The organism is Streptomyces sp. TP-A0356, from assembly GCF_001417775.1.
GTDB lineage: Bacteria > Actinomycetota > Actinomycetes > Streptomycetales > Streptomycetaceae > Streptomyces.
Genome location: NZ_BBZJ01000031.1, coordinates 1 through 56,646, shown reverse-complemented (window position 1 = coordinate 56,646; position 56,646 = coordinate 1). Strand labels below are relative to the sequence as shown.

The window sequence follows — 56,646 nt, the reverse complement described above, 5'->3', positions numbered from 1 at the left end:
GAGGAGGTGATTCCCAGGAAGGTGCCGAAGAGAATGGTCTGCGGTCCCTCCAGCAGTCCCTTGTACAGGGCGATGAACAGGAAGCCGGAGGCCATCAGGAACGCCTGCACGGTTCCCGGTGAGCGCGGACTCGTGGTGGTCTCCGCTGCCGCGCAGGGCGGCTATGACCAGTGCGGCGGCCACGCACAGCGTGAAGTAGCCGTAGACCGCGCTGACTCCGATCAGGACCGCTCCGGCGGCGCCGGGGAAGGCGACCAGGGAGACGGTGTGCGCGGCGAACGTCTGGCGTCGTAGGACCACGAACCAGCCCACGAGTGCGGAGACCACGGCCACGACCGTGCCGGCGCGGAAGGCGTTGACCATGAACGGGTACGACCACATGTCCTGGAAGTCGGCGAGGAGGTTCCACGACCAGACCGGCGCCCCCGTCTCAGCGAGCGTCATGACCGCTCCCCGGGGTGTCGTGCCGGTCGGTGTGCAGCGCGGGCGCCTCCGGCTGGCCCACCACGACCAGCCGCCCGTCCGAGGCCCGCAGCACCTCGACCGGCGTGCCGTACAGCCGGGTCAGCGTCTCGGAGGTGATGACCTCGGTCGGAGTACCAGTGGCGGCCCCGCCCTCGGCCAGGTACACCACCCGGTCCAGGTGGTGGAGTATCGGGTTCACGTCGTGGGCGACCATGACCACGGAGACGCCCTCCTGGTGGCAGATCCGCCCGACGAGTGCTGCGACGGCGCCCTGGTTGGGCAGGTCCAGGCTGTCCAACGGTTCGTCCAGCAGCAGCAGTTCGGGCCTGCGGACGAGCGCCTGGGCGATCAGCAGGCGCTGCTGCTCGCCGCCGGAACACTGCCCGATCGGCCGGTGCGCGTACGCCGACGCCCCGACCAACTCGATCACCTCGTCCACCCGCGCACGGTCGGCCCGCCGCCGTGCGCTCGGGAACGGCAGCGGCACGCCCCATCGGTCGCCGTCCAGGCCGAGGCGCACCACGTCGATGCCGCGGATGCGCAGGGTGGCGTCGAAGCTGCGGCGCTGCGGCAGGTAGCCGATGCGGTCGTTGGCCTGTCCGGGACGGGCGCCGAGGACCCGTACGTCTCCGGCCGCTGCGGGCAGCGCGCCGAGCAGGACCTTGATCATGGTGGACTTGCCGACGCCGTTGGGACCGAGCACGGCGGTGAACTCGCCGGCCCCGATGCGAAGGTCCACGCCCGACCAGAGTGCCCGGCCGCCGACCCGCACGGCGGCGCCGCGCAGGGCGACTACCGGGGCGTTCGCGGAGTCCGCGGTAGGTGTCGTGGCCTCCGGCTCGGTGTTGGGGATGGTCGGGGTGCTGTGGCTGGTGACGGCCTCGCGGGCCTTGGCTATCGGGTTCATGACTTGGTTCACTTCCCGGTGGCCTTGGCCAGGGCCTGCTCGATGCCCTGGAGTTCGGTGGTCTGCCACTGCTGGAAGGTGGCCCCTGCGGGAGCGAGGGTCTCGGTCACCGTGGCGACCGGGATTTTGACCGGGTGTGCGACCGCTTAGGCCGCCGCAGTCGCTCACGGGGACCGGGCGTCCCTGTGGGCGACTGCGGCCGAGGAGTCCGTGGTTCAGCAGTCGCGGAACTCCGGCGACTGGTTGAGGATCTGTGCGCGCAGTGAGGTGAAGCGGGTGTGGGTCTCGCCGCCGCGTGCCTCGGGGTGGAAGGCGGCGACGCGGTGGCAGTTCTGGAAGGCCAGGATGATGCCGAAGTGCCGTTCCGGGCTGCCACGGATCGCGTCGCTGGACAGCGCGCGCAGCAGCTGGCCCCGCTCCCTCTCGGAGGGCGGCGGAGTCTGGTTGTCGGCGAACTCCGTCGTACCGGAACGCAGTTCGTCCGCTAGGCGGGCGATGAGGTCGTAGGCGTACGGCAGAGATGTGCGGACCGTTTCCACGAAGTCCTGCTCCCGCACCTCGCCGTTCTCGGCTTCGGCGAGCAGCTGTGGGGAGACGTCGAGTGACATGAAGGGCTGTCCTGTTCTGTGGTTCTGTTCTTGGAGGTGGCCGGGGTCAGGTGAGGGCGGCGGCGGTCAGTGCGGTGGGGCCGTGCCGGAAGTCCGGGTCGACCTGGGCGGCGAGATCCTGGCCGGTGGCCTCGTTGGCCCAGGCGGCGGCGTTGCGTAGATGGAACTCAACGGCGTGCTTCTGGAGGCTCGCCCAGTCCTTGGGGCGGGCGTCCACGGCTGCGCGCAGCCGGTCCAGTGCGCGGGCGTTGTGAGGCTCCAGCTCGCCGTGACCGCCGCGGCAACCCTGATCCTTCGACGCTGTCTTCGAGGCCGATGATGTGGGGTGCGGGGGTGCGGGGGTGCGAGTGACCTGGCTCGGAGGAGTGCTGGTCATGTGCGGGTGAAGGCCGGCTGCACCAGGTCGGCCACGCGTGTGGAGCGCCCGAGCAAGGCCACCTCGCGGAACTGCCACAGCAGTGCGCCCGTCGGCGCGTGCACCACCATTCCACGGCGCAGCGGCATCTGCAGCACAGGCCGGCCGTCGCAGTCCGTGCGCCAGCGCGGGATGTCGGGGTCGGTGAGCCTGCGGAGCGGGATGGGGTGCAGCGAGTGGACCTCGCGCTCGTCGCGTGCGGGAGTCACCGGCGCCCGTGGGATCACGACAACCGGGCTGATGACGAAACCGGAGTCGGTGACGAAGTCGTCGAGCAGGCCGGCCACCTCGGATGGACCTGCCTGGATCCCGGTTTCCTCGGCCAGTTCGCGCAGTGCCGCCCCCACAGGGGTCTCCGCGCCATCCAGCCGACCGCCGGGCAGGGCCCACTGGCCGGCGTTGCGACCGCGGGCGGCCCGTTTGATCAGCAGTACGTGAGCCTCGCCGCGATGTGCGAAGAGCGTGAGGCAGACGCCGGCGCGCCGCGTGCCCTGCGCTGCGGGGGCCTCGCGCCGTTCGAAGGCCGCGAGGTTGACCCGCACCCGGCTCGCGACCTCACTGATGCCGGAGGTCGCAGCGGCCCCGCGCCGGCGGTCGGGGTGTTCCCGGAGGGCCCGGACCGCTCCGGCGGCGATGGCTCCGGCCTGGTCAGGCGTCGGTGCTGTCAAGAGATCCCCCTGCCCGCGCGAGGAGTTCGCGCTCGATGAAGTCCAGTAGAACGCCACGCATCCGGTCGGCCGTTACTTGCGGTGCTTCCGTCAGCACCTGGATGGCCAGGCCGTCGGTGAGCGCGGTGATGCCCAGCGCGAGCTGTTCGGCGTCGGCGTCGGCGCGGAACTGGCCCTGCCGTTGCCCTCGTCGGATGATCCGGACTACGGCCTCCCGCCACCGGGCGTAGAAGTCGTTGTGGATCGTGCGCAGTTCGGGGCGCAGTGCCGTCTCGGCCCAGAACTGCAGCCAGACCAACCACTCGTCCCTGACCCGGCCCCGCGTGGGCAGTTGCATGTCGATGAGCTTCAGCAGGCGTTCATGGGCGCTGTCCACGGTTTTGAGCTCGGCGCTCTGCCGCTCGAAAGCGCTCTCGACGCAGTGCAGCAGTGCCGCGCTGAGGACGTCTTGTTTTGTGGGGAAGTAGTAGTGCACGGCTCCGCTGCTGGTGCCGCAGGCGCGGGCGATATCGGCGATCCGTACCGCGTGATAGCCCTGCTCGGAGATCAGTTTCCAGGCTGCCTCAAGGAACTCGGTGCGGCGGCGCTCGTCGCTCGACCGTTCCGTGTCTGCGGCCGCCCGTGCGGGATCGGTGTGCGGCTGCTCGGCCGCCCGGACCGGTCCCGTGCCCCGACCGTGCACCAGCCAGTCGACACTCACTCCACCTGCAGCGGCGATGGCCGACAACTCCTCCGCTGTGAAGCGTCGGTTGCCCTGGAGCGACTTGGAGAGCTTGGTCGGTTCGAGGCCGATGTGTGCGGCGAACTCCCGGTGCGTGTCCGCGACTGCGTCGATCACGCGGCGCACGCGTTGCGCTGTCTCGTCCATGGTGCCGTACCGTAGCGTCCGCATTGCTTAAATCGCAATGCCCCTGGTGTGTGCGGGTGTTGGCTGGACGTTCTGCATTCAGCGAAAATCCCAGGTTGCGAACACTATTGACAGTGCCTTCGAAGCGTCTCACAGTGTTGGCAATTCTCAACCGACGCATCAGTCAGTCAATGTGCCGCTCTGGGCCGCCAGTCGCACGGCCATGCCACCCACCCCGTATTCCCGCATGTTCGCATGCCTGAATGCCGGAGTGCGGGCATGGCCGGAGGCCCGGGTCCCGGCACAGAAAGAGAGCACCGTGGGGACGACACCACTGCGCCCTGATGTGCACGACGGCAAGGTCGTGCTGATCACGGGTGGAGGCACCGGCATCGGCCGGGCCGTTGCCATCGACTTCGCCGCTTGCGGGGCGGAGGTCGTGGTCTGCGGCCGCCGCCCTGGCCCCCTGGCGGACGTCCGTGCCGAGATCGAGGCCGTCGGCGGCACCTGCCTGTCCGTGCCCGCGAACATCCGCGAGAAGGGTGCGGTCACCCACGTCGTGGACGTCGCCCTTGAGGCGTTCGGCCGCATCGACGTGCTCGTCAACAACGCCGGTGGCCAGTTCACCGCCCCCGCCGAGGAGATCACCTCCAAGGGCTGGCGCGCGGTGCACGATCTCGCCGTCGATGCCGGCTGGGCCATGACGCGTGAGGTCGCCGTCCGCTCGATGATCCCGAACCGGTCCGGATCCGTGTTCTTCATGGCCTTCTCCCCGCGGCGCGGCATCCCGGGCATGGTGCACGCCACCTCCGCCCGTGCCGCCCTGGAGAACCTCGCCGCCGGCCTGTCCCTGGAATGGAGCCGCTACGGCATCCGCACCGTGTGTGTCGCTCCCGGCACCATCGCCACCGAGGGAATGGAGGCCGCCTACGGCGAGGAGGACCGCCGCACGTGGGAGCAGGCCGTCCCGCTCGGTCGGTTCGGCCGCCCCGAGGAGGTCTCCGGGCTCGTGTCCTTCCTCGCCTCGCCCGGCGGCTCGTATGTCACCGGTACGACGATCGTCGTCGACGGGGGTGCCGACGCCTGGGGCACGGGGCATCCGACCCCGGGCCTGGAGACCCTGCACACCCCGGACACCTCCGACTCCCCGGACAGCCTGGACGCCCTGGAGATGGCCCCGTGACCCTCACGCTTCCCGACGGCGCGGCTGAGCTCGCGGCCGTCCGCGATCTCTCCGCACTCTTCGACCCGGCTTCGGTCGCCATCATCGGCGCCAGCAACGACCAGACCAAGTACGGCAACTGGATCGCGGTCCAGGCATTGCGCAGCGACCACCAGCGCCCCGTCCACCTGGTCAACCGTCGCGGCGAGCCGGTACTCGGCTGCTCTGTCCACCGTCGCGCCGTCGACGCGCCGGGCGGCGTGGACCTCGCCGTGATCGCAGTCCCCGCCGCCGGCTTCGCGGACGCCGTCGACGACGCGCTCGCTGCCGGTGCTCGTGCCGTCGTCGGCATCACCGCCGGCTTCGCCGAGCTCGGCGAGGAGGGCCGAAAGCGCGAGGCGGCCCTGGCCGCGCGCATACGGCAGGCCGGCGCGGTGCTGCTCGGTCCCAACTGCCTCGGCGTGCTCGACACCACCAGCGGGCTGCGCCTGGCCTCCAACGACATGCCCGCCGGTCCCGTCGGCTTCGTCTCCCAGAGCGGCAACATGGCCCTTGAGCTCAGCCGCCATTTGGAACGGGACGGCCTCGGCTTCTCGAGGTTCGCCTCCCTCGGCAACCAGGCCGACCTCACTGCCGCCGACCTCATCCGCAGCTACACCGAGCACGACGGCACCGAACTGATCGCCCTGTACTGCGAGGACTTCGGCGACGGGCGCGCTTTCGCCCGCGCCGCAGCCGACGCCGTACGCGCCGGGAAGCCCGTCGTCCTGCTCACCGTCGGCGCCGGACAGGCGTCCATGCGCGGCGCCCGCTCCCACACCGGAGCTCTGACCAGCGACTCCGCCGTCATCGATGCCGCGTGCCGTGCCGCCGGCGTGGACCGCGTCACCACCGTCGCCGAACTCGCCCATCTGCTCGGTGCGCTGCACCGCAACCGCCACGGCGGCGGGCCGCGCGTCGCCGTCATCGCGGACGGCGGTGGCCACGCTTCGCTCGCGAGCGACGTCGCCGAGGCGCACGGTCTGCTGGTCCCGGAGTTCGGTGCCGACCTCATCTCCGGTCTGGCAGCCGAGCTCCCGCCCTCCGCCGGCACCACGAACCCGGTCGACCTCGCCGGAGCAGGGGAGCAGGACATCACTTCCTTCGGCCGGGTCCTCGACCTGGCCCTGAGCGCCGACGAGGTCGACGCCGTCCTGGTCACCGGCTACTTCGGCGGGTACGGCGGCTACGGCGAGGCGCTCGCGGACGCCGAGACCGTCACCGCCCGCGTCATGGCCGAACGCATCCGCGCCCATGGCAAGCCGGTCGCTTTCCACACCATGTACGCGGAGCGCCCTGCGGCCAGGGAGCTGCACGACCAGGGCGTGAGCGTCTTCAGCTCCGTGGAGCACGCGGCCCAGGTCCTCGGCCGGATCGCCGAGCGCGCCGCACGTCCCGTCCCGCATGTACCGGCGCTGCCGCGGCCCGCCGCCCCCGCCCCGGACGACGGTTACTGGAGCGCCCGCGAACTGCTGCGCCAGGGCGGCCTCGACTTCCCCACCGCCCACCTGGTCCGCACCGAGGACGAGGCGGCCACGGCGGCCAGGGAGATCGACGGGCCCGTCGTCCTCAAGGCCATGGGGCTGCTGCACAAGTCCGATGCCGGCGGTGTCGCGCTCGGCCTCGCCGACGAGGGTGCGGTACGGGCCGCTCACGCCGACATGACGCGGCGCCTAGACCCCCCCGGTTACTGCGTCGAGGCCATGGCCGACACGGCTCACGGCGTCGAACTCATCGTCGGCGTACGGCGCGACCCCCGCTTCGGCCCGGTGGCGCTCGTCGGCCTCGGCGGCATCTTCACCGAGGTGCTGCGCGACATCCAACTCGCGCTGGCGCCCGTGACCGCGGCCGAGGCGGAGGCGCTGCTGGACCGCCTGACCGCCGCGCCCCTACTGCGCGGTGTACGAGGCCGGCCGGCCGTGAACCGGGAGGCCGCGGCCCGAGCGGTCGAGGCCATCACCGCCGTCGCCGCCGCACACCCCGAGATCGCCGAGCTGGAAGTCAACCCTCTGCTCGCCACGCCGAAGGGCTGCCTGGGCCTGGACGCCCGCATCGTCCTCGGCTCCTGACCCGGACCGAGGCCGGCCCGCACCACGTACGCCCCCTGCACGTACACCCGCACGACGTCACAAGGAGACACCCGTTATGGACTTCGCGTACACCCCGCGCCTGGCCGAGCTCAAGGAGCGCGCCGCCGCACTCGCCGACAAGATCGTGATCCACGAGGACGCCTGCGAGGCCGGCAACGGCCTGTCGCCCGAGGTGCTGCGCAGCATCCGCGACGAGGTGCTCGCCAGCGGACTGCAGGCCGTCAACATGCCCACCGAATGGGGCGGCGCTGGTCTGACCATCCTGGAGCAGGTCGTTGTGCAGGAAGAGCTCGGCAAGCTCACCAACGCCTTGTGGGACACGGTCTGGCGGCCCGCCAACGCCCTGTCCGCCTGCACCCCCGAACAGCGCGAGCGCTACCTCGTCCCCGACATCCTCGGACAGCGCCGTGACGCCGTCGCCATCACCGAGGCCGACGCCGGCTCCGACCCGCAGGGCATCACCACTACCGCCACCGAGACTGCGGACGGCTACCGCATCGACGGTGAGAAGTGGTTCGTCACGGTCGGTGACGTCGCCGACTTCTTCCTCGTCCTCGCCCTCGTCGGCGAAGAGAAGGCACCCACCCTCCTCCTCGTCGACAAGGACCTGCCCGGCATCCGTCTCAAGCGCGTGCCCCGCTACATGCACACCTTCGTCTACGAGCACCCCGAATACCTCTTCGAGGGCGTCGAGGTCGGCAAGGACGCGGTCCTCGGCGAGGTCGGCGGCGGCTACGACCTGACCCGCGGCTGGTTCACGGAGGAGCGCCTGATGATCGGTGCCCGCACAGTGGGCGCCGCCGAGCGCGCGCTCGCCCTGGCCACCGAGTGGGCCCGCGAGCGCGTGCAGGGCGGACAGCCCCTGATCGAGCGCCAGTTGATCCAGGCCATGCTCGCCGACTCCGCCGTCGACATCGCCGTCAACCGCGCCTTCGTCCACCAGGTGGCTTGGGAGTTCGACCAGGGAGGCGACCGCAAGACCCTGCACGCCAAGGCGGCTATGGCCAAGCTGTCCGCCTCCGAGGCAGCGGGCCGCGTCATCGACCGGGCGGTTCAGATCTTCGGCGGCCGTGGCTACATGCGCGACTACCCCGTCGAGCGGCTGTACCGCGAACTGCGCGTCGACCGCATCTGGGAGGGCACTTCCGAGATCCAGCGCCTCGTCATCGCCAACGAGATTAGCAAGCGCGGCCTCGGCATGCTCGACTTCCCGACGGCCGGAAGCACCCAGGCGTGACCGCCGGCACCGTCGAAATCCGGCGCAGCGGCAGCACCGCCGTGCTGACGCTGCGCCGAGAGACGAAACTCAACGCCCTCTCCACGCATCTGGAACGTGAGCTGCTGCGCGCCCTGGGCGACAAGGCGGTCACCACCAGCCGCGCCGTCGTTCTCACGGGCGGCAACCGGGTCTTCTCGGCCGGCGCCGACACAGGCGAGCTGCGCGAGATGACCCCCGAGGCCATCACCGCGTACTACCGCGACTCCGGAGCGGTATACGAGAGGATGGCGGCCCTGCCGCAGCCCACCGTGTCCGCCATCGCCGGCTACTGCCTCGGTGGCGGCCTGGAACTGGCCCTCGCCACCGACTTCCGGATAGCGGACCCGACTGCCAAGTTCGGCCTGCCCGAGGTCGGCATCGGCATCCTGCCCAGCTCCGGCGGCACCTACCGTACGGTCCGCGCCGTCGGTCCGGCCCGCGCCCGCGAACTCGTCCTGCGCGGCCGCCGTCTGACGGCCGCCGAGGCCCACGCCTGGGGACTGCTCACCGAAGTCAGCGAAGAGGGCGCGCACCTGGAACAGGCCCTGCGTCTCGCCGACGAACTGGCCGCACTCCCGCCCCTCGCGGTCGCTGTCACCAAACGCGTCATCGACGCCGCGGCGGACGCCCCACGCGAGTCCTCCCTGCTCCTTGAACAGCTTGCGTACGCGTCCCTCAACCAGACAACCCACCCATCCACCGAGGACCTGACATGACCGTCACCTCGAACTCGAGATCCCCTCAGGCGTCGGCCCCGCCGGCCGGCGGCCGCCCCGTCATCGAAACCCGGTCCATCGACTACGTCCCCCTCGCCGAGCGCCACGGCAAGGTGTGGCACCTGTTCCCGGTGTGGTTCGCCGGCGACGCGCACCTGGCCACCGTCGCCACCGGCGCCATCGGCGTCGCGCTCGGCGGCAATCTGATCTGGACGGCGATCGCCGTCGTCCTCGGCAGCGCCTTCGGCACGTTTTTCATGGCCTTCCATTCCACCCAGGGCCCGCAGTTGGGGCTTCCGCAGATGGTGCAGTCCCGCCCGCAGTTCGGGTTCGTCGGCGCTCTGCTGGTGTGGATCACCGCGCTCGTGACGTACATCGGCTACACCGCGTTCAACCAGATCCTGGTCGGCAGCACGCTGGAGCACCTCGCCCAGGTGCCCAACTCGGCGAGTTACATCGGTTACGCGGTGGTGGGCATCGTACTGGCGGTGGTCGGCTACGACTTCATCCACCGGGCGTCGCGCTGGCTGACGTACCTCATGCTCGTGGCACTGGTCGTGTTCACCGTGGGCATCGTCGTGGTGGACCCGTTCAGCCCCGCCCAGCTCGACCTGGGTGCCTTCGCGCTGGCGCCCTTCCTGGTGCAGTTCTTCACAGCGGCCGTCTACCAGCTCTCCTGGGCGATCTACGTCTCCGACTACTCCCGCTATCTGCCGCCGACGGTGCGCGTGCGCTCCTCGTTCTGGTGGACCTACCTCGGGGCGACGATCGGCGGCGCGTGGATGATGCTGGTGGGCACGGTGGCCGCCGGGCTCTTCCCGAAACTCGCCCTCGTCGAGTCGGTCATCTCCGCCGGTGACAAGGTGTTCCACGGATTCGGCATGACGCTGCTGCTGGCCTCGGTGGTTCCGCTGATCACCATCGGCACACTCAACTTCTACGGCGGTAGCCTGACCCTGCTGTCCAGCATGGACTCGATCCGGCAGATCCGGCCTACCGTGGCCAAACGGGTGGTGACACTGATCGTCATCGGCCTGCTGTCCACCGCGATCGCCTTCAGCTCCGACGAGACGTTCCTCCAGGAGTTCGGGAACTTCCTCGTTGTGCTCGGCTATCTGTTCACCCCGTGGACGGCGATCAACCTCGTCGACTTCTATGTGGTGCGCCGGGGCCACTACTCCATCCGGGAGATCTTCAACCCGCGCGGCATCTACGGACGGTGGAGCTGGCGCGGACTGGTCTCCTACGCCGTCGGCTTCGCGTCGATGATGCCGTTCGCGGTGGTGGGCGACAGCATGGGGCCGGTGGCGCGGTGGCTGGGAGGTCTGGACATCACCATGATCGTTGGTCTGGTCGTCTCGGCCGGCCTGTATCTGCTGGTCTGCCGGTCGCTGGACCTGACGGCCGAGCGTGCCGTGGTCGACCGCGCCGACGAGGGCCTGGACCCGGACGTCCCGGCCGGTACGTCCCTCACGGCGCACCCCAGGTGAGCACGGCCGTCCCCGTGCCGTTCGGTACGCCCGTCCCGCAGGCGGAGCCCTTCCGGGTGCCCATGCGGGACGGCGTCCGGTTGCACACCGAGGTCCACCTGCCGCCGTCGCCGACCAGGCTCCCGGCAGTGCTGATCCGCACGCCGTACGACAAGACGCACCCGGACACCTTGCTACCGGACATGGCGGCCAGGTTGACCGAGGCCGGACTGGCCGTGGTGACGCAGGACGTACGCGGCAAGATCCGCTCTGAAGGAGTCCCGGCGCCTTTCGTCACCGAAGTCCCCGACGCCTGGGACGCATTGGAGTGGATCACGGCACAGCCCTGGTCGGATGGCACGGTGGGCTGCTGGGGCAACTCCTACTACGGCTACACAGCCTGGGCAGCCGTCGCCTGCGGCCACCCCGCCGTCAGGGCGCTCGTCTCGCGCCTGACCACCACGGACATCGGTGGCGAATTGGTCCACCGTAACGGGGTGTTCAGGCTGGGGCCGATGGTGGAGTGGCTGACCTCCACCTGGGCCGACCGCGCCAATCTGGTGCCACGGCTCGACTGGTCCCGGCGGCCGTTGGCGGAGCTGCTGGACGCGGTGACCGCGAGACCCGGGGCAGTGCCGCTGTCCGAGTGGGCCACCGCCTCGCCCGCCGACAGGCGCTGGCGTCAGACGGCGTTCGACGGCCGCGCCCCTGGGCACGGACGGGTGCCCACCTTGCACTGGACGGGCTGGTACGACCCGTTCCAGAGCGGACAGCTGCGCGACTGGCGACGGGCCCGGCAGGCGGCGGGTGCTCCGCAGTACCTGATCGCCACCGCCACCGACCACCAGGACGACGTGCTCACCGCGAACGGGCGCAGCCCTGACCACCTCACGGATCCGGCTGCCCGGGAGGCGATGCTGGACCGTTCGCTCGGCCCGGTGATCGACTTCCTGTTGCGGCACCTCGGGAGGAGGGAGGGCGGTGATCCCGTCCCGTCCGTCCGATGGGAGAGCATCGGCGGCGACCGGCGGGCGGCCACGCGCTGGCCTCCGCCCGGAGCGGTCTCCGTCCGGCTCCACCTCACCGACGCCCCCGCCGCGGCGGCCAGCCCGGAAGGCGGAGCACCGTCCCAGCGAGCCGACGGGAGGCCCGCCTCGGCGAGCTGGGAACACGACCCCGAAAACCTCGTACCGGCCACTGACCGCAACTGGTGGCGGCCCCTGCTCGCACTGCCCGACGAGCGGAGCACAGAGCGGCGGCCGGACGTGCTGACCTTCACCGGTGCGGCCTCCTGCCACCCGCTGCAACTGGGCGGCCCGGTCCGGCTGGTGCTGCCGGTTACCTCCACCGCGGCCGTGGGTCACCTGGTCGTCAAGCTCTGCGACGTAGCACCCGGCGGCACCAGCAGGCGGATCCTGGAGGCGCCGTACCGGATGCACGGCGACAGCGAGGCGTGGCACCGTGCACACATAGAGCTCGGCGACACCGGACACCGGCTCGAACCGGGGCACCGGCTCCGCGTCCAGGTGGCATCGAGCTGCTTCCCGCTGTACCTCCCGCACACCGCGGGCACCACGCACCCGTGGTCGGCGCGCCGCCTCATCGGCAGCACCCAGCGGCTGCTGACCGGTGGGCAGGATGGTGCGTACCTCGAACTGACGGCGCTGCCCGACACGCACACACCTCCATCCGCCGAGACCGATGGCGTCGGCCACCAGGGAAAGGACAGATGACCGCGTGGACACCCTTTACCGGATGGGCGTCGTGGGCGCCGGACTGATGGGCTCGGGGATCGCCGAAGTCTGCGCCAGGGCCGGCCTGGATGTCCTGGTCGCCGAGAGCGGCTCCGACGCGCTGACCGCCGGGCGACGGCGCATCGAACAGTCACTGGCGCGCGGCGTACGCAGCGGAAAACTGTCCGACGCGGACCGCGAACAGGCGCTCGCCCGGGTGCGTCTCACCACCGACCTCGGTGAGTTCGCGGACCGGGACTTGGTCGTCGAGGCCGTCGCGGAGACCGAGCGGGTCAAGGTCGATGTCTTCGCGGCCCTGGACAAGGTCGTCGAACGCGAGGACGCCATCCTCGCCTCCAACACCTCATCGATACCGATCATGAAGCTCGGCATGGCCACCACCCGGCCCGAGCAGGTCGTCGGCATCCACTTCTTCAACCCTGTCCCGGTCCTCGCCCTGGTGGAACTGGTGCCTTCGCTGCTGACCGGCCAGCGGACCCGGCAGCGCGCCGAGGACTTCGTCACCACGGTGCTCGGCAAGCAGGTCATTCCTTCCACGGACCGCGCGGGCTTCGTGGTGAACGCACTGCTCATCCCGTATCTGCTGTCCGCGATCCGGATGCTCGAGTCCGGTTTCGCATCCGCCGCCGACATCGACCAGGGCATGGTGCTCGGCTGCGCGCACCCGATGGGCCCGCTGGCCCTCGCGGACCTGATCGGACTCGACACCACACACGCGATCGCCGAGTCGATGTACGCCGAGTTTACCGACCGCGGGTAGTCCTGACCGTGATGTCCGTCTGGGACTGTGACCAGGTCGTCTCCGGCTTGTTTACCGACCGTGTCCGGGGCGTCTGTCATGTTCTGGAGTCGGTACGGAGGACGAGTGGCACGGCATGTTGTGGTCGGGGACTTGCGAGTCCAGCAGATCGAGCAGAAGGACGGGCGGCGGTCGTGGACGATCGTGTGGCCCGAGGGGACGGTCCATGCGGAGGCGGACCGGTTCCTGCGTCTGCATGATGGTTCGGGAACGCAGAGGACGTACGCGTATCTGCTGGTGGACCACCTGCGGTGGCTGGAGCGGGAGTGCCTGGCCTTCGCCGCGGTCCAACTGCGCGACCTGGAACGGTACATGGGTCTGGTGGGTGCAGAGGTCCGCATGCTGCTCGGCGAGCCGTGGCGGGTCGGCAAGCGCCCCTACGGCCGGTCCGCGTTGTCGACCGCGGCGGCTTGCCTGAAGGGCTTCTACCTGCACCAGTCCTCCCTCGGTGTGAACGGGGAGCTCGGTAAGAAGCTCGACACGTCCCGGCTGCCGTCGCGGGTGGACCGGCGCCGTTCGTTCCTCGGCCATGTGAAGTCGTCGCTGCCCACCAACCCGCTGGCGCCGAAGGGCCCGCACCGCCGGCATCCGAAGATGCTTCCGGACGGCGCCCGGGTGAGGCTGCTGGAGATGGTGAACGCCGCCCGGGACCGGCTGGTGATCACCTGGCTCGCCGACGGGGGCTTGAGGATCGGTGAGCTGTGCGGGCTGCACCTGGTCGACCTGCACCTGCGGGAGAACGCGGCCTGCGGCGAGTGCCGCGCCCCTCACCTGCACGTCTGCCACCGGCCCGGCAATCCGAACCGGGCCGAGGCCAAGACCAAGCACCCCTGGCGGGTCGAGCACGGCATCGTGACCGGCGGGCTGATCAAGCGGGTCAGCCCGGCGATGGTGCACACCTACTTCGAGTACGTCACCACCGAGTACCCGCGCGGCGCCGGGCACGGCATGCTCCTGGTCCAGCTGCACGGCGCCGATACCGGACAGCCGTGGGCACCGGTCGGCGCCCGGCGGATGCTCGGCCGGGCCGGGAAACGCGCCGGACTCGGGATGGTGAAACCCCATGCCTTCCGGCACTCGTTCATTTCCGCGGTTCTCGACGCCGCCGACGGCAACCTTTTGATCGCCCGGGACGCCGGCGGCTGGGCCTCGGCCGCGATGGTGGATGAGGTCTACGGACACGTCGATGTCCACGACCCGGTCTTCGACGCCGCCCTCCCTACCGTCTGGGGTGAGACGAAGTGACGGCGCCGTCGCTGCTGCCGCAGCAGGATGCCCGCACGCGACGGGACCGGCTGGAGGTGCTCACCGCGCTGATCAACGGGCCCGAGTTCGACCCGGTGCTGCGCGGCGGGGTGCTGAAGATCCCGCCGACGCACCCGGTCTATCCGTGGAGCTGCACGGTCGTCGACTGCGCGCGGCCCCGCTGGCGGCGCTACGCGATGTGCTCGGTGCACGCCGAGCAGTGGCAGGAGGCGGAGGCGCGTGGGATGACCCGGGCTCAGTTCCTGCGAACCGCGCAGCCGCTGCCGGCCACGGAGATGCCGGAGGCGATGATGTGCCGGATCTGCCCGCAGCGGCCGGCGTTCAGCCTGCAGCTGGTGCTGTGCTTCCGGCACCGCAACCGGTGGCTTGGCCACCTGAAGCGGCACCCCGGCGGGGATGAGGCGGAGTTCGAGCGGTGGCTGGCCGACCAGCCGTCGCTGCCCGGCTACGGTGAGTGCCATGCGGACGTGTGCGACGAACTGGCCGCCTCGCCGCTGGGGTTGTGCGGCGCGCACGAGCGCGGCTACATACGGGCCGGGCGCCCGGGCGGGGCGAAGCTGCCAAAGAACTTCTTCGCCACCTACGAGCGCCGTGATCGCCCTGTCCCGGTGACCTGCGAGGACGAAGTCGCCTTCCGCGCCTGGTGCCGCGCTCAGCTGCCGGTGCACCGCACCGGGACGGTCAACCTGCGCGGGCTGCGGCCCTTGCTGCGGGCGGAGTTGCAGCGGGGCATGTATGTCCACGGCCTGCAGCCCGTCGCCGTGTGGCACCTGACGTGGGTGCAGTCGCTCGCGGACGAGTGCCAGCGCCGCGACGTGGCGTCCCTGGCCGGCCTGGACCCGTCCGTCTTCCGCCGCGCCTACCACCAGCGCATGGTCCAGGAGATGCAACAGGCCCTGCGGAAGGTCTACTTCACCCCCTCCGAGACCCGGGATGCCGGCTACATCGAGACCGAGCACTTCGGGGTGCGCTTCCCGGGCCGCTCCAGCTACGTCGACCTGACCTGCATCGCCCAGCGGTGGCTGCGCGACCTTCTGTGGGACCACATCGCCGACGTGCTGCGCTCACCCACCTGCCCGCGCAGCGCCCAGCCGGTGGACTTCGTACGCCGCGCCGCCGCCGAACTGTCCGCGCTCTTGGAGGCCGAAGCGCCGGGCGGCGGCCACGACCCCACCGTGCTGCGCGGCGAGCATGCACACCGCTTCGCCGCGGACCTGCGCAACCGCGAACGCCTGGGCCTCGCCTTCCGCGGACAGGCCCGCCTGGACGGCAAAAGGGCGAAGGTCACCGAGAACGCGCGCCGCATGGTGTTCAACTACGGCCGGTCCCTTCTGCGCGGCATGCTGGACAGCGGCAGCGCCGAGCAGATCGGCCTGGACCGCGCCTTCATCGCCGCCATGCCGGTCGGCGGCCCGGGCACGCCCCGCAGCCGCAACCCCTTCCCCGACCAGGTCGCCCGCGCGCTTGCGGACGAGGCCAACCTGCAGCAGCTCGCAGACGGCTACGACCCGCACGACCGGGGCCTGCGGGACGTGTGGGAGACCATCATCGTCACCGGCCGACGCGCCAGCGAGGTCATCCAGCTCCGCCTGGACTGCATCGGCCGCTACGGCGGGCTGCCCCTCCTCTGGCACGACCAGACCAAGGTCGGCAACCTGAACGCGGCCGTCCGCATCCCCGAGCATCTCCTGGACCGGCTCGAAGAACGCCGCCAAAAAACCCTCTCCCGGTTCGCCGACCGCCACGCCGGTCGCCCGCCCACTGCTGCCGAGCGCGCCCGCCTGGCCCTGTTCCCCACCGACATCCTCAACCCCGACGGCCGCCGCGCCCTGTCCTACACCTGGTTCCACACCGGGTTCCGCGCCTGGCTCGCCGACCTCGACCTCGATGGTCACTACGTCGCCCACCAGGCCCGGCACACGCTGGCCACCCGGCTGCTGCGGCACGGCGCGACCCTGACCCACATCCGCCGCTACCTCGGCCAGGTCTCCGACCGCATGGCCGAGCACTACGTCCATCTGACCCAGTCGGACCTGGACAACGTCCTCCAGCACGTGTGGGTCGCCGGACCCGGCACCGAAAACCCCGGCGAACTCCTCACCAGCGACACCACCCCGCTCACCCGCGAGCAGGCTCAGGCCCTCGCCATCGACCTGTCCCGCCGCAGTACCCCCGCCGAGGGCGGCTTCTGCACCTTCCAACCCGTAGTCAACGGCGGGGCCTGCCCCTTCAACCTCGACTGCCACAACTGCGACAAGTTCGTCCTCTCGGGCGCCGACCTGCTCTACTGGCGGCGCAAGCGCGAGCAGTGGCGGCTGCTGGCCGAAGGCGCCCCCGACGACGCCACCGCCGACTACCTCCACCGCTACTTGGAACCCACCGCCCGCGCTATCGACGGCCTGGAAAAGGCCCTGGCCGGCCTGGGCCTCCTCGACGACGCCCTCGCCCTGGACCTGCGCAAACCCCAGGACTACTTCCATCGCGTGTGGTCCACCGCCTTCCGGGCCGCCGACCTCGCCGACGCGGGCACCGACGAGGAGCGTGAGTACAGCGATACGTGCACAAGCGAGGACATCGAGCCGGAACAGGACATCGCATGACCAACGCCGCCGTCCCTGCACCGCGCACGGCCGCGGCCCTGGCGGCCCGCCGTCAGAAGACCGAAGCCGCCCTCCAACGCGTTCACAAGGCCATCGCCCGACTGCGGCGCGAGAAGGCCCAGGTCAGCGTCGCCGCCGTCGCCCGCCGCGCAGACGTCTCACGCACCTTCCTCTATGACAACCCCGAAGCCCGGGCCGCCATTGCTTCGGCGATGACGGAGGCCGGCGAACGACGGCCGGGGATGCTCGTCGAGCAGGACGACGAGCGCGAGGCATCCTGGCGTGAACGCGCGCTGAACGCCGAAGAGGCTCTCAAGGCCGCCCACGCCGAGATCCGCACCCAGCGCACCCGCATGGGCGAACTCCTCGGACAAGTCCGGGACTTGGAAGCTGAGTGGACCGAGGAGGCCATCCAGCGGATCAACACCGAGAACACCGCCCTCAAGCAACGGCTCCGGCAGCTCGCCGCCGACAACCGCACCCTCGACGAACGGCTCAAGGCCGCCCGCTCCAACCTCCGCTTCCAAGACCGCCGCGTCGCAGACCTCGAAGCCCAACTCGCCTCTCCCGATGGGTGATCACACCCAAGCAGATGCCTCGTGGCGGATGGCGGCATCGGCCAGCCGTCCCGGCTCAAAGACCGCCACCGCCACGCGGAGCTCGGGGGTGAGGGTACCCCAGAGCTCTTCCAGCAGTTCGTCCTGGTCAGCTGCCTCGGTCCGGGCTTCGAAGAACGGCTCGCCGGTCGCGACCGAGGCACCATCGGAGTGATACGTCGTCATCAGCACAGCGTCTCCCGGCCCCAGATCCCTGACCGCGAGCGTCAGCACGTCAGCCGCCGTCCGACCCCGCGGCTCCGCCGCGCAGCACCGAACCACGCCGCCTGTCCCGAATGGACGTCCGCCACCACGGTGATACGGGGCGTGAAGATCGGCGGATCGGGCTCGTACTCCAGCCCGCCCAGCGCGTCGACCGGTCTTTGATCCTCCTGCAGCCGGTCCGACACCACGGCGACCTGCTCGCCGTTGCCGAAAACCAGCCACCCACCCCGCTCGCGGGCCGTGACGTAGTGCCGAAGCGGATCGTGTTCGGACCCACCGGTCGGCGCGACGATCAGTTCCCCCTCGCCACGGCGCACGGCGCGCGCTTTGGAGGCCGCACTGCGTCCGGTCAGGAAGTATCCACCGCACAGCCCGCCGCTGAGCGTCCTCGCCCACAGCACGCCCCGGCCCGGATAGCGGTTCCCCGCCACAACCTCACGCACCTGGTCCACCGGCTCCACACTCCTCTTCGTACTCAAACGCGAAGCACAGGTTCCACACGCCGATATCCAAAGCAACCCCCTTGACGACTTGGCCCGTCGACAACCTGCCGTCCGCCGCAGCCATGCCCTACTCCTCCAGCCTGACTCTCGCTGGCTCTTTCCCGGCGGCTGGCCCGGCCGCCCGATCAGTGAGCCTCCTCCAACTTCGAACCCGCAGGTCATCGGGGCTGCCACGAGTCAGTGATCTTGTACTCGTACTGGTCGCGGGCGGACGTCGAGATAGCGGATCTCCCATGGTGAGCCCGCTCTCCAACGACGCCGCCGGGTTCGCCCCGCTGACCTCTCCGACTGTATGGCGGGGATGGGACGACTCTGTCGGGTGGGCGGGGGAACGGTTGCCTCATCCAGCCGCCTGCTCACCCTTGACGACGGTGAAGGCGATGCCGCCCAGCTGCGAGGTGAGGTAGCGACGCAAGGCCGCTGAGGCGCTGCCTGCCTGGCTGGTCTGCAGTTGGATGCCGGAATGGTCCGCGGCCGGGCCGAGCTGGTAGACGGGAAACCCTGCAATCGTCGGGCGGTTGTGCGCCATGAGCCCGCGGACGGCCGCCTGCAGTGTCCGGTCGGAGTAGCGGCAAGGAAGGATGTCGAGCCGGTTGAGGTTGACGGCCGGGTGGGCGCGCTTGGCCGCCTGCGCGAGCAGCCTTCCGCGCGCCACGTCCGTGACACACAACGCCACCCGACCCGGGGTGTAGCCGTCGATCACCGTGCCGAAAATGTCCGAGTACGCAACGTTGAACTCCTCATCGCCGACGGCCTGTGCAAGTGCCTCTGCCTGCGCGGTGTCGCCGGAAGTGCCACTGCCCGCAGCAGGTGAGGCCGCGCTCTGGACCTGCACGCCATCCGGGCATGAGGCGGTCACGCCGCCGCTCGGGCTCCTGCTGCTGGCCGAGGACACGGACGTGGCGCCGGCAGACGGCGTCTGCGGCGCCGCCGAGTTCCCCAGCGAGGAGCCGGCGCACGCCGCAGTGGCAGCCAACATCCCCGAACAGAGCGTCAGAGCAACAGCGCGCCGCATGGTTCCTTCTTCCGCCAGTGGTCCCCAGCAAGCGCAGCCGCTCCCAACCAGCACGCCGCGACACGATGGCGCACAGTGTAGCGAGTTCGGAATGGGTCGGGGCCGCCCGTACCCAGTGAAGATCCACTATTTTGAAGTCCGCCCTCGACCAGTACAAGTACAAGATCACTGACTCAAGCCAGCCCCGATGACCTGCGGGTTCCAAGTTGGAGGAGGCTCAGTGCTTGCGCGATGGGCGAACGACTGCGCAAGTCCCCACTGCAGACCGGGCCGCCTACGCAGCCGCGGTCAGACGCCGGATGAGGTTGTCGTGGCACTCGAAGGCCAGTCCAACACGGTGAGCTCGGGCCATTCCTCGCGCCATCGCGCTGACTTCGCCTCATAGACCGACCGCGGGGCAAGCACCGGGTTCGGGCGGAGGACGAGGTTGAACAGGTCGGAAAGTCCATGCGGCGCATACACGCGCCACCGTCCCTCGGTCTCCAGACGAACTCCCAGGCAGCACGCTGTCGCAGCGAAGCTGTCGATCGCCGCCTCCGTGGACTCATACGGCGGGCACACGACTCCGAACTTGTCCTCATACCAGAGGTGAACCCGTGCCTCGTTGCGGATTTCCACCTCCGCGGACAGGTCGGCGAAGATCTCTCGACCAGCCTTGATCACCGCGTCTTCGGCCTCCCAGGACAGATCACCGTTGTCGAAGTAGATGATGTCGTAGTCCTTGATGCCGTTGGTCGGCGGCCTGTCCGTGACCACGTTCCAAACGGTCTGGAACAGGCACCCTGCCGCCACATCCCACCCGGGCAGATCCAACGTTGCGGCCCGCTCCAGCACCTCCATCGACACCTCATTTCTGGACAACGCCGCACGGAAGGAGTCGAGTTGCTGGTCAATGTGGGAGTCGGCTGATCACCACCCCTGCCTACCACAGCCCGCCCATGAACGGGCCAGACAGCCACACGGCCTCTCGCCTCGGAGACATTCAGAAAGTTTCAGTACCCGACCGCACCCTGCAGGCGACGCAAGCACCGCTGGTGCTTCCTTGCTCTCTGCCACCGAGGTGGGCCGACGGCCACCCATCACCCAGGCGAGCTATCCCCTGACGGTACGTCAGCACTTCGAAAATCGAGGTGACTTGATGTTGGCCGAAAATCGCCCTCCAAGATCGACATGTGACGTGATCAGCTCTCCCCGGCTGCTCACAAGCAACACATGCACTTCTCGCAGGAGGGCGCGCATGAACCGCAGCACGGCTATTCGAGGCATTTGGCTCATCTCATCCGCAATGATGGTCGCGGCGGCGACCATCGCCGGCACCCCGACGGCCGGAGCCGCCCCCCAGCCGGCGGGTCCGACCGCCAAGCCCTTCACGCTGGCGCCCAGTATGGGTATGGACAAGCTCGATCCGCAGGCCATCGCGAGATCGAACCGGCAGCAGCTCCTCGACAAGATCGCAGGCCAGATCACGGACGGCCTTTCGGAGTCCGCGCGCGCCAAGATCCCCGGCTTCACGGAGATCGTCGTCAGCCCGGACAAGAACCACATCCGCCTGTACTGGAAGGGCGCCCCGCCGCAGCGCGTGCGGGACATCCTCGCCCACCTCCCTGCGGGCGTGACAGCAGACGTCGTGTCCGCCCGGTACTCCAAGGCCGAGCTCCATGCGGCCCGAAACAAGCTGCTGCGGGGCGGGAAGCCGATGGGGCTGCATGTCGCGTCCACGGCGACGCCGCTCCGTATCACGAGCATTGCTCCGGCCGTCGACGGCAGCGGGCTGGAGATCGGCTACGACGAGGATCGGGGCGTCCAAAAGCGCGACCTGGTAGACCCGTTGAGTTCCCAGGCCCGGAAGGACCGGTCGAGCAAAGTCAAGGCGGCAACCGACCACTTGACCGGCATCAACACGAAGATCTCCTATCAGCCGCTGAGTAAGGATCTCTCGCGTCAGTCCGACTCCTCGCCATGGTATGGCGGCTCCGCAATCAAGAGCCCGACCACCGCGATCTGTACCACCGGCTTCCCCGTCACGAACGGTAGCTCGTACATGCTCACAGTGGCCGATCACTGCGTTGGTGACCAACCGTGGAGCACGTGGGGCGCTGGCACCCAGATCGGCCAATCCTTCCCCGTCCCCAACACAAGTATCCCCGACGACACGGATTTGCTCTACCCGACCTCGCACGCGGTGGGGGGCTATCTCTTCGACGGCCTCCCCGACCTGTCGTCCATTTATGCGAAGCCGCTTATCGGCTGGCAGCACAACAACGTCGGTGACTACGTCTGCACTGACGGTGCGAACTCCGGTGTCCACTGCAATGTGCAGATCCAGCAGACCGACATCGGTGTCACCGGATCGAACGGGAACTACCGTCCCATTACGGACCTTGCGACCCAGATCACTCCCTGGACCCAAGACATCGCCGCGCAGGACGGCGACAGCGGCGGACCGGTGTTCGCAGGTGCGAACAACTGGACTGCGGACGAGGCGCGCGGGACGATCACCGCAAACAAGTACCAAATCGACTGCCCGTCGACAGAACAGCAGCACTCCCTCGTCAAGACTGCATACTGCTACGGAGGAACGTACTACGTCCCCATTTACCAGATACTCTCTGATGACAAGCTGACCTTGGTCACCGGCTCCTGACCAGTACTTCCAGCAGTCGTCGAACCGGACCCGGGTGCTCCCTCGAACTGACAGCGCCCGGCCATCCGGAGGAATCGCCGTGCCCAGGGGGCTGACATGGCACGCTCCCCTGCGGAGGCTGCTTCTCCGATGGCCCTCGGGAAGTGACGACTGGAACCTCGCCTTCATCGTGGCCCCCGGGTCGGAAAGGCCAAAGCCACAACTTCTAGTACCGCACGTGTGGAGTACTCATGGTTGACACCTCGGCATCCCATCCCCGCCGCACTCGCGCTCGCACAGCGGCGGTCGCCGCCATCGCAGCCGGTGTTGTGCTCGCTGGCGCGGGTACAGCCTGGGTTATCGGACACCAAGGAGTCGAGAGTTCCACGGCGGTGCCCGGCGCGGTTCTGGTCAGCCGTGACGGGCGCACTCTGACGTCGCCCGTGGAATGGACCGGTTGCGAGGATCAGCCGAAACTGGTGGCTCACGAGTCCGGCACGTCGGTGTTGCTGAAAGTGGAGCGGGTGGACCATTCGCACCCAAACCAGGCGTGTGACAATGGTCAGGCCAGGCAACTGTCCACGACCCTCGACTCGCCACTCGGCTCCCGGCGGCTCGTCGATGCCGTCGACGGTCATAACATCCGGCCGCTTCGGGCCAACGAGGTCGCCGCACCCCACTACTTGCCGGCAGGGTACAAGCCGACAGATGTCATAGATACCGTGACCTTGGGGTTCGGGAACTCGACCACCAGTGTGTTCGATCCCGCGATTTGGTCGCAGGACTACGAAGGAACGACCCCGGGCGCACTAGTCACGCTCACTCAGGTTTCTGGCCGCACTCAGAACCAGTCCGGGACTCCGGTGACGGTCAACGGCCATCCCGGAATCCGCAATGAGGCGGGGGCCACCATCACCCTCACTTGGTTCGACGGGACCGACACCTTCGCGCTGGTTTGCGCAGATTCCCGGATCTCGGATTCCGACGTGCTGCGGATCGCCGACAGTGTCCACGCCTGATCACCGCCAGCAGGATACCGGCCTGGGGTCCAGAATTATGGTTGTGAGATATTGAACGGTGTGCTGCGGCCCCGAGTCATGGTCTCGGCCTCGAACAGTGTCAATTCAATGGACACCAAACAGCACTCGCTGGGTCTGTTCCTACTCGACTCCCTTGAGCCCGTGGATTCAGGAAATTGAAGGCTCTTCAGTGGGAACCCGCGGGTCGGGTGCTGTGCTCTGCAGGGATCGACTCGTGAGTTGGCTCCGACTCACGGCGAGGCGTCCTGGCTCGTGGGCGTCGTCGCCTCGTGGAGATGCTCTCCAAATGGACCCAGGTACTGGTCATGGGCCAGGACGATTGCGTCCCCGAGGTTGAGGATGCGGATGGTGGCGTTGGGAAACTGGGCGGTGATGCCGATGGTGAAGTCGTAGTTGCCATGCTGGTTAGCGGATTTCTAGGACGGCGAGGATCTGCTGGCCGATGAACCGGGTCATAGGGAAGCGGGTCCCTCCCCGGAGGAGACATCAAGCATTCACCCGCCAGAGCCACACCCGCGACGATCAACGAGTCGAGCGGACATGTAGTCTATGAATCGGCGCAGTTCAGAGCCGGTATCCGGGCTCCTGCGGTCGGTAATATCGAATTCAAGGAGCCGCTGTACGCGCCGCCTCCGCTGCTGCTGCGCATGGTCGAGGCCGGTCTCCTCGGCAAGAAGACCGGCCGCGGCTTCCATGACTACGGGACTGGTTGAGCCCCCTGCGTGAGGCTGATCCTTTGGAGTGGACACCCTGACAATGGACCTTGATGGTCCAGGGAGGGATGCCCAGGTGGGACGCCAGTCTCCGTACCCGGAGGAGTTCCGGAAGGATGCCGTCGCGCTCTACCGCGCGTCCGGCGGCAAGCGCACGTACGCGGCGGTGGCCGCGGATCTCGGGATCACCGGGGAGACGCTGCGCACGTGGGTCCGCAAGGACACCGTTCGGTCCGCGCCCGAGTCGTCAGACAGCAGCGTGCAGAGTCCGGCTGAGGAGCTGACCCGGCTGCGAGCCGAGAACCAGCGGCTGCTGAAGGCAGAGAAGGAGTGGCAGCTGGAGCGGGAGATCTTGCGCCGGGCAGCCGCCTATTTCGCTCGGGAGGTGAAGTGAGCCCGCGCCGCTGGGACTTCGTCTCCGACAATCGTGCCGACTTCGGCGTGAAGCGGATATGCCAGGTCCTCGGCGTCTCCCGCTGCGGCTACTACCGGCACCAGGCCACCACGCAGGCCCGCGCTGCGCGTCAGGCCGAGCAGGCCGCTGCGGTCGCCGAGATCCGCGAGATCCAGCCGAACATTACGGCGCCTACGGCGCCCCGCGCATCCATGCCGAACTCCGCTCGCGGGGTCGGAAGATCAATCGCAAGCGTGTCACGCGCCTGATGCGCATCAACCAGATCGTCGGGCCGTCACCTGCGCCGCGCCAAGCGCACCACGATCGCGGACAAGACGGCCCCTCCCGCACGGGATCTGCTCATGCGCGACTTCACCGCGAAGACGTTGAACGCCCGGTGGTGCGGCGACATCACGTATATCGCCGGTCCGCCGCAGCATGGGCCGCGTCGGCTCGAGTTACGACAATGCCCTGGCCGAGTCGTTCTTCCAGGGCCTGAAACGGGAGCTGCTCCACGGACGACGCCTCACCTCGAAGGCGCAGACACGGCTGGAGCTGTTCCGCTGGCTGGCCTACTACAACCGGCGCCGCCGCCACTCTGCCCTCGGCTACCTCACGCCAGTCGAGTTCGAGCAACAGCTGATCTCATCACGTACGCTATCGCTCGTCGCATGAAACCCGGTGTCCACTCCCGAGGTTGAGCCTCAGCGAGCGCGTCCTCCCACTCCTTCTCCAACTGGCGCACGACCAGGCGGTTCTCCGGTTCGGCCAGGTGATGGCTGCGGCGGGCCCGGTCGGCGACCTGCGCGGCGCGTTCCAGCCGCTGCGACCACAATCGTTCCAGCTCGGCCCGTTCGGCCAGGACCTGGTCGGCCGCGTGCAGGGACACCTCGACGGCGGCGGGCGTCAGTGCCACCAGGACCTGCTGTTCGACGAAGGCGTCCACGCAGGCGGAGTTGAGCAGCTGGCAGCTCTTCTGGGCGCCGTAGTTGGTCACGTCCCGGGCGCACACGTACTCGGGCAGGGCCTTGCTGTGCTGGGTGTGGTAGCGCACGCTCATGCGCCGGTTGCAACGTCCGCAGTGCACCAGCCCGGCCGCGAGGGCGGGGCCGCCCCGGACCGCGCCCATGGCTTCGGCGCGGGCGCGGTTGGCCGCCAGTTTCGCTTCGTTCGCCTCGAACTGGGCAACGGTGATGTAGGCGGGCAGGACGTTCGGGATCATCACATGCCATCCGTCCCGGGAGCGGACGACCCGTCCGGTGCTCGGCCGGGCCGGGTCCTGGCGGCGCGGGTCGACCCGGCGCCGCCCGTAGGCGTAAATGCCGGCATAGGCGGGATTGTGCAGCAGGGTCTGCAGCGTCATCCGGTTCGGCCTTCGCCATTCCAGGGTGCCCTTGTCCGGCCCCTCCCGCAGCCGGATGCCCAACTGGATGTCGTTCTCGACGAGGTAGCGCAGGACGCCGTGCAACGTGCCGAGCCGCTCGAACTGCGCGAAGACAAGGCGGATCACGGTCTGCACCTGCTCGTCCGGGTCGAAGGCCACCTCCCCGGACGAGCGGCGGACATAGCCGCTGGGCAGGGGGAAGGCCAGCTCGCCGCGGCGGGCCTTGTTCAGACGTCCGCTCCACATCCGCTGCTTGATCAGGTGAAGTTCGGCCTCGCTCATCGTGCCCTTGAGTCCCAGCAGCAGCCTGTCGTTGTACTCGGCCGGGTCGTAGACCCCGTCGGTGTCCGCCAGTACCGCACCCGACAGGGCGCACAACTCGATCAGCTGGTACCAGTCCTTGCCGGAGCGGGCCAGGCGGGACATCTCGATCCCCAGCACGAGACCGACGTGGTCCAGCCCGATCTCGGTGACCAGACGCTGGAAGCCAGTGCGGGCGTGGGCACTCGAACCCGACCTGCCCAAGTCCTCGTCGATCACCAGGACCCGGTCCGCCTGCCAGCCCAGCGCGACCGCCCGGTCCACCAGCGCGTACTGCAACCGGGTCGACTCCTGGTGGTCGACGAGCTGCTGGCGGGTGGACTGCCGGACATAGATCACCGCGAGCCGCTGCAGGTGACGGTCGTCGATCTTGCTGCCGGGCCGCTCCCACGGCATCACCGAGGTCATCGCCGGTCCCGGTCACTCGCCGTCGCGGCGGCCGACAACGCGCGGCTCGCCAGCCGCACCAACTGCCCCACCACCGCCTGGCGGTTCACCTCCGGCAGTGCTGCCCACACCTGCCCGTCCGGCGCCACCGGAATCGTTCTCTGGGGCCGACGTCACTGTCGTCGCGCATGACGACCTGTTCCCCTCGTCACTCAGCCGGCCCCGCAACCGCCGGGCCACAGCGGCCAACCGCTGCAGACCCTCACGGCCGATTATCGGTGTCCACTCGCTGCTCTGACTATCCATAAGCGCAGTGTGCTTGGACGATAGAGCGGAGCCTGGGCTGGCTCATGATGCGCCGCCTCGCCCGCGACTACGAGACCCTCCCCGCCAGTTCCGAAGCGTTGATCTACATCGCCTCGATCTACAGCCTCACCAAGCGCATAACGGACGAGACCACACCCGCCTGGCGAGGCATCTATTGGAACATAAAGGGCAATACGGCCATACTAGATGCCCTCGCACGTGTTCACGGGGTTTCCCGGCCTGGTGTGTGCTGCATCCCGTTCTGGCGAGGGCTGGGCGGCGGCGCGACGCGCCTGCGGGGGAGGGGCTTGAGGTCGGACGCGCTGCGGACCCTCGTTCCAGGATGGCGAAGTGCTCGCGGCCGGGCAGCCGGTAAAGGCGTTGTGAGCCGGGGCTCCCGGTGATCATAATAGTTGCAGACTTGCGTAATGCGGCAAGCGTCTGGCGAGAATGGGGCCGTGACCATTCATGACACCAACACCCCGTCCCCGCAGGGCCCTGGCCCCGAGCACTGGACCGAGCTACTGCATGTCCGCCTGGAACGGATCGAGGGGCTACTCGTTCCGGCCGAGCAGGGATCCGAGTCCGAGCGTCCCGCGTGGCAGCGGCACACCCAGGGTGAGCAGCGTTGGGCAGTGATGGCGGCGCTGCTGGTTGCAATCTGGGTGCAGTGGGCGCTGCCGGAACGGTTGACCATCCGCCCGCACTGGCTGCTGCCCGCCCTGGAGTTGGTCCTGATGGCTGCGCTGTGGGTGGCCCATCCGCACCGGCGGATCGAGCACCGCTCCCGTCTCCTGCGCGCACTGGGCTTGCTGCTGGCCGCCGCGGTCAGCCTCGCCAACGGCTGGTCGGCCGTTATCTTGGTACGCGACCTGCTGCACGGCACCGAGGGCTCCAACGCCGCGGCCCTGCTGACGACCGGCGGCGGCATCTGGCTGACCAACATCATCGCCTTCAGCCTCTGGTACTGGGAGTGGGACCGAGGCGGTCCGGCAGCCCGTGCCCTGGGCACTCATCAGCACCCGGACTTCCTCTTCCCGCAGATGCAGCAGGAGGGCGTTGCGCCCGACGACTGGGAGCCGCAGTACATGGACTACCTCTATGTCGCCCTCACCAACGCCACGGCTTTCAGCCCCACCGACACCATGCCGCTGTCCCGCTGGGCGAAGCTGCTGATGTCAACACAGTCCACGATCTCGCTGCTGACCCTGGCGCTGATCATCGCGCGCGCGGTCGGGGTCCTGCAGTAACCCCGGCAGAACGCGCCACAGCAGGCCCCGAGCGACGCCTGATCCATCACCACGTGGTCAACGGTCGTGACCGTGCGATCGCCGATCGGCTCGGCTTGGTGATACGTAAGGTCGGGGTGATCGCGGAAGCGTCCGTCGCAGGGGTCTGAATCGGAAAATCACCCGTCCGTAGTGGCAGTTGCAAGCCACCGGCGAGTGGGCGGTCAGCCGGGACCTTCCAGGATCTGATGCCCGCCATCGCCCGCCACGTGGGACCGGGACGCTCACCACGGTCGCCTGCCCGGCGGAGTCGCCCGCCTTCCGGCACAGGGGACCGACGGTGGCGCCGTCCTGGGTGGCTGCGGCTGCCGGACCTCGTACGGCTCCGTCCGTCCCTGGCGGGATCGACGGGCCGTGCGCCCTGGCGATACACGCACCGGCGCCTACACTGGGTGCGTGTGCGTGTGTCGACTGTGACCTGTGAAGCGGCGGGAGAGGACCATGACGGTTGACGTCGGTGGCCTTCAGGATCCTCCCGCCGAAGCGGTAGCGCAGGCGGTCACCGCGTTCGGGCTGCTTTCCTCACGTTCCAGACTGCACATCATGTGGGCTTTGTCCCAGGGTGAGAGCGATGTCACCGGCCTGGCCGGCCGGGTGGACATGGCGCTGCCCGCGGTCAGCCAGCACCTGGCGAAGCTGAAGCTCGCCGGTCTCGTCGCCGCCCGCCCCGAGGGCCGACGGCAGGTCTACTACATTGATGACCCCGACATTGCCGCCACCATCGGCGCGATGGTCGCACTGCTCGCCGCGCGGGCAGAACAGAGGTCACTTCAGCCGTTGTCACCGCTGGAATCCGCCCCCGGGAGACCGGACCACAAGTCGGCATGACGTTCACCTGCGACGGCAGCGGACTGACGCTGGATGCTCGAACTTGACGTATGCCTCTGGCGGCTGACGGAGTGCCGTACGGTGTTGTCCACTGTGCAGGCAACGTTGGCCGCCGAGCGTGTACCGCGGGTCGGAGAAGACCCCCCGTCGGCAGACGGATGGACCTTGACGCCATGCGCCCGCCTGTTGTGAGGCCCGTTGCCGGGTGCGGGTCAGTTGACGCAGGGGATACCGCCCATTTTCACCGAGTCGCCTGCGAAGGCCGTCGACGGAACGGGCGAGGGCTCGCTCGCCGGTGCCGTGGCCTGTGTTGATCCGGAGGAGCCGGTCGAGGTCGTGGCGGGCGGGGTGAAGTCCGTGCCGAGAGTGATCTGGACTCGGCCGGCTGGGACCGAGGGGCTGTTGACGGGTGCCGCGGTGCCCAGGCGCTCGGCGATCTGCTGGGCTGCCGCCTGAGCGCCGGAGCCGTAAACGATCGTTGTGCTGTGCTGCGTGGCAGCGTTGGACGTTCGCCCGGCGGTGTAGCCCAGAGCCGCAAGGGCCCTGAGTTCCCCGGCGGCGGCGCCGGTTCTGCCGGAGCCGTTGAGGACATCCACGGTGGCGGGGGCGGCAGACGCGGCCGAGGACCGCTTCCCGGCCCCTGCGCCGTCGCTGGGCGAGGCGGACGCATCATGTCCGATCATCGCCTGGACGATCGACCTTATGTGTTGGGGATCGACGAGGTTGACCTCCTCGTTGTTGCGGTGGGCGAAACCGGCGATCGGCAGGGTGTGGAACTCCACCTTCCCGCCAGTCAGGTTGGTGGCCTGCTGGGCGAAGTCCAGCACGTTCAGCTTGCTGTCGATGACCAGGTCCTTCTTCACGACGCCGAACAGGCCCTGCAGCTTGCCGAGATCGCCGAACACCCCGTCGGTCTTCAGCTTGTGCGTGACGGAGGACAAGAACGCCTGCTGGCGGTGGGTGCGGTCGAGGTCGCCCATGAGGAGCCCGTGGCGCTGGCGTACGAAGGCCAGGGCCTGTTTGGGATTCAACTCCTGCATTCCGGCGGGGAAGTCGGCGCCGGAGTACCGGTCGTGCACCGGGTGCCTGAGGCAGACCTGGATCGGCTGGAGCACCTTGGCGATGTCGTAGAAACCGAGCAGGTTGACCTCGGCGAAGTGGTCGACCGGCACATCGAGGAACTTCTGCACGGTGACCAGGGTGGCTTCCCGCCCGGCCTCCCTGCTCTGCGCTTCGAGGTCAGGGCCCTTGACGCCCTGCGCGCTCAGCCTGTCGTGCGCGCTCGTGTAGGCGTTGGCATAGGCTTCCTTGATCTTGTAGTGGCCCTGGATGGATCCGTCGCCGTTGAACGTCTGGACGTAGTCGTCACGCGGGACGGAGAACGCCGTGACCTTCCCGCCGTCGGCGGGGATGTGCATCAGGATCAGCGTGTTGGTGTTGTAGTACCCGATATCGCTCGATCCTGCGTGCAGCTGGTCCTGCACGAACTCCTTCGGCAGATCGTTGCCGTTCATGTCCTTGCGGGAGTCCAGGCCGATCAGCAGCAGGTTCACCGAGTTGTCCAGATGGGGCGGCGCCCCCTTGTTGGCCGCGTCCAGCGCATCGGAGGTGTTCAGGCCGCCGTTGATCCAGGTGTAGGTGGCCCAGGTGACCCCACTGGCAAGCAGAACTGCCGCCGAGGTCACTCCGACCGCGACCCGCCCGGCCTTCACCCACGGCGAACGCCGTGCCGGCCTGCGGCCGCGCACCGTCGTGCCGCCCGCCGCGCCGTTGCGGCGCCGACCCGCCTCCGTCCTGCCCCGGCCCGCCCCGCTCCGGTGTACCTCAGGCACCGCTGCCCCTCCTGCTCCGCTGGGACCGGATCATGCGCACCACCAGCACAGCGATCACCGCAAGTTCAGCCCCTGCCATCGCCGGGAACGCGTCGATGCCCCAGTGCACCGCCGACGTGGTCAGCGCCCTGCGGGCACTCACGCCCGCGACCTGCTCGGTGACGACGGTGACCCCCATCACCACCAGCGGCGGCGCACACATAACCCACCAGGCGCCGGGCCGGGAACACTTCCCCGCAGTCACGCCCCCCGCGACGACCGCAGTGAGCGCGAACGCCCATCCCAGTCCCGATGCGAGCAGCTCGTCCACGCCGGCACCGACAACCGGCAGACCCCACACGAGGAGTCCCGCCCGGCCGGACGCCGCCGAGGGGACGCCGGATCTGCGACGTGACGACGCTGCCCGACGCGCCCGCGGGCCTGGCACACTGCGTGCTCCAGGGGGCGCCGCAGTAGACCTTACGTCGCTGCGGCAGAGGTACGTGTCCTTGCCGGCAGCGGCGGTGCGCTGGCCTGTCATCCGCATTCCTCGTCCGAATCCGCTGACGGTAATGGTGAACCGGGCCCGACTCGCGTACACAGCGCGCCGTGACTCGCGCCCTCGGTTTCCAAGACGGTCCGCGCCCAATGAATATTGCACAGTTGCGCAATATTGCAAGTGTAGAGCCTATGGCATGCGAGCGAACAGCGGCAATTCCCGCACGTCAGTGCCGCAGGAGACCTAGAGATGAGCCTGCACAGCGGGGGGGGGTGCGCAGCGATCCCCGCAAAGGACCGGGGCAAGCCTGTGCAAGACAGGTGATCCATTCCGGCGGCAGTCCTCCGTCAATCTGCCGATATCACCTATCCGCGCGCATATCGCGTAACTTCTGACACTACACGACAGGGCAGTCGGCAACGTCTCGGCCAGGCTCAGCAACCCTGCGCCGACCGCTCGACAGGGTTGATCAACCGGCTTCCGAGTTGACAGCCGAACGGCAGCAGTCGCCGACAGGGCGCCCTGGGTGGACCATCGCCACACCTGAAGACGGCCGGCCGCTCGTCCGGTCGACCGTCACTTCGGACCGCGGTAACCGCGCAACAGGAGCCAGGCAACGAGCGGGAGGCCGACGAGCAGCGCACCGAGGACGATCGACAGGAAGTGCGAGCCGAATGGCGCAGGGCCATGGCCGCCCACAGCAACAGCGGAAAGGTGGTCCGCGGCGGCGAGGATCGCAGTAGGGCGCATGACGTCAACTTACTCGGCTTGCTACAGCACCCTTGCGGGGCGGCCCTGCCCGGCAGAACGAGCGGAAACGCCGGCGCAGGGTCGAACGGCAGTGGCGCGCGGGGATGGCGGGCCTGCGCACCAACGCCCTGGTCTCGACCGGCGCCACCCTGTTCGTGCTCTACAGCGTCGCCATCGGGAACGTCGGCAGTCCCATCAGGGTCGCCTCCTAGATGGTGTCCGGGAACGGGTTCCTGGGCGGCGGGGTGATCCTGCGCGACGGCGCCGGAGGTGCGCAGCCTGAACACCGCCACCACCTTATGGCGTTCGGCCGCTGCCGGGATCCTGACCGCCTCCGGTCGGCTCGAACTGGCTGTGCTGGGCACGCTCGCCGTGCTGGCCGTGCACTTGGTCCTGCGCCCGGCCGGACGCCTGCTGGACCGGTCTCCGGCTGCCGGGTCCGACCCCGAACGCCCCATGTACGCACAAGCGTGCACCTGGGGTGCGAGCGCGGGACGGAGACCCACCTCCAAGCCCTCCTGCTGCAGGCCCAGGCCGTATTCGGACTAGCACCGATCGGGCTGCGGGCCCGCTACGAGGACGACGGCCAACTCGCCAGCTTGCGCGCCACCATCAATCACCACCAGGTCGGCGCCGCGCTGGAGCAGGTGATCTCCTGCCTCTCCCTGGAGCCAGGGGTGCGCGACCTGCACTGGCACCTGGACGACGCGGTCGAGTCGGACCGGCACCGGCACCAGGTGCTCATCTGACACAGGGATTCCAGAACCACTCGGGTAAGGGGCCCCGGGGTTCCGCCACCACCCGAGCAGGGCCGGGACATCCGAAAGGGAGGCGGTAGGCGATGAGGACCCCGCCCCACCCGCGCACGGGACACGGAGTCGCCGCACCCGGCGTGCTCACCTGGGTGGTGCTGGCGATGACCGCGCTGGCCGCCGCCCCGCGCGCCGAGTGGCCGATCACCGCGGGCGCTCTGGCCGACGGACACCGCCGCCTTCAGCGTGATCGCCGCCCTGTCGCACGCCCACCGGAAGGCCCGGGAGAAGGCCGTGCGTCGGCTGGTGCAGGCGGCCGACAAGTCCTGCTCCACCGCCCGCGCGATGGAGGGGTTGCCGTGGAGGCCACCCACCCGCTGCTGCTCGGTTCAGCGGCGCTTCCCGCATTCCTCACGGTTGGGATGCCAAATCCGCGATGTTCGACGCTTCGCATTAGCTGACCACGGGTTCATCCACCTGAGACATCCTTCATTGCCAGCTTCAGCTTCGCCAGGTCGTACAGGCTCATGCCCCTGTCGACGCTCAGCGTCTCCAGCCCTGCGCCCAGGACGGGGTACAGCTTGAACGGGTTCAGCAACGTCCCCGGCGTCGCCCTCTGCTGGGCGACCGCGTGCAGGAACTGCTGCTGGTGCTTCTCGCGGCCAATGGAATTGTCACAGCACTGCCATTTCTCTATTACGAGTAATTTCGATCTACGCCCTGGCGCGAATCGGTGGTCAGCGGGTGCCCCAAGTGCCGCTGCTCGATCGCCTCCATTACGGCGGACACATTCGCAGGCGGGTTGGCAGCGCACTTGCCCTAGATGCGCTCAGGTCAAGCAGCACCACAACCTCGTCACCGCTCACCGCCGTCGGCCTCCTTTGCCTGGTCTGGGTGAAAAATCCAGGTACCAGCCGCATGCTTGCCTCCGCGGCGCGCGCCCAATCGCCAACAGTGTCGTGCCGGGAAATGTCCGCCCGTGGGACCCGCACGGGAACGCTCGCGTTGACCATTTCCTGCCTGCTGGAGGGCAGTCAATTCGCCGAATGACTCCCGCCAGTCCTGGTGGACACCAGCGATACACCATCTACGACTCAACTCGCCTCCGTTTCCTGCGCCGTCGCCGCGTCCACGTCACCCTCCCCGCCGCACCGCGACAAACCGCGAAGAAAGAGAAGAAGGCTCAACCTTCAGATCGGCCAAACTATCCCGTGCTCAGGATGCGAACTGCGGGGAGCGGTGCCAAAAATCGAAATAGTGACGTCGACAGAAAGGTTGCCGACATGAGCAGCAGGATCGTACGCGCTCTGGCCGCCAGTGTCGCCGCAGGCATGCTGGCCAGCGGAGCAGCGGTGGCCTCCACGAGTTGCGCCTTCGCGGTACCGGCACATGCCAGAGCGGCTGGCAGTCAGCACGCGCCCGCACCTGACCCCACGAAGACGCCGAAACACAAGAAGTGCCCCAAGGGCCAGCACTACACGAAGGTCAACGGCAAGTGGGGCTGCCACAAGAAGTAGCAACCGTGCCGGGCGCCGGGGGACATGTCCCCGGCGCCCGCGCCCAGTGCGCAGAACACGGCAGGGTCGTGGAGTCAGTCGAGCGGGAGGGGTTTCTTGAGGAGCTGGGCGAGTCCCTGACCGTTGACCGAGCCGCTTCAGCTGCTGCTGATCGTGGTCGGGGTGCTGCCGGCCGTGTTCGGGGAGGTCTCGGACGCGGTCGCGATCTTCGTGGTGATCGCCATGGTTGCGCTCGCCGAGACGAGTGGGTAAGTGGCGGGCCGGACGCGCGGTCGACGCCCTGCACGATCTGACAGCACCCGCCGCCCGTGTCCTGCGGGACGGCGCCCCGGTCCAGCTGTCCGTCGAGGCGGTGGTGGTTTGGGATGTGGTGCTGCTGGAGGCGGGGGACGTGGTGCCCGCTGATGCCCGGGTTGGCTGCTGGTGGACGAGTCGTCACTGACCGGGGAGGCCGAGCTGGTCGGAGCCGTTCGCGGCCCGGGCGCACCTGGCCGAGCGGTCGAGCATGGCGTATGCCGGCGCGGCTGTCGGACCGGGTCGGGGCGCGCTCTCGGCGCCCTCTCGTGCACCACCGTCGGCGCGGACACCGAGCTGGGCCGGCTGGGCCGTTTGGCCCGGGAGCGTGAGCCCGCCCTCCGTTGCAGAAGCTCGGCGTCTACAACGGCACCACCGCCGCCATCGCGGCCACCACCGACTACACCACCACCGTCATCCGCTACGGCACCGGCCAGCACGACGAGGCGGCCACCCTCGCCCAACTCTTCCACGGCGCCCAGCTGGTCGCCACCTCGACGGAGGGCCTGACGCTGATCCTCGGCCAGGACTGCGTCACCGGGCATTCCGCCTCGGCCGACTCGCCGTCCGAAGACAACTACGTCGACCGTCAACCAGGGGGCCCCGTCCGCGAACGACGACCCGTGCGCCAAACTCTCCTACGGATGACCCGCTGGAGACGTGCTACGAAGAAGGGCCGCGAGCATGCGAGGACACGCGAAACGACAGCGTGGCGCGTTCGCCTGGGCGATCCCGCTCGCTGTGCTCGCGGCCAGCACCGCAACCGTGGTCGTGATCGGCACCCAGCAGGAATCCGGCGTGGAGGTCAGCGCGCAGGTCCCTCGCGCCCGGCCGTTGCTCGCACCCCCCGGCAGCACGGTCACTGCACCCGGCCGGGACATCGGACACCAGAAGCCGAAGGCCGGCCTGACCAGGCACCACGGCGGGACCGTCACCCGCGCACAGCGCCATACGGTCGACCCATGCACGGGCCTACGAGCGCAGCCCCAGACGAACGCTTCCCGCTCATCTCGGTGAGCGCCGCCTCGGCCCGCGACACCACCCGCGTCCGGGTCTGGCTCAAGCTGCGCTCTCTCGGCACCCTCGACCTGCAGCAGACCGTCTGCCTGCTGCCCGACCGCGACCCCGTCCGCCAACAGGTCAGCCGCCTGCTTCGCTCCGTCCGCGACGACGGCAAAACCGCCCGTTCCGTGTCCATCTTCATCAACGACCCCACGAACACGCCGAGCCGGTGGCCGAGTTCAACGCGGCACGCGACGACGAATACGCCGAAGTCGTCGCACGCACCCGCCGACCTCCTGGAGGTGCTCCAGCAGGAGACCGCCTGCGGACGTGCCACCTACGCCGAGGTCGAGGAATCCGATGCGGCCCTGGAACGTTTCCACCAATGGCTCGCCAAGATCTCCGCCCGCGACTACGTCGAAGCCAAAGGCGCCGCAGCCGCTCGAGAGGCAGTGGAACACTGCCGCGCCGCACTGCAGGCCTTCGAAGACGCCGCCATCACAGCGGAGACGGGCCCGCGTTCGGCAGCGCGCAGAGCCCGAGCGTGACCGCTCAGTCTGGCCGGCGGAAGCCTCGAAGGATCTCTTCCTCGGTGCTCGGGCGCTGTGCCTCCACTTCTCGGCGGATACGGCGCGAGGGAATGAACGCGTACAGGTCCACGGTGCCGGGCGAATCGGCAAGGCGGGGGCGGTCAGCGCGTATCCAGGCCGCGACGTCCTCGTCAGCCGAGGAGCGGGCGGCAGCCCCACGGCCTGCGTCGGCGCCGGGCAGCCGCGCCCTCCGCCCTTGCCGCATTGAGCGGCGCCCGTCACATCTCTTACTTGCAGACTGACGCAAGTGAGCAACTATTATGACGAGGCCCACACGGAGGAACCAGGGCCGGTTGCCCGCCGTCTTCTGACGGGCTACGACCGCCATCGCCGGGGACCACGCACTCCCCAGGCTCGTGGTACCCAAGGGTGGAGGCTCTATGGTGCGGAATCTGAGGGAGACCGGCTTGCCGTCGCCGGAGGCGCGTGAGACGGACGCCGAGCGGACCATGTCCATCGAGGCGTTTGCGCTGGCGCCGGACCGGCGGCGCACGGAGGCGTGGCTGCTCGTCCTGGTCGTGCTGATCACCGTGGGCGGGTACGCGTATGTCGGACTGTCCATGCAGGGCGGAGTGCCGTCCGGGCTGGCCGGGTTCGGGGTGGCTGTCTTCCTGCTCGCGCTCATCCCGCACATCGCGGTGCGGCTGTGGGCACCGCGGGCCGATCCGCTCATCCTGCCGATAGCCCTCCTGCTGACCGGTCTCGGCCTGGTACTGCTGCACCGCCTCGACATCACGTACGCGGCCAAGCGCTATTTGCACATAGCCCAAGCGGGCAACGGTCAGTTGATGTGGACCGTGATCGGCGTGGGCGTGTGCATCGGCGTACTCCTCGCCCTGCGCGACCACCGATGGCTGCAGCGCTACCTCTACGTGATGATGACCATCGCTTTGGTGCTGCTGATGGCCCCGGCGTTCTTCGGGGCCGACCAGTTCGGCGCCAAACGGTGGATCCTGCTGGGGCCACTGTCACTGCAGCCCGGCGAGTTCGTGAAGATCATGATCGCGGTGTTCTTCGCCGGCTACCTCACCGTCAACCGCGACGCGTTGGCCCTCACCGGGCGCCGCGTGCTCGGCATGCGACTGCCCCCAGGGCGGCAGATGGGCCCGATCGTCACCATCTGGATCCTCAGCCTGCTGGTACTCATCTTCGAACGCGACCTGGGCACCTCACTGATCTTCTTCGGCCTCTTCGTGATCATGCTGTATCTCGCCACCGAGCGCACCAGCTGGGTGGTGTTCGGCGTCGTCATGTTCGCCGTTGGCGCCTTCGTCGTCGGCTCGCTGGAGCCACATGTCCACGGCCGGGTGGTGGCCTGGTTGCACCCCATGGACGCCCTCACCCCCAAGGGTCAGGCAGCCGGCATGTCCGACCAGCTGGCCAAGGCCCTGTTCAGCTTCGGCAGCGGCGGCGTCACCGGCACCGGTCTCGGCCAGGGTCACCCCGAGCTGATCGGCTTCGCCGGGAACAGTGACTTCATCCTCACCACCGTCGGCGAGGAACTCGGCGCGGCCGGCGTGATGGCGGTCATCCTCCTGTACGCAATTCTGGCCCAACGCGGCCTGCGCGCCGGGCTCGTGGCCCGCGACCCGTTCGGCAAACTGCTCGCCGTGGGGCTGGCCAGCGCCCTGCTGCTGCAGGTCTTCGTCGTCTCCGGCGGTGTGCTTGGCCTGATCCCGCTCACTGGCAAGGCCCTGCCGTTCCTCGCCAAGGGCGGCTCATCCATGGTCGCCAACTGGCTCACGGTGGCCGTCCTGCTCCGCATCAGCGACAGCGCACAACGCCGCAGGGAACCCGAGACGCCCCGGACAGCAACGCGCGAACCGGTCCCGCAGACGTAACACCCCATGAGCTGACCGGCCGGTAACAACGCTACCTCGCCCTGCCCCTCGCCGCGGAGGTACGACGGCCATCGGCGGACCGTTGTCTCGGCCGCGGTCGCCGTCCTGCGTTCCGTGTAATTCGCTATGCCTAAAGCCTGTCCAGCATCTGATCAGTGGGGGGCGCGGCGGCCAGATGGAGACGTTGGACAACGCCTCGTGTCAGCAGCATTCCGCTGCTGGTCACGAGGGCATAGGCGGCGGGACCGATCCTCATGCCGGAGATTCGTCGGCCCTGCGTGCTCTCGACGATGGCCGGCCGGGTTGCCGCTCGCAGGGCCTTCCAGGCAAGACTCGTCTCCTTGGACAGGAGCTGATGTCTCTCAGGCCCGACCTGCTGCTCGAACCAGCGCACTGCGAGACGGCCGGCCTCGAAGACTTCGCCCTTGCAGTCCTGAATGCGGCGTGAGCAAAGGAATTGCACGACGGCCGAGTGCCCGATGGCTCATGCGGGGGTCGGGGCGCTCTCCGCGCCGCCGACCGGCGCGTCGGCCGCGGCCGGCGGCTGCTCGGCCGCCCGCTTGGCGGACCGCGCCCCGACGGTGGCCACCAGCACGGCGGCGAGGGCGCAGAATCCGGCCAGGATCCACAGCACCTCGTGCAGGGCGCCGGTGTAGCTCGCCTCGGCCACCGACGTCAGCGCGGCCTTGGAGCCCTGCGGCACGGAGCGCAGGGCGGCGGCGAGCTGGCCCTGGTTGAGCTGGTCGGCGAGCCCGGCGGGCGCGGCGCCACGCAGCGCGGAGTCGCCGGCGAGCCTCCCGGTGAGCTGGCTGCCCGTCAGGCTGACCAGCAGCGAGCCGACGACGGCGATGGCGATGGCCTCACCGGCCAGCCGCATCGTGTTGAACATGCCGGCCGCCATGCCCGCCCGGGACGGCTCCACGCTAGCCACCGCAGCGCCGTCCATCACGCCGAACGAGACGCCGACCCCGGTGCCGATCACCAGGAACGGCCCGAGCACCAACCAGTTGGAGGCGCCCGGCGCGATGACGACCAGCCAGGCGGTGCCGGCCGCGGTGAGCGCCACGGCGAGCGTCACCATGTGCCGGATCGGGATCCACCGCAGCGCGTAGCCGGTGATCAGCGGGAAGACTAGCGTCGGCACGGTCAGCATCAGCAGGTCCACGCCGGCGTGGAAGGTGGACTCGCTGTTGACCGACGTCAGGTAGCTGGGCAGGTAGACCAGCAGCGGGGTGAAGCCGAAGACCAGCGAGACCACCGCGACGCACAGTGAGACGAACTGCGGCTGCCGGAACAGGCTGAGGTCGAACATCGGGTGCCGGCGCCGGCCCTCCACCACCACGAAGGCCACCAGCAGCGCGGCGCACAGCACATACGCGGTGACGTTGAGCGGGGAGCCCCAGCCGCTCTGCGGGCCCTCGAGCAGCGCCCAGATCAGCGTCGCCAGCGCGCCGGTGAAGCTGATCATGCCCGGCCAGTCCACCGTCTTGCCCTCCGGGTCGGACGACTCCGGCAGCAGGAACGACAGGGCGAGCACCACGGCACCGGCGATGGCGGGCACCAGGAAGATGGCGCGCCAGCCGAACGACGTCTGCAGCGCACCGGCGATGAACGGACCGAACGCGAGCCCGGCGCCAACCGCGGCACCGAAGACGGAGAACGCCCGCGCCAGCGCCGGGCCCTGGAACAGGCTCGCCAGCAGGGCGCTGCCCGAGGTCAGCACGGCGGCCGCGCCGATGCCCGCGATCGCGCGCGCGACATCGAGCGTCACGATGCCGGTGGAGACCGCGGAGATCAGCGAGCAGACCGCGAAGACCGCGTTGCCCAGCGCAAACAGCCGGCGCCTGCCGAACAGGTCGGCGAGCGAACCGGTCGTCAGCATGAAGGCGGCGAAGGTGAGATCGTAGCCGTTCACGATCCACTGGCCGGCCGCCAGGCTGTTGTGGAACTCCGCGGCCACTCCGGGCATCGCCACCGACGAACCGGTGAGCGACACCGGCAGCATGATGGTGGCGATGCACACCGCCAGGAGGCCGAGTACCGAATGACGGCGGTTACCTTCCGAACTGCTTCCCATGGATTCTTTCTTTCCTCGTGAACGTGGCGGACCGGAACCTGCGGCAGCCTGCGTCGGAGAAGGCGCTGCCAGCGTAGGGCGGACCGCCGGGACGGATGTCAGTACCGCCGGTACTCGGTGGCCGGAACCGTGCGCCGGCCGGGGAGCGGCCGCCCGGCCGGCGCGGCGGGCGGCAATCCGGTACCGCCGGTACTAACGCGCCGGACGGTCCGCGTCCGAGAATGGGGCGGACTTTCTTCTCCTTGTTTCCTTCTTCTCCTGGAGCGGCGAGAATGCGCGCACTGACTCCCACTGGGATCGACGACAAGATGGTCGAGATCACCGAGGTGCCGGAGGTGGAGCCGCGTCCCAACGAACTCGTGGTGCGGGTGGAGGCCTTCTCGGTCAATCGCGGGGAGACGTTCCTGCTGGCCAGCCCCCGGCCGGGCTGGCGGCCCGGCCAGGACGTCGCGGGAAGGGTCGTGCGGGCCGTGGCAGACGGCACCGGCCCCGCGGTCGGCACCCGGGTCGTCGGCCACCCGTGGGGTGCCGGGTGGGCCGAGCGGGCCGCCGTGGCGGTGAGCAACGTGGCGGTGCTGCCCGACAGCGTCCCCACCGCCACCGCCGCCGCGCTGCCACTGGCCGGCATCACCGCCCTGCGGCTGATACGCCGGGCCCGTCCGGTCTACGGCGATCGGGTGCTGATCACCGGCGCGTCCTTCGGAGTCGGCCACTACTTCACGGAACTGGCCTCCGCCGCCGGTGCCGAGGTGACGGCTGTCGGCGTACACCCGAGCGTGCACCGGTCGGTACAGCCCAAACAGCACCACCTTCCGAGAGCTTCGAGCCGGTGGGGGCGCCGTGGCCACCCGCTTGGTCAGGATGCGGGACAGGAACCGCCGTCAAGGGCGCCCTACGGGCGTCGCCATGCGATGGGGCTTCGCCCCACCCTTGACCGCGGTCCCTGTCCCGGAGGTAGCTGGCTATCGGGTGGCCCCGGCGCTCTGGAGTACGGCGCGTTGCGCACGTTCGCGTGTACGGGGTGGTGCACTCACAAGTGAACCCCGACAACGGCGGTCAGCGCCACCGAGGAGCGCGGTGAGCGGCTGCGCGCGCTGGGTGCGGCGCGGGTCGTCACCCGGGTCGAGGACGCCGAGGGGCCGTTCGACCTGGTGCTTGAGTCGGTGGGCGACGAATCGATGCCGGCGGCGCTGGCGAAGTTGCGTCCCGAGGGCCGCATGATCTGGTTCGGTCAGGCCAGCCGGATCGCGCCGCGCGTGGACTTCTTCGGCTTCTTCGCCGGCCCCAAGCAGGCCACCGTCGAGCACTTCGACTACACCCGCTCCGACCGCACCTACGGCCGGGAGCCGGAGGTGCTGGTCAAGCTGGTCGCCGCCGGGCACCTGCACCCGGAGATCGGCCTGCGCGACGACTGGTCGAACGCCGCCCAGGTGATCCGTGCGCTGCGCGCCCGTGAGGTGCGCGGCAACATCGTGCTGACGCTGGACGGCGCCGCCGGCTGACGGTGCCTTGGGAGCCGGGGGCCGTGGGCGGTGCGCCCACGGCCCCGCGTCGCCTGCGCCTACTTGCCGTCGGCGATCAGCTTGCCGGCCGCGCCCCAGCTGTCGGCCGGGACCTCGTGGATCCACACCTGCACGGTGTCGGCCGGGATCTGGTAGGCGTCGACGAACGCGTCGGTGATCCGCTTGACGAGGTCGCGCTTGAACTCGACGGAGCGGGGGCCCTGCTGCACGGTCACGACGGGCATGACAACTCCTGGTGATAAGTGCGGGATAAGAGGTATGCGCCGGAACTCCGGCGTGACTCCATTGCAGCCGTCCACGCGTCGGCGACCAAGACCCACTTCGTTCTGGCAGCGATAGGCAATGTCAATCGCCGCAGGCCGCGGCGGTCAGCAGCCTCAGCAGCCGGGACCGCGCGTCGGACTCCCGCACCGCGATCGCCATGGGCAGCGTCAGCGGGGTGGGCGCGAACGGCCGGAACGCCACCCGGCGGCTGAGCAGCAGGCGGGCGTTGGCCGCGTACACCACCGTCCAGGTCGCCGCACCGCCGGCGCCGATCGTCGCGAGGGTGTCCTGCAACGTCGTCGAGGTCGGCCCGGGCACCGGCTGCACGCCTTCCTGCCGGCACCGGTCCAGAACCAGGTCCACCAGCGCCGGGTTCACCTGCCGCTCGGGCAGCCGCAGGTGCAGGCCCGCGAGGTCGGGCAACGCCAGCCGCTCCTGCCGGGCCAGCGAGTGGGCGGCCGGTATCGCCGCGACGATCTCGTCGTCCCACGCCGGGATGAAGCACATCCCCGGCGCTGGATCGCGCGGTCCGCGCAGGAACGCCGCGTCCAGCTCACCGGCCGCCACCCGGGCAAGCCGCTCCCGCACCGGCAGCGACACCAGGTCCACCCGCACGGCGGGCCGGGCCTGCGCGAAGGCATCGACGATGCAGTCCAGCCGCTCCCCCATGCCGTTGACCGTGCCCACCCGGAACGTTCTCACCGGCGCCGTCCGCAGCCGCGCCGCGACCGCCCGGGCGTCGTCCTCCGCGGCGAGCACCGCCCGCGCCGCGGCCAGGAACTCCTCGCCGGCGCCCGTCAGCCGCACCCTGCGCGGCGAACGGTCGAACAGCAGGACGCCGAGCTCCCGCTCCAGCCGCTGCACCTGCTGGCTGACGGACGGCTGCGCCATGTACAGCCGTTCCGCCGCCCGCCCGAAATGCAACTCCTCCGCGACGGTGACGAAGCACCGCAACTGCCTGAGCTCCACGATCCCCTCGGTGCCTCGCGCGCCTGCTGCCGCCACCAGTCGACCCCATCCGCGCGGGCCTCACAACCGCTTTGCGGCACTCGCCACCCGCGCCGGTTGGGGACGGTGCAGCGGAGTCGCACAGACCCGCGTCGCCTCGGCAAGAACCACCGGCTCCCCGCAGGCACCGGCCGCGCGGATAGCCCGCCGTGCGTGGTCCCACGCCGCTTGGCTGTCGCCGCGTTTGAATGCCAGCTCACTGGCCAGGACGTGCACACGCGCCAGGACGGCGCTCGCGGCGGGGTCGACGGACCCCTTCACCTCCGCCCGCTGTGCCGCATCACGGGCAAGGCGCGGCAGCTGCTCGGCAAGGTCGGCGTAGCGGGCGGAGCGGAACGCGGCCTGGCCCACAGCCAGCCGGCGCCGCAACTCGGGCATGCCCGGCGCTGCGTCGCCGTCCGCGGCGCCGGGTAGCAGCGCCGCTGCGCCGAACCCCGCTCCCAGGGTCCACATGTCGGCGCGGTCCGGGGAGCGCCGGCGCGGCAGCTGGTCGGAACGTGCAGAACACGGCCGCGAACGCCACCGGCGCCGCCGCGCCCGTGAACACGCCGAGCCGCGCACACAGACCACCGCCACCCAACTCCCCCTCCCGGCCACCGCCGCCGGCGAACCGGCTGACGCCCCCAAGACGCTGACGCCGCAGCCGCCCACTGCTGCCGCCGTGCCGCCGCCCCAGCCCATCCCCGCCGACCCGCCCCAGCAGGCCCCCTCTCCCCGCGTCCGCGGTCAAGGCTTCACCTGGCGATCCCTTCTGCCACGCCGCTGGCGACGCTGACCGCAGCCGATCCGGCGGCCTTCGGCGCAAAGAGAGCAGGACAGATTCGAAGTCCCAAGTTCCGAAGCGGCCATCTTTCTCAGTGAGGACGGACGTACGGTGATCAGCGCAGGGGCGCGGCAGATCCGGCGGTGGAACGTCACCAGTCACCGGGAACTGCCTCGGCGTAAGGCCCCGGGTGGCAGGGCTTGATCAAGTTTCCGTTGAGGTCGGGCTTGTAGGTGATGCCCAGGATGGGGAGGGCTCGTTCGGGTTGGTCGCGGATGGCGCGGGTGGTCTTCGCGATGTTGGTCGCTCCGAGGGCTTTGAGGGCTCCGATCGCGAGGTTGCGGAGGGTGGCCATGACGCGGGGTGCGTTGCCGGCGTGGTCAGGGGAGGCGTCTTCGGCGAAGGTACGGTCGCGGATGTGGTGCTGGGCTTCCACGGTCCAGTGTCCGCGCAGGTGGGAGGCGAGTTCGGCCGGTTTCGCCTGGTGGACGTCGAGGCTGGTGACCGCATGGACGGTCTCGCGGGTCTCCTTCCTGCCGGTCTCCTTGCGGCGGCGGTGAACGCGGAGGGCGAGCTTCGCGTGGGGGAAGACGATGCCGCCAAACTGGTGTCAGACTGAGGGCCCATGCTGCTCACTCTGCCACCAACCGCCTTCGCAGGAGGGCAGAGCGGTTGACGAGTCGGCTTCGGCAGGAGAGCGGCCTTGACCGCCGACACTCCAGCACCGGACGGTCGTTGTGCAACTATGCGCAACCGACCCGACACGGGAGAGCGCCATGACGTTACGGTTCGTCGGGATCGACCCCGACACCGGAGGCGAGGGATCGCCGACGGTGTGGGTGGAAGAGGAGAGCGCGGACCCGGTCCTCCAGGGCGAGGAAGCCGACAGCCTTCTCCAAGCCTTGGTCGGCTCCACCGAGTGGGTGCCCGGCCACAAGACGGGGATCCCCGCGCACGAGCGGGTGATCCGGATTCCGGCCCGCACGACGAGACGACCCTTGTCGCTCGATCCGCTCTGTCTGGCCGTCCAAAGATGCTCGCAAAGGGCGCGGGGTGGCAGCTGGTTGCGCTGCCACCCCGCTGGTGCCCACAGGCCCCGCACGGCGGGGTATGTGGGCACCTGTGTCCGTCAGTTGTAGACGGCCCAGGCCAGTTGCTTGGAGTTGGTCTGGGCGGGGCAGGACGCCTTGCCCTGGTCGAGCTGGGCGGAGAAGACGTTGACGTTGACGCCGCAGAACGCGGCGGCTACGGGCACGGACACGTTCTGCAGCAGAACGACCTGGTTGCCGTTGAGCAGGTTGTTGGCCTCGACGTTGACCAGGCTGCCGTGGGCCGGCGTCGCCAGTGCCGGGGCTGCGGCGGAACCGGTGATCGCGGCGCCCGCCAGCACGGCGGCGGCGATGGCCTTCTTCACCTTGAGCATGAGCGTTGTCCCTTCCGAACGGTCGAACAGGACCTGCGGTGGCTGGCCAGCCGTCCGGGAACTTATCCCGTGGCCGGATTAGGTGACTATCGCCTCTTCGTGCCGAACTTTCGGTATCCGCCACCCGGAGTGAGCGTCTGACCGCTTCCTCACGAGGCCCGAACTCCGCGCATATCGGGCGTTCCGGTGATGGGGGAAACGTCAATGCAGTAGACGGTAAGGCAATGGACTGGGCCAATGGTTCCCGCTCGCGTTGACCGACAACGTTCGCTTGCATGCATAGACTTCGAAATTTAGACCGAATGGACCGCCGTGAGGGCGGCTCGCGCGCAAGCCATCACTACTCCCTGTCGGCAGGCCACGTCACCGACCGCAACTGCCGTTATGGCGAATGGCGCAGCTTCCCCGCGTCCACGTCGTCCAGGACGGCACCGCCCACCCGATGCAGAGGCTGCTCCTTGCGACGGCGCATCCATCCGCGCAGCACCCGCCGTTCATCGGCGGTCAGTTCCAAGGGCGCAAGCTTCGGACTCGGCACACGCCCACCCTACAGCTGCCGACGAATTAACGACTCAGGACACTAGATACACGCTTGTAGTTGATTTACCTGACCTGCCTGCGGTCGAGGCACTAATTACATGGTCACCCCGCGCAGCTTCGCCATGAACCAGCTCCGCACGGCCGGCCACACCAACATCGCCGCGGGACTCCGCAGGACAGTTCCCCGCTCCTACGAGCGGCCACTGGCTGTCCTCAAACTCAACTGATCTGCGCCAGCGCACGATCGACGGACTTTGCAATCGCCCTGGGTCTTTCCCATCGATGGCGAGGTGACTTCATCGGCCGCAGCACGTCGGCAGCAACGACCACAACCTGTACGCCTTGGACGCCAGCACCGAAAAGAAGCGCTGGATCTACCCTGTCAACCTGTCAGTGCACTCGACGCCAATGTTGGTCGGCGGCCTGGTCTACTTTGGTTGTGAGGACCGCTACTTGTATGCGATCGATGCCAACTCAGTCTGCGACTCCGCCGCTGCACCACGGTCCGACCACGCCTTCAGCCCACAACCTCGTATGAAAGGGAAATCCTCCATGTCCCTCAAGACAGTCGTCGACCGCGGGATCGGAATGCCGCGGCTGGGACACGCCCGCTATTGGGTGATTGCGCCATCGGGGGACACCTGACGACTAACTAGTTTTCCGTGACTTTTGTCTGTGAGCGGCGCTGCGTCGCCGCCATGCTCTCCTGGCCCGTCCGTTCACGGAGGGAGGCGTGAAGCGTGTTCTTGTCGTCTACTACTCGCAATCCGGTGACGTCCGGAACGCCCTCGAAGCACTCACCGCTCCTCTCCAGGCGCCTGACGTGGAGATCTCTTGGCTGCGGATCGACACGACGCCCCCTTATTCCTTTCCCTGGGGCCCACGGGAGTTCTTCGACTGCATGCCGGAGTCCCTCAACGGCGAGCCCCCGCCGCTCGCCCCCGTCGGCCTTGACCAAGGCGAACGCTTCGACCTCATCATCCTCGGCTGGCAGGTGTGGTTCCTGTCGCCGTCGCTGCCTATCCAGGCCTTTCTCACCGCATCCGAGGCCGAAGTCCTGCGTGGCGTACGTGTGGTGAGTGTGACGTGCTGTCGCCAGATGTGGCAGCGCGCTTACGCCAGGGTCCGCGCCCTCATCGCGCGCGCCGGTGGCCGGCACACCGACAGCATCGTCCTCACGCACCAGGGTGGTTCGCTGGCTGGATACATCACCGCTCCGCTGCTGATGATCACCGGGCGTCGCGCCAAGAGGGCCTTGCTGCCCGCCGCCGGGGTCGCGCGCGGCGACATCGACGCGCTCGGCCGCGTCGGCAAGCGGCTGCTCGAAACCCGGGACCGCTGGGCCGAACCCGAGCCCACCCCGCTGCTGTCCGACGTCGCGCCGGTCAACCTCAACGTCGGCTCGCTGCTGCCCGAGGCGGCCGTCGTGCCGCCCATGGAGGCGATCGCCCGGCTGGCACGGCGATGCGGCAGACCCGGAAGTCTCGCACGTCAGCCGGTGATCGGACTCTTCGTCCTGATGCTCGTGACCTGGCTGCCCGTCGTGCTGCTCGCGTCGGCGCTGCTGACGCCCGTGGCGCGCGTCGTCTTTGCGCGCCGTCTCAACCGTTACGTACGCGGTCTCCGGCCGTAGCCCCTGCTCTGTACAACCAACCGAGAGGAATCAAGGACCCATGCCCGCGTACATTTCCGGTGCAGGAGTCGTCCTGCCCAACGAGCCCGTCGACAACAGCCGGATCGAGGACGTGCTCGGCCGGATCGGCGGCGCCCGATCGCGCACCAAGGCGATGGTGCTGCGCAACAACGGCATCAAGACCCGTCACTACGCCATCAACCCGGCGACCGGCGAAGCGACCCACACCAACGCCCAGTTGACGGTCGAGGCGGTCCACGAGCTGTGCAGGCGCACAGGTTTCCAGCTGGCCGACCTGGAGACCCTGTCCTGCGGCACGACCATGCCCGATCAGTTGCTGCCAAGCCACGCGGTGATGGTGCACGCGGACCTGGGCGCGCCGCCGTGTGAGGCGGTGAGCACGGCCGGGGTCTGCATGTCCGGCCTGACCGCGTTCAAGTACGCCTACCTCAGCGTGCTGTCCGGCGCGAGCAGGAACGCCGTTGCGACCGCTTCGGAGACGGCCTCGGCGGGGCTGCGGGCGCGGTACTTCGCCTCCGACCACCGGCCTGCTGACGCGGACGAGGACGCGTCGGTGGCCCGCCTTGAATCCAGCCCGGTGGTCGCCCTGGAGGCGGACTTCCTGCGCTGGATGCTGTCCGACGGCGCGGCCGCCGTCCTGGTCACCGGCGAGCCCCGGGGTGCGTCGGTGTCGTTGCGCGTCGACTGGATCGAGACCATCTCGATGGCGCATCTCGCCGACCCCTGCATGTACCTGGGTGCGAGCAAGGGGAAGGACGGGTCGTTCACCGGCTGGCGGCAGAAGGAGACGCCCCGCGAAGCGCTGGAGGACGGGCACTTCTTCATCAAGCAGGACGCGCGGCAGCTCGGCGATCTGATCATGAAGCTGCTCGCCGAGAGCATCACGGTCCTGAAGGAGCGGCGGGACGTCAGCGGCGAGGACTACGACTGGTTCCTGCCGCACTACTCATCGGCGTACTTCCGGCAGCCGGTCATGGACACCTTCCGCGAGTGCGGGCTCGGTGTCCCGGAGGAGAAGTGGTTCACCAACCTCGAGTACAAGGGCAACACCGGCTCGGCGTCGGTGTTCATCATGCTTGAGGAACTACTCAACGGCGGGCGCTTCGAGCCAGGGCAGAAGGTGCTGTGCTGGGTGCCGGAGAGCGGCCGGTTCTCCTACGGCTTCATGCAGTTGACGGTGGTCTAGCGGACGCGGGTGGTGCTCCGGCGGCCGGCCACCGGCCGCCGCAGCACCAACGGTTCAGCCGACCGCGAGCGGCGACGTCTCCCGCGCGAGGATCCGGGCCACGGCCGCCGAGAGCACACCGGTCGCGTCGCCGGGTTCCTCTCCATGCCGCATGCCGACGTGGCCGTCGGGACGGATGAGGACGCAGCCGGCGAGCCCGACGCCGTACAGCGCGGCCCACTCACCGTCCTCGTCGGTCCACGGGCAGCCCGGGCCGATGCGCAGGACGGCCACATCGATCCCGTACCGCTCGCGGACCACGGCTGCCGCGCCCTCCCAGGCGTCGCCGCGCGGCCCGGCCAGCACCGCGAACCTCTCGCCGGTCGCATCCACCAGAGCCACCCGGTCGCCGTCCGGCCCGGTCAGCCACAGGTGCGGCGCTCGGGCCCCGGGGCGCGCGGTGGGGCGGTAGACGGACACGCTCGACACCGGCGCCTCGGTGCCGTCGTCCACGATGGCCGCGGACTCGTAGAGGTAGCCGAACGTCTGGCCGTTGAACAAGGCCTGGTCACGTTGCGCAGGGATGGCCGCGGCGATCCCTGCCCGCAGCACCTCGCCCTCGGCGGACTCCTCGTCCTCCACCGCGCGCAGCGACTCCGGGTCGGCGAGCAGGGCGCCCGTGGACGCCAGACCCTCCGCGTTGGCCTTGCTCTGGAGGGCGTTGGTGACGGCCACCGGGTGGCGTTCGGCCTCGTAGGTGCCGAGCAGCCCCTCACCGGCCGTGCCGCGCAGCACGTGGGCGAGTTTCCACGCGAGGTTGTGGGCGTCCTGGATACCGGTGTTCATGCCGAAGCCGCCGGTGGGCGGGAACCGGTGGGCGGCGTCCCCGGCGAGGAAGACCCGGCCGTCGCGGAAGCGGCGCGCGATCGCGGTCTCCATGCGCCACGGGAAGACGCCGTGCACCCGGACGTCGAGCCCCGGTGCGCCCACCGCGTCGCGGATGATCCGCGCGCAGCGTCCCCCGGTGAAGTCGCCGGGCACGTCGCGCGTGGGGTCGTAGCCGAACATGTAGGTCCAGCGGTGGCGGCCGTCCAGTGCGACGAACACGCCCTGGGTGTCCGGGTTGACGATCCACCACAGCATGAACGGCCGCTCGTTCTGGTAGTCGGCGAGGTCGGCGGTGAAGTGGACGCCGATCATGTGCGCGGTCGCCTGGAACTCGTCGTTGGCAATGCCCAGGTGCCGCCGGATCGCGCTGCGGGCGCCGTCGGCCGCGATGACGTATGCCGAGCGGAAGAGACGCTCGCCGCCGTCCGGTACAGCGCGGGCGCGGGCGGTGACACCCTCACTGTCCTGGTCGACGGTCAGGACTTCGGTCGAGAACTCCACGGTGACGTGGGAACTCGCCGTCGCCGCCTTCAGGAGCAGCGGTTCCAGCACATCCTGCGGGCACGAACGCAGGATCTCGCTCGAGTCGTTCAGCGCGGCGTGCAGAATCTGGGGGTCGTCGTCGACCATGAGCCGCCCCAGCTCACGCCCGGCCATGCGCGTCATCCATCCCATGCCGAGGCCGCGCTCGGGCGGGAGTGCGGCCTCGGCGACAGCGGCGGACAGACCCCACTGCCGCAGGATCTCCATGGACCTGGCGTTGACGACGTGAGCCTTGGGATGGGTCGCGGTGCCCGTGTGCCGGGCCACGACGTGGGTCCTGATCCCCGCCCGGCCAAGCTGGATCGCGCAGGCGAGCCCGGTCGGGCCCGCGCCGACGACGAGGACGTCGATCTGTCGAGTGGAGGTGATCATCGGGGAACTCCCAGGGTGGTGCTTGATCGGGACGAAAGGAGGCTTAGTCGGCGGACCGCCGGGTCCGACCGGGGGCGCGCACGAGCGAGCAGGCCGCGACCGCGACAACGACTGCGGCAGCGAGCAATGCAGCGGACATGCCTCTCATGAACGCCTCGCGCACACCGGTGGCCAGCGCCGCGCCCTGCGGCCCGGCGACATGGACACCGCCCGCCGGCGAGTGGCGCACGGCCTCGGCGGCGCCCTGCGGCAGGCGCGAGACCGCCTCCGGAAGAGACGCTCGGTAACGACTGCCGAAGACCGAGCCCATCAGCGCGATGCCGACCGCCGCCCCGACCTCGCGCGTGACGTCGTTCACCGCCGAGGCGACGCCCTGCTTCTCCCGCGTGAGCGAGCCGGTGATGGCCGACGTGCCGACCGCGCCCGTCATCCCGACGCCGAACCCCGCCACCAGAAGACAGGCGAGGAACGGCAGGTAACCCGATCCGGCGTGCAGCGACGCCATCGCGACGAGCCCGCACCCCAGCAGCAGCAGGCCGGTGACCATGACCGCGCGCACGCCGAAGCGCACAGCCAGACGCGGCGACGTCTGCGACACCGGCACGACGATCAGACCGATCGGCAGCAGCGCAAGGCCCGCCTTCAGCGGACGGTAGCCCAGCACCAGTTGCACGTACTGCAACCCCACGAAGTAGAACCCGAACACCGCGAGGAACTGCGCCGCGATGGTCACCGACCCCGCGCGGAACCCAGGGATGCGGAACAACCGTGGATCGAGCAGGGGTTCGTCAGCGCGCAGGCCGAGGACGACGTAGGCGACAGCGGCCAACACCGAGACCGCCAGGGCCGCGACAACCGGTGGCTCGCCCCACCCCACGTCGTTGCCCTCGATGAGCGCGAAGACGAGCGCGCCCGGCGCGATCGCCGTGCACACGGCCCCGGCCGCGTCGAAGCCCCTGGGACGCGCCTCCCGGGTCTCCGGAGCGAACAGCACCGCCACGACGGCCGTGACGAGAGCGACGGCGGCCGCGGCGGTGAAGATCGACCGCCAGGAGAACCACTCAAGCAACGCGCCCGACGCGAGCAGCCCGAGGGCGACGCCCGCGGCTGCGCACCCGGCCCATACGGCCACACCGCGCGCCCGCTGGTCGGCGGGCAGCACGGCCGTCATCGTCGACAGCGTGCCGGGCATCATCATGGCCGCGCCCAGACCCATGACCATCCGCCACGCCACGAGCTCGGCGCTCCCCGAGGCGAACGACGCGGTCAGCGCGGCCGCTCCGAACACCGCCGTGCCCCCGACGAGTACCGCGCGGCGGCCGTAGTGGTCGCCGAGGGCGCCCAGCGGCAGCACGAGGCCCGCGAGCACCACCGTGTAGCCGTCCACGATCCACGTCAACGACGTGGTGGAGGCGCCGAGGTCGAGTGCCAGCTGGGGCAGGGCCAGGTTGAGAGCCGACATGGACGAGGCGATGAGGACCAGCGCGAGGCACATGGCCACCATCGCGCCGCGTGGGTTCGGGTACACGGGCTGCACGTTCCCGGCGCGCGACCCGGTTGCTGTGCCCACTGTGACGGTGGCTTCCGCGGCAGCGGTGGCGGGCAGGGGCGCCTGGCCGGTCGGGCTGCTGGGGGGGTGCTCGTGCACGATCGCTTCTTCTCCGATCCAACCTACAGTGATCAATGGATCACCCATCGTAGTCGAATGGCAGGTGTGCGGTGCGAAGCCGTGATGGGCCTGTGCCAGCATCGGAAGCAGGTGCCCTTGCGTGGCCGAGCACTCCTGCGCCGGTGGGACGAGGCCGGCAGGCGGCAGCTCGTCAGCGCCGCCTACCTCAAGGACTCGCACCGCGGACTGCGTGATGCAGTGATGCCGAGTGCCTCGTAGAGGGGCTCCTTCTTGTCAGCTTGGGCGGCTCGGATGCGTTGAGCGATGTCACCCAGCCTCTCGGTAATCTCCCGGATCTGGTCGGCTGTGAGGGGTGGCTCCTTCTTCTGGGTGACGGTGAGCGTGCGTCGAGCTTCTTCTGTGCCGCTTCCCTGTCCCATTGCGCGTCGTTGATCGAATGAGCCTCTGCCGGTAATGGATCATGACGTTGTGTGATCGTTCAGATGATTCGGTCTACTCAAGCTGGAGCAGGACGAGGGCCGCGGCGGCGATCTGGGTGCTCCGGCCCGGATCGAGACTGAGTCGTCGCAGGGGCTTGAAGGTGGTCTTCAGCAGGGAGTTGGCGCGCTCGCACGCACCGTGGATGCTGCGGATGACGTTGTTGTAGGTCTGCTGGGCCTCGGTCAGCTCGCCACCCGCGGGCTTCTTGACCGGGTGGCGGAATCCGTCTCCGGCGTTTTCGTACCCGAGATCGACCAGGGTCGGCACGCCGAGCTGTGCTGCGACACGGTTGAGCGCGTCGATCAGGCCGTGATGGCGGGCGCAGGCGGTGTCGTGTTCGCGGCCCGGGCGGACCGGCGAGACCCAGAGCGGCCAGCCGTCCGGAGTGGAGATGACCTGCACGTTCCCGCCGTGATGCCGGTGCTTGCCCTGATCAAGCCCTGTGGCGGCGCAAGGCGGCAAGTGCCGCCGTGTTGTGAGCCTTGGTGTCCGCGACTACGGCCCGTGCACCGGCTCTCGCGGCTTCGTCGAGGAGGATTCGGAGAGTCGCGGTGCCGATTCTGCGTCCGCGATGTGAACGGCCGAGCCACATGCCGGCTTCGAGGACGTCCCGGCTGTCGCGGAGAGCCAAAAGCGCTGACCCAACGATTGTCCCGTTGTGGGTGATGGCGAATGTGGACTCGCGGAGCGGGCCGGCAAGTCCGGGGCGTCGAGCCCGGTGCCAGTTCCGGAAGGTTTCCCGCCGTTCCGTCGTCCATCCTGGTGGACCGGCCACGGGAGGCACGACCTCTTCGGGTGCTGCATCCTCGACTGCCACCGAGAGGAGTTCTTCGAGGCTTTCCTCGTCCACCTGCTGCACTTCCACCTGACCGACCATGCCGGTTCCCCTCCGCTGAGGGCTGGAGACCGGTTGTTGATCCTCACCTTCTGTGTGGTGTTGCGCCAGCGGCTTTCGGCGGGGCGGGCAGTCGTCCGGGGTCAACGCGGTCGGCGAGATAGATCAGGGTGGCTTGCGGGTCCATGCCGAAGGCGGCGGCGACGAGCTTGGGGTCCATGGTGTTCACCAGGTCGAGGAGGCGGGTGCTGCGGATCATCCGGGGCGGGTGTCCAGGTACTCCTCTGAGTGCACCACCGAGTACGAAGTTGTGTGCACCACAGCTCAGGCCACGTCGGTGTCCCGCTCGATGGCCTAGAGGCGGTTCTTGAGCCGGTAGCTGTTGCCTTTGATCGGGACGACTTCGCAGTGGTGCAAGAGCCGGTCGAGGATCGCGGTGGCCAGTACCTCGTCGCCGAAGACCTGGCCCCATTCGCCGAAGGCCTTGTTCGAGGTCAGGATGATCGAGCCCTTTTCGTAACGCTTGGAGATCACCTGGAAGACCAGGTTCGCCTCGGCCCGCTCCAACGGCTGGTAGCCCACCTCGTCGACCACGAGAACGGCGGGCCGGAGGTAGCTGGTGAGCTTGCTGATCAGGCGGCCCTGGTCCTCCGCGGCTTTGAGGTGACGGACCATGTCGTCGAGGCTGGTGAAGTAGATCGAGTAGCCGGCCCGGCAGGCCGCGACGGCCAGGGCGACGGCGATGTGCGTCTTGCCGACGCCGGGCGGCCCGAGCAGAGCGACGTTGGCCTTCTCCTCGACGAAGGCGAGGGTGGCCAGGTCCTTGACCTTGCGCGGGTCGAGCTCGGGCTGGAAGGAGAAGTCGTAGTCCTCAAGCGTCTTGTGGTGCGGCAGCTTCGACAACCTCAGGCCGTTGCGGAAGCGGCGGTCGTCGCGGACAGCGAGTTCCTCGGACAGGACCAGGTCGAGCAGGTCGAGGTAGCCCATCTTGGCATCATCCGCCCGCTGGATGTACTGGTTCAGGGCCTCGGCCAGGTGCGGCAGGCCGAGCTTGGCGGCGGTGGTGCGGATGCGCGTGCTGGTCAGCTCGCTCAACGGACTTCCTCGTTGGCGGAGTTGGCAGTGAAGGGGCGGGTGCCGGGCAGCTCGTCGTAGACCGACAGCGGACGGCGGCCCACCTCGACATTCGCGGCGGCGGCCCGGTTCAGCAGAGCCTGCAGCGGTCCGGCCTCGGGCCCGACTGCCTGGTCGCGGCGGGGCGAGGGCAGAGCGTCGCCGGTGGGAAGGCCGTCCCAGTGAGTCTCATCCACGATGCGGGCGCCTCGGCCAACGGCCCGCGGGTGGACAGCCAACAAGGTCTGGCCAGGGTCGGACCTTGCGGGCGGGAACGGAGTAGAGGTTCGCGTCGAAGGCGACCAGGCAGTCCTTGCCGACGTGCCGCAGATGCCGCTGCGTGACCACATACGGGGTCGCCGGCAGCGGACGAAGGGCCATGTGGTCGCGCACGGCCCGGTGTCCGATGACTTCGCCGTGGGTGCCGTGGACCTTCGCCCGCCGCAGCGGGATCCAGGCGGCGAAGGCAGCGTTCAGCTCCTCGATGGAAGAGAAGGCCCGACCGGCCAGGACGTGGTCACGGACGATGTTCACCTGCCGCTCGACCCGCCCCTTGCCCTGCGGCCGGTAGGCAGCCAGCACGTCGATGTCGAAGTCGTAGTGCCCGGCGAAGGCGACCGCCTCCGGGTGCAGCGGAACCGCCGCGCCGGGAGCGACATGCCGGCGCACGACCGTCTTGGTGCGGTCATAGACGATGCTCATCGGCACCCGCCGAAGTGCGCGAACGCGGCCCGGTGGCAATCGAAGAACGTGGCCAGGTCCTGGCTGGTGGTGAAGCAGCAGAACGGGTCGCGCGAGTCACCCAAACCTGCAGCAGACCCAGCCGATCTCATCACGTACGCTGTCGCTCGTCGCATGAAACCCGGTGTCCACTCCCGAGGTTGAGCCTCACCAGGACCGTCGACACCGAGATCACGTCGGGCAATTCGGCGGATGGGCAGGACAAGCCGACGTCCTCGCGGCGGCGTTGCAGGACACCCCAACGCGACCCCTGTTCGTGATCAAAGGCTTCGACAACCTTGATCATTGGGGGCGCCAAGGGACCGGGCTTTGGGCCTGAGTCGGCGTCCTCCCGCCGGCCGCCGCGAACGTGGGGGCGTGAACGCGTCGGGCCGACACCGCTGCAGTGCCCGTCTGTGAGGAGACTCCAGCCCCCTGCCGGTGACCACAGTGAAGGCCCCGAGACCGGGGCCCTCGACGTGTTGAGCAGGTGCTCACTCAGGGCCCACATGATGTGCAGCCGGGCTGCCGAGGCAAGAAGCCCGAACGCGTCGGCCGCCTCGGCCAGTACCTCCGCAGACGGGTCCCGGAAGCCACCGACGTTCCCCGCCACAGTCCTCTCCCCTCCCGCCCGCACCACCGCAGATGCCCGTGCGCCCGCCCAGGTAGGCGCTCGCGCACCACCGGCCCGGCCGCCCGCCTGCACCACGGACCAGGGGCGAGGGAAGGGGGAACGGTCAGTCCTCGTGGCACTTGTTGACGACCACTTCCGGCTCGTCGTCATCGAACACCTCGTTCAGCAGCGCGCCGCCGACCAGGCCCGCCGCACCGGCGCCGATGAGCGCGCCCGCACCGAAGCGGCGCCCGCCCTGCTGCTGATGGTGGTCGTGGTGGTCTCCGTACGGCGGCTACGGCGCCGTACGACGCGGTCGCCGCTGGGTGCGGCGGGCGCAGCGGGCAGGCCAGCACGTGCCGCGGTGGAGACGGCCGTCACCGTCGCCGCCGCCGACCACCTGCGGACGGGCCATCTGGCAGCGCAGCGGCGACTGCCCAGACCTGGTGGGCGGTATCCGCACCGCTCGCGCGGCCTTGGCGCCGCCATACCGTGCCAGCGGCCACCTCCATGGCAGGGCTGGTGTCGACGGGGGAGCGGTGAGCATGGCGGGAGGCGAACTGGCTGTCCTGGTCCAGATGCTCTCGGACATGGCACCCGAGAAACGCGCACGCGTCCTGGATGCGGTCGACGGCCGCCACCGTGAGCGGAAGCCACCAGTGGAGCAGCACTTTGTGCCGCTGCCGACGCGGGTATCCGCGTCATCGGGCTTGGACATTCACGTCTGGCAGGCGCCTGAGGAGGGCGCTGTCTCCTCAAGTGCCTCGCAACGCCGATCGAGTCCCAACCGGTAGGCCGCGCCACGAGACGGAGCGTCCACGATCGCGGAGAGCTTCACTATGAGGTTGTCCGCTCCGGTAGCGTTGAGGCAATCCGGTCGGCGGACTCGCGGCTGGGGCAATCAGTAGGAAAACCGGCGGCTGGCGCGGCTGGGGGACATCGGCAGAGGAACCAGACGATGGCCACGGTCTACCGTGTGGTGACCATGAACGACGAAGGCCAGGAGCGGAGCGCTCGGTACTTCGATGTGGACGGTCGGGAGATCGATGATCCCCACCTGTCCAGGGGGCTTATCCCCTCCCCGCAACGGCAGCCTGTGGATCCGCCCGTCACTCCGGAGCAGGAGCAGGTATCACCCGTTCCCAGGACCGTCGTGTTCGACCCGGTGTGGTGGGAGGATCTGAGGGGGTGCACGGTTGTGTTCCTGCCGGGCGATCCCCCGCGCTCCGGACGGATTGCTTTCCACGCCCAGGATGGGCGGCTGCCGGCCGGTGCTCCTACCGAAGAGCTCC

53 protein-coding genes and 11 pseudogenes (1 of these 64 only partly in view) are annotated in these 56,646 nt (G+C 69.2%); 33 read left to right on the top strand and 31 right to left on the bottom strand.

Features of this window, described 5'->3' with window-relative positions; all coding sequences use genetic code 11:
• From ASC56_RS31620 to ASC56_RS31600, 7 genes and pseudogenes are all read right to left on the bottom strand, one after another.
• A protein-coding gene (locus ASC56_RS31620) for a metal ABC transporter permease (protein ID WP_267887648.1) crosses the window boundary here: on the bottom strand, positions 1-110 show its 5' end (the start). 466 nt of this gene lie to the left of the window's left edge; 110 of the gene's 576 nt are visible here — the first part of the coding sequence; its start codon is at positions 108-110; the stop codon falls past the left edge of the window.
• 79 nt (positions 111-189) lie between these two features.
• A pseudogene (locus ASC56_RS42895) lies at positions 190-363 on the bottom strand (metal ABC transporter permease); the annotation flags it as partial.
• Between the two features lie 67 nt (positions 364-430).
• On the bottom strand, positions 431-1,372 hold the full coding sequence (locus ASC56_RS31615; protein ID WP_079102824.1) for a metal ABC transporter ATP-binding protein: 942 nt from the start codon (positions 1,370-1,372) through the stop codon (positions 431-433).
• Between the two features lie 215 nt (positions 1,373-1,587).
• Positions 1,588-1,980, bottom strand: a complete 393-nt coding sequence (locus ASC56_RS31610; RefSeq protein WP_055495016.1) for an SCO5389 family protein — start codon at positions 1,978-1,980, stop codon at positions 1,588-1,590.
• Between the two features lie 46 nt (positions 1,981-2,026).
• Positions 2,027-2,251 (bottom strand): annotated as a pseudogene (locus ASC56_RS38655) (ATP-binding protein); the annotation flags it as partial.
• 101 nt (positions 2,252-2,352) lie between these two features.
• Complete coding sequence (locus ASC56_RS31605; RefSeq protein ID WP_234377150.1) at positions 2,353-3,063, bottom strand: CoA pyrophosphatase; 711 nt, start codon at positions 3,061-3,063, stop codon at positions 2,353-2,355.
• On the bottom strand, positions 3,044-3,931 hold the full coding sequence (locus tag ASC56_RS31600; RefSeq protein ID WP_055495015.1) for a TetR/AcrR family transcriptional regulator: 888 nt from the start codon (positions 3,929-3,931) through the stop codon (positions 3,044-3,046). Before ASC56_RS31600 ends, ASC56_RS31605 begins: the two co-directional genes overlap by 20 nt.
• 298 nt (positions 3,932-4,229) lie before the next feature.
• Here ASC56_RS31600 and ASC56_RS31595 point away from each other — a divergent pair, with 298 nt between their 5' ends.
• From ASC56_RS31595 to ASC56_RS31550, 10 genes are all read left to right on the top strand, one after another.
• Positions 4,230-5,093, top strand: a complete 864-nt coding sequence (locus ASC56_RS31595; protein WP_063785031.1) for an SDR family oxidoreductase — start codon at positions 4,230-4,232, stop codon at positions 5,091-5,093.
• On the top strand, positions 5,090-7,180 hold the full coding sequence (locus ASC56_RS31590; RefSeq protein ID WP_055495014.1) for an acetate--CoA ligase family protein: 2,091 nt from the start codon (positions 5,090-5,092) through the stop codon (positions 7,178-7,180). The genes ASC56_RS31595 and ASC56_RS31590 overlap by 4 nt, the downstream gene beginning before the upstream one ends.
• Before the next feature lie 76 nt (positions 7,181-7,256).
• Positions 7,257-8,438: an acyl-CoA dehydrogenase family protein gene (locus tag ASC56_RS31585; protein ID WP_055495013.1), complete on the top strand. Its 1,182-nt coding sequence runs from the start codon at positions 7,257-7,259 to the stop codon at positions 8,436-8,438.
• Positions 8,435-9,175 (top strand): enoyl-CoA hydratase/isomerase family protein, encoded by a 741-nt coding sequence (locus tag ASC56_RS31580; protein WP_055495012.1) that lies wholly within the window; start codon positions 8,435-8,437, stop codon positions 9,173-9,175. Before ASC56_RS31585 ends, ASC56_RS31580 begins: the two co-directional genes overlap by 4 nt.
• The gene (locus ASC56_RS31575; RefSeq protein ID WP_079102822.1) at positions 9,172-10,665 is read left to right on the top strand and encodes a cytosine permease; all 1,494 of its coding nucleotides are present in this window, start codon (positions 9,172-9,174) and stop codon (positions 10,663-10,665) included. Before ASC56_RS31580 ends, ASC56_RS31575 begins: the two co-directional genes overlap by 4 nt.
• Complete coding sequence (locus ASC56_RS31570) at positions 10,662-12,377, top strand: CocE/NonD family hydrolase (RefSeq protein ID WP_055495011.1); 1,716 nt, start codon at positions 10,662-10,664, stop codon at positions 12,375-12,377. Before ASC56_RS31575 ends, ASC56_RS31570 begins: the two co-directional genes overlap by 4 nt.
• A gap of 4 nt (positions 12,378-12,381) precedes the next feature.
• Entirely contained in the window at positions 12,382-13,158 is a 777-nt protein-coding gene (locus ASC56_RS31565; protein ID WP_234377149.1) for a 3-hydroxybutyryl-CoA dehydrogenase, read from the top strand.
• 105 nt (positions 13,159-13,263) lie between these two features.
• Complete coding sequence (locus ASC56_RS31560; RefSeq protein WP_234377148.1) at positions 13,264-14,442, top strand: tyrosine-type recombinase/integrase; 1,179 nt, start codon at positions 13,264-13,266, stop codon at positions 14,440-14,442.
• Positions 14,439-17,063: a tyrosine-type recombinase/integrase gene (locus tag ASC56_RS31555; RefSeq protein ID WP_055495009.1), complete on the top strand. Its 2,625-nt coding sequence runs from the start codon at positions 14,439-14,441 to the stop codon at positions 17,061-17,063. Before ASC56_RS31560 ends, ASC56_RS31555 begins: the two co-directional genes overlap by 4 nt.
• Complete coding sequence (locus ASC56_RS31550) at positions 17,060-17,641, top strand: DUF6262 family protein (RefSeq protein ID WP_055495008.1); 582 nt, start codon at positions 17,060-17,062, stop codon at positions 17,639-17,641. Before ASC56_RS31555 ends, ASC56_RS31550 begins: the two co-directional genes overlap by 4 nt.
• On the opposite strand, the gene ASC56_RS42350 is transcribed toward ASC56_RS31550, so the two are convergent.
• From ASC56_RS42350 to ASC56_RS31535, 4 genes and pseudogenes are all read right to left on the bottom strand, one after another.
• Positions 17,642-17,893, bottom strand: a complete 252-nt coding sequence (locus ASC56_RS42350) for a hypothetical protein (protein ID WP_234377147.1) — start codon at positions 17,891-17,893, stop codon at positions 17,642-17,644.
• On the bottom strand, positions 17,887-18,336 hold the full coding sequence (locus ASC56_RS42345; RefSeq protein WP_234377146.1) for an IMP cyclohydrolase: 450 nt from the start codon (positions 18,334-18,336) through the stop codon (positions 17,887-17,889). The genes ASC56_RS42350 and ASC56_RS42345 overlap by 7 nt, the downstream gene beginning before the upstream one ends.
• 391 nt (positions 18,337-18,727) lie before the next feature.
• Positions 18,728-19,246: a hypothetical protein gene (locus tag ASC56_RS31540; protein ID WP_159039747.1), complete on the bottom strand. Its 519-nt coding sequence runs from the start codon at positions 19,244-19,246 to the stop codon at positions 18,728-18,730.
• A 444-nt stretch (positions 19,247-19,690) separates the two neighbouring features.
• Positions 19,691-20,315, bottom strand: a pseudogene (locus tag ASC56_RS31535) (nucleotidyltransferase family protein).
• A 324-nt stretch (positions 20,316-20,639) separates the two neighbouring features.
• Between ASC56_RS31535 and ASC56_RS31530 the strand changes: the two are divergent.
• The 4 genes and pseudogenes from ASC56_RS31530 to ASC56_RS31515 all read left to right on the top strand — a co-directional run bounded on the left by ASC56_RS31530 (position 20,640) and on the right by ASC56_RS31515 (position 24,847).
• Positions 20,640-22,046 (top strand): hypothetical protein, encoded by a 1,407-nt coding sequence (locus tag ASC56_RS31530; protein ID WP_159039746.1) that lies wholly within the window; start codon positions 20,640-20,642, stop codon positions 22,044-22,046.
• Between the two features lie 230 nt (positions 22,047-22,276).
• Positions 22,277-23,044 carry a hypothetical protein gene (locus tag ASC56_RS31525; RefSeq protein WP_159039745.1) on the top strand — a complete coding sequence of 256 codons (768 nt, stop codon included), beginning with the start codon at positions 22,277-22,279 and terminating at the stop codon, positions 23,042-23,044.
• Positions 23,045-23,667: 623 nt separating this feature from the next.
• Positions 23,668-23,778: pseudogene (locus tag ASC56_RS40145) on the top strand (3-hydroxyacyl-CoA dehydrogenase family protein); the annotation flags it as partial.
• Between the two features lie 76 nt (positions 23,779-23,854).
• Positions 23,855-24,847, top strand: a pseudogene (locus tag ASC56_RS31515) (IS3 family transposase).
• Here ASC56_RS31515 and ASC56_RS31510 read toward each other — a convergent pair.
• On the bottom strand, positions 24,786-26,285 hold the full coding sequence (locus tag ASC56_RS31510) for a recombinase family protein (RefSeq protein ID WP_055495002.1): 1,500 nt from the start codon (positions 26,283-26,285) through the stop codon (positions 24,786-24,788). The pseudogene ASC56_RS31515 and the gene ASC56_RS31510 overlap by 62 nt on opposite strands.
• Positions 26,286-26,584: 299 nt before the next feature.
• Between ASC56_RS31510 and ASC56_RS38650 the strand changes: the two are divergent.
• From ASC56_RS38650 to ASC56_RS31500, 3 genes and pseudogenes are all read left to right on the top strand, one after another.
• A pseudogene (locus tag ASC56_RS38650) lies at positions 26,585-26,746 on the top strand (IS5/IS1182 family transposase); the annotation flags it as partial.
• Between the two features lie 282 nt (positions 26,747-27,028).
• Entirely contained in the window at positions 27,029-27,820 is a 792-nt protein-coding gene (locus tag ASC56_RS31505; protein WP_234377145.1) for a hypothetical protein, read from the top strand.
• A gap of 480 nt (positions 27,821-28,300) precedes the next feature.
• The gene (locus ASC56_RS31500; RefSeq protein ID WP_055495001.1) at positions 28,301-28,687 is read left to right on the top strand and encodes a helix-turn-helix transcriptional regulator; all 387 of its coding nucleotides are present in this window, start codon (positions 28,301-28,303) and stop codon (positions 28,685-28,687) included.
• Between the two features lie 212 nt (positions 28,688-28,899).
• On the opposite strand, the gene ASC56_RS31495 is transcribed toward ASC56_RS31500, so the two are convergent.
• The 3 genes from ASC56_RS31495 to ASC56_RS40805 form a co-directional block, all read right to left on the bottom strand.
• Positions 28,900-30,519: an LCP family protein gene (locus tag ASC56_RS31495; protein WP_055495000.1), complete on the bottom strand. Its 1,620-nt coding sequence runs from the start codon at positions 30,517-30,519 to the stop codon at positions 28,900-28,902.
• On the bottom strand, positions 30,512-31,039 hold the full coding sequence (locus ASC56_RS43255; protein ID WP_371330315.1) for a DUF6542 domain-containing protein: 528 nt from the start codon (positions 31,037-31,039) through the stop codon (positions 30,512-30,514). The genes ASC56_RS31495 and ASC56_RS43255 overlap by 8 nt, the downstream gene beginning before the upstream one ends.
• Positions 31,040-31,573: 534 nt before the next feature.
• A complete protein-coding gene (locus ASC56_RS40805; protein WP_159039743.1) occupies positions 31,574-31,747 on the bottom strand; it encodes a hypothetical protein in 174 nt (57 codons plus the stop codon).
• A 32-nt stretch (positions 31,748-31,779) separates the two neighbouring features.
• Between ASC56_RS40805 and ASC56_RS42340 the strand changes: the two genes are divergently transcribed.
• Together ASC56_RS42340 and ASC56_RS42335 are read left to right on the top strand one after the other, a co-directional pair.
• Positions 31,780-31,959 (top strand): MgtC/SapB family protein, encoded by a 180-nt coding sequence (locus ASC56_RS42340; protein WP_234377144.1) that lies wholly within the window; start codon positions 31,780-31,782, stop codon positions 31,957-31,959.
• A 258-nt stretch (positions 31,960-32,217) separates the two neighbouring features.
• On the top strand, positions 32,218-32,496 hold the full coding sequence (locus ASC56_RS42335) for a hypothetical protein (RefSeq protein WP_234377143.1): 279 nt from the start codon (positions 32,218-32,220) through the stop codon (positions 32,494-32,496).
• A gap of 475 nt (positions 32,497-32,971) precedes the next feature.
• Here ASC56_RS42335 and ASC56_RS42330 read toward each other — a convergent pair.
• Positions 32,972-33,160 (bottom strand): annotated as a pseudogene (locus ASC56_RS42330) (LytR family transcriptional regulator); the annotation flags it as partial.
• A gap of 622 nt (positions 33,161-33,782) precedes the next feature.
• On the opposite strand from ASC56_RS42330, the gene ASC56_RS40800 reads away from it, so the two are divergent.
• From ASC56_RS40800 to ASC56_RS31475, 5 genes are all read left to right on the top strand, one after another.
• Positions 33,783-34,016 (top strand): hypothetical protein, encoded by a 234-nt coding sequence (locus ASC56_RS40800; RefSeq protein ID WP_159039742.1) that lies wholly within the window; start codon positions 33,783-33,785, stop codon positions 34,014-34,016.
• Positions 34,017-34,139: 123 nt separating this feature from the next.
• Positions 34,140-34,268, top strand: a complete 129-nt coding sequence (locus ASC56_RS42890; protein WP_267887647.1) for a hypothetical protein — start codon at positions 34,140-34,142, stop codon at positions 34,266-34,268.
• A complete protein-coding gene (locus ASC56_RS38645; protein WP_159039741.1) occupies positions 34,261-34,458 on the top strand; it encodes a hypothetical protein in 198 nt (65 codons plus the stop codon). The genes ASC56_RS42890 and ASC56_RS38645 overlap by 8 nt, the downstream gene beginning before the upstream one ends.
• Positions 34,459-35,323: 865 nt before the next feature.
• Entirely contained in the window at positions 35,324-35,860 is a 537-nt protein-coding gene (locus tag ASC56_RS31480; protein ID WP_199836116.1) for a Chromate resistance protein ChrB, read from the top strand.
• 491 nt (positions 35,861-36,351) lie between these two features.
• On the top strand, positions 36,352-37,743 hold the full coding sequence (locus ASC56_RS31475; protein WP_055495073.1) for an FtsW/RodA/SpoVE family cell cycle protein: 1,392 nt from the start codon (positions 36,352-36,354) through the stop codon (positions 37,741-37,743).
• 484 nt (positions 37,744-38,227) lie between these two features.
• Here the strand turns inward: ASC56_RS31475 and ASC56_RS31465 are convergent, their stop codons facing one another.
• Positions 38,228-39,820, bottom strand: a complete 1,593-nt coding sequence (locus ASC56_RS31465; protein WP_063785030.1) for an MFS transporter — start codon at positions 39,818-39,820, stop codon at positions 38,228-38,230.
• A 272-nt stretch (positions 39,821-40,092) separates the two neighbouring features.
• Here ASC56_RS31465 and ASC56_RS42325 point away from each other — a divergent pair, with 272 nt between their 5' ends.
• Positions 40,093-40,860, top strand: coding sequence for an alcohol dehydrogenase catalytic domain-containing protein (locus tag ASC56_RS42325; RefSeq protein WP_055494996.1), 768 nt, complete (start codon positions 40,093-40,095; stop codon positions 40,858-40,860).
• Positions 40,861-40,869: 9 nt separating this feature from the next.
• Positions 40,870-41,322: pseudogene (locus tag ASC56_RS31455) on the top strand (zinc-binding dehydrogenase); the annotation flags it as partial.
• 59 nt (positions 41,323-41,381) lie between these two features.
• Here the strand turns inward: ASC56_RS31455 and dmpI are convergent.
• The 4 genes from dmpI to ASC56_RS42320 form a co-directional block, all read right to left on the bottom strand.
• On the bottom strand, positions 41,382-41,567 hold the full coding sequence (gene dmpI, locus ASC56_RS31450) for a 4-oxalocrotonate tautomerase DmpI (RefSeq protein ID WP_055494994.1): 186 nt from the start codon (positions 41,565-41,567) through the stop codon (positions 41,382-41,384).
• 121 nt (positions 41,568-41,688) lie between these two features.
• Positions 41,689-42,612 carry a LysR family transcriptional regulator gene (locus ASC56_RS31445; protein WP_234377142.1) on the bottom strand — a complete coding sequence of 308 codons (924 nt, stop codon included), beginning with the start codon at positions 42,610-42,612 and terminating at the stop codon, positions 41,689-41,691.
• Between the two features lie 24 nt (positions 42,613-42,636).
• Positions 42,637-43,068: a hypothetical protein gene (locus tag ASC56_RS31440; protein ID WP_055494992.1), complete on the bottom strand. Its 432-nt coding sequence runs from the start codon at positions 43,066-43,068 to the stop codon at positions 42,637-42,639.
• 461 nt (positions 43,069-43,529) lie between these two features.
• Entirely contained in the window at positions 43,530-43,814 is a 285-nt protein-coding gene (locus tag ASC56_RS42320; protein ID WP_234377141.1) for a hypothetical protein, read from the bottom strand.
• On the opposite strand from ASC56_RS42320, the gene ASC56_RS42315 reads away from it, so the two are divergent.
• Together ASC56_RS42315 and ASC56_RS42310 are read left to right on the top strand one after the other, a co-directional pair.
• Entirely contained in the window at positions 43,797-43,997 is a 201-nt protein-coding gene (locus ASC56_RS42315; protein ID WP_234377140.1) for a hypothetical protein, read from the top strand. The two genes, ASC56_RS42320 and ASC56_RS42315, sit on opposite strands and share 18 nt — an antisense overlap.
• A gap of 157 nt (positions 43,998-44,154) precedes the next feature.
• Positions 44,155-44,517 (top strand): hypothetical protein, encoded by a 363-nt coding sequence (locus ASC56_RS42310; protein WP_234377139.1) that lies wholly within the window; start codon positions 44,155-44,157, stop codon positions 44,515-44,517.
• Here the strand turns inward: ASC56_RS42310 and ASC56_RS31425 are convergent.
• Both ASC56_RS31425 and ASC56_RS40795 read right to left on the bottom strand, forming a co-directional pair.
• Entirely contained in the window at positions 44,508-44,801 is a 294-nt protein-coding gene (locus ASC56_RS31425; RefSeq protein ID WP_055494991.1) for a hypothetical protein, read from the bottom strand. The genes ASC56_RS42310 and ASC56_RS31425 overlap by 10 nt on opposite strands.
• 382 nt (positions 44,802-45,183) lie before the next feature.
• Positions 45,184-45,339 carry a hypothetical protein gene (locus ASC56_RS40795; RefSeq protein ID WP_159039740.1) on the bottom strand — a complete coding sequence of 52 codons (156 nt, stop codon included), beginning with the start codon at positions 45,337-45,339 and terminating at the stop codon, positions 45,184-45,186.
• 100 nt (positions 45,340-45,439) lie between these two features.
• On the opposite strand from ASC56_RS40795, the gene ASC56_RS42885 reads away from it, so the two are divergent.
• The 4 genes from ASC56_RS42885 to ASC56_RS31415 all read left to right on the top strand — a co-directional run bounded on the left by ASC56_RS42885 (position 45,440) and on the right by ASC56_RS31415 (position 48,181).
• Positions 45,440-45,568: a hypothetical protein gene (locus tag ASC56_RS42885; protein ID WP_267887646.1), complete on the top strand. Its 129-nt coding sequence runs from the start codon at positions 45,440-45,442 to the stop codon at positions 45,566-45,568.
• Between the two features lie 115 nt (positions 45,569-45,683).
• Positions 45,684-45,986: a PQQ-binding-like beta-propeller repeat protein gene (locus ASC56_RS38640; RefSeq protein WP_159039739.1), complete on the top strand. Its 303-nt coding sequence runs from the start codon at positions 45,684-45,686 to the stop codon at positions 45,984-45,986.
• An 88-nt stretch (positions 45,987-46,074) separates the two neighbouring features.
• Entirely contained in the window at positions 46,075-46,974 is a 900-nt protein-coding gene (locus ASC56_RS31420) for a hypothetical protein (RefSeq protein WP_055494990.1), read from the top strand.
• 40 nt (positions 46,975-47,014) lie between these two features.
• The gene (locus ASC56_RS31415) at positions 47,015-48,181 is read left to right on the top strand and encodes a beta-ketoacyl-ACP synthase III (RefSeq protein WP_055494989.1); all 1,167 of its coding nucleotides are present in this window, start codon (positions 47,015-47,017) and stop codon (positions 48,179-48,181) included.
• A gap of 54 nt (positions 48,182-48,235) precedes the next feature.
• On the opposite strand, the gene ASC56_RS31410 is transcribed toward ASC56_RS31415, so the two are convergent.
• The 8 genes and pseudogenes from ASC56_RS31410 to ASC56_RS42305 form a co-directional block, all read right to left on the bottom strand.
• Positions 48,236-49,963 (bottom strand): FAD-dependent monooxygenase, encoded by a 1,728-nt coding sequence (locus ASC56_RS31410; protein WP_055494988.1) that lies wholly within the window; start codon positions 49,961-49,963, stop codon positions 48,236-48,238.
• Positions 49,964-50,006: 43 nt separating this feature from the next.
• Positions 50,007-51,611: an MFS transporter gene (locus tag ASC56_RS31405; protein ID WP_234377138.1), complete on the bottom strand. Its 1,605-nt coding sequence runs from the start codon at positions 51,609-51,611 to the stop codon at positions 50,007-50,009.
• A 474-nt stretch (positions 51,612-52,085) separates the two neighbouring features.
• A pseudogene (locus ASC56_RS31395) lies at positions 52,086-52,502 on the bottom strand (transposase family protein); the annotation flags it as partial.
• Between the two features lie 4 nt (positions 52,503-52,506).
• The gene (locus ASC56_RS38635; RefSeq protein WP_079102837.1) at positions 52,507-52,938 is read right to left on the bottom strand and encodes a GNAT family N-acetyltransferase; all 432 of its coding nucleotides are present in this window, start codon (positions 52,936-52,938) and stop codon (positions 52,507-52,509) included.
• Between the two features lie 55 nt (positions 52,939-52,993).
• Complete coding sequence (locus tag ASC56_RS31390; protein ID WP_234377137.1) at positions 52,994-53,167, bottom strand: hypothetical protein; 174 nt, start codon at positions 53,165-53,167, stop codon at positions 52,994-52,996.
• A 95-nt stretch (positions 53,168-53,262) separates the two neighbouring features.
• A complete protein-coding gene (istB, locus tag ASC56_RS31385) occupies positions 53,263-54,003 on the bottom strand; it encodes an IS21-like element helper ATPase IstB (protein ID WP_055494985.1) in 741 nt (246 codons plus the stop codon).
• Positions 54,000-54,827 (bottom strand): annotated as a pseudogene (locus tag ASC56_RS31380) (IS21 family transposase); the annotation flags it as partial. The gene istB and the pseudogene ASC56_RS31380, both read right to left, overlap by 4 nt.
• Before the next feature lie 407 nt (positions 54,828-55,234).
• Positions 55,235-55,354: pseudogene (locus ASC56_RS42305) on the bottom strand (transcriptional regulator); the annotation flags it as partial.
• Between the two features lie 958 nt (positions 55,355-56,312).
• Between ASC56_RS42305 and ASC56_RS42300 the strand changes: the two are divergent.
• On the top strand, positions 56,313-56,646 hold a 334-nt coding region (locus ASC56_RS42300; protein WP_055494984.1), incomplete at its 3' end, for a hypothetical protein.

Bases quoted from the DNA above. Each gene is read 5' to 3' on its own strand.
- ASC56_RS31600 (WP_055495015.1), bottom strand. From the start codon at position 3,931: ATGGACGAGACAGCGCAACGCGTGCGCCGCGTGATCGACGCAGTCGCG.
- ASC56_RS40805 (WP_159039743.1), bottom strand. From the start codon at position 31,747: ATGCGCCCTACTGCGATCCTCGCCGCCGCGGACCACCTTTCCGCTGTT.
- dmpI (WP_055494994.1), bottom strand. From the start codon at position 41,567: ATGCCCGTCGTGACCGTGCAGCAGGGCCCCCGCTCCGTCGAGTTCAAG.
- ASC56_RS31550 (WP_055495008.1), top strand. From the start codon at position 17,060: ATGACCAACGCCGCCGTCCCTGCACCGCGCACGGCCGCGGCCCTGGCG.
- ASC56_RS42885 (WP_267887646.1), top strand. From the start codon at position 45,440: ATGGTCACCCCGCGCAGCTTCGCCATGAACCAGCTCCGCACGGCCGGC.
- ASC56_RS43255 (WP_371330315.1), bottom strand. From the start codon at position 31,039: ATGACAGGCCAGCGCACCGCCGCTGCCGGCAAGGACACGTACCTCTGC.
- ASC56_RS31410 (WP_055494988.1), bottom strand. From the start codon at position 49,963: ATGATCACCTCCACTCGACAGATCGACGTCCTCGTCGTCGGCGCGGGC.
- ASC56_RS31440 (WP_055494992.1), bottom strand. From the start codon at position 43,068: ATGTGGACCCTGGGAGCGGGGTTCGGCGCAGCGGCGCTGCTACCCGGC.
- ASC56_RS31575 (WP_079102822.1), top strand. From the start codon at position 9,172: ATGACCGTCACCTCGAACTCGAGATCCCCTCAGGCGTCGGCCCCGCCG.
- ASC56_RS42310 (WP_234377139.1), top strand. From the start codon at position 44,155: ATGACGTTACGGTTCGTCGGGATCGACCCCGACACCGGAGGCGAGGGA.
- ASC56_RS31585 (WP_055495013.1), top strand. From the start codon at position 7,257: ATGGACTTCGCGTACACCCCGCGCCTGGCCGAGCTCAAGGAGCGCGCC.
- ASC56_RS31475 (WP_055495073.1), top strand. From the start codon at position 36,352: ATGTCCATCGAGGCGTTTGCGCTGGCGCCGGACCGGCGGCGCACGGAG.
- ASC56_RS31525 (WP_159039745.1), top strand. From the start codon at position 22,277: ATGGTTGACACCTCGGCATCCCATCCCCGCCGCACTCGCGCTCGCACA.
- ASC56_RS31425 (WP_055494991.1), bottom strand. From the start codon at position 44,801: ATGCTCAAGGTGAAGAAGGCCATCGCCGCCGCCGTGCTGGCGGGCGCC.
- ASC56_RS31510 (WP_055495002.1), bottom strand. From the start codon at position 26,285: ATGACCTCGGTGATGCCGTGGGAGCGGCCCGGCAGCAAGATCGACGAC.
- ASC56_RS31465 (WP_063785030.1), bottom strand. From the start codon at position 39,820: ATGGGAAGCAGTTCGGAAGGTAACCGCCGTCATTCGGTACTCGGCCTC.
- ASC56_RS31615 (WP_079102824.1), bottom strand. From the start codon at position 1,372: ATGAACCCGATAGCCAAGGCCCGCGAGGCCGTCACCAGCCACAGCACC.
- ASC56_RS31500 (WP_055495001.1), top strand. From the start codon at position 28,301: ATGACGGTTGACGTCGGTGGCCTTCAGGATCCTCCCGCCGAAGCGGTA.
- ASC56_RS40800 (WP_159039742.1), top strand. From the start codon at position 33,783: ATGAGCAGCAGGATCGTACGCGCTCTGGCCGCCAGTGTCGCCGCAGGC.
- ASC56_RS31530 (WP_159039746.1), top strand. From the start codon at position 20,640: ATGAACCGCAGCACGGCTATTCGAGGCATTTGGCTCATCTCATCCGCA.
- ASC56_RS42325 (WP_055494996.1), top strand. From the start codon at position 40,093: ATGCGCGCACTGACTCCCACTGGGATCGACGACAAGATGGTCGAGATC.
- ASC56_RS31610 (WP_055495016.1), bottom strand. From the start codon at position 1,980: ATGTCACTCGACGTCTCCCCACAGCTGCTCGCCGAAGCCGAGAACGGC.
- ASC56_RS31415 (WP_055494989.1), top strand. From the start codon at position 47,015: ATGCCCGCGTACATTTCCGGTGCAGGAGTCGTCCTGCCCAACGAGCCC.
- ASC56_RS31390 (WP_234377137.1), bottom strand. From the start codon at position 53,167: ATGATCCGCAGCACCCGCCTCCTCGACCTGGTGAACACCATGGACCCC.